Source organism: Nonlabens sp., from assembly GCF_051251825.1.
In the GTDB taxonomy this organism is placed as follows: domain Bacteria; phylum Bacteroidota; class Bacteroidia; order Flavobacteriales; family Flavobacteriaceae; genus Nonlabens.
In genome coordinates this window covers 115344-173014 of record NZ_JBPOGG010000004.1, presented here as the reverse complement: position 1 = coordinate 173014, position 57671 = coordinate 115344, and the positions used below count along the sequence as shown (strand labels likewise).

Below are 57671 nucleotides of genomic sequence, written 5' to 3'. Positions count from 1 at the left end.
CACTTTCTTTTTCTCTTGTGGCTACCTCACTACCTGGAATAAATGGTTGTGCAAATGCCAATACAATACAAGCAATCGCAGCCATACGAGCCAGTAAGGTCAACCATTTTTTAAGCTGGCGACTTTTACGAGTTTGTGTAATAAGTGGTTTTAGAAAAGCAACATTTGTAAAAGGCACTTTGGTAAAACGCCTCAACTGGAATAAATGAACAATGATAGGAACTATAAGGAATAGAAGTCCGTAAAGTATTGCTGGGTTTTTAAATATCATTTATTTCTAGGATTGGTCAAAGATAATATCTTCTCTCAGATTCACCTAGTTTATTTTGATAGAGTAATGATGAATTCTGTTCCTTTTCCTAGCTCAGAATCTATGGTGATCATACCGTTGAGTTTATTGACTAATTTCTGTACGGTATTGAGACCTATTCCGTTGCCACGTTTGCCATTGCGATCAGGCACATTAAGGGTTTGGAACATTTTAAAAATTTCCTCTTGTCTATCTTCAGGAATACCTAGGCCATTATCAGCGACCTTAATAATATAAAAGTTATCCTTTTCTAGAATATCAACTTTGATTTCTACAGTTTCTTTATCGTTATACTTAATAGCATTTCCTATTAAATTGATAAGAATTTGTTCCAGCACACTTTTATTAATATGCATTACTAGATTATCCTCGGGTAAAATATAATCTATATCATCTGAAATGGCGAGTATTTCATGAACGTGCTCGAGTAGTGAATAAGCGTCAAATTCATCTTTATCTTCTATTAGTAACGAATCACTTTCATAATGAGCTAGGATTTGTGTAACGTAATCAGATAACCCAAATGCAGCATCTTTAATATAAGCCAAATAATTTTTACCAGTTTCGTCGATTTTCTCACCGTATTTTTTTGCGACTAAGTCTGTGGTGAGCACCATGTTTGCAAGTGGCATTTTCATATCATGAGAAACCGTGTGTGCAAAACTCTTCAACATCTCGTTATTCTCTTCTAAAATGGCTGCTTGTGTCTTTAAATCTGTATTTTTTTTATGTAGATCTAATTGTCTTCTTGCTAGGTCTGCCACCATAAGTAATGATGCACGGTCTTCTTCATTTAGTTTATGTGGTTTATTATCTAGAATACATAGCGTTCCTAGAGGCAAACCTTCTTCACTTTTTAGTTTTACACCAGCGTAAAAAATTACAGGATCTTTAGCATTTACATAAGGATGATTCTTAAACTGTTCTATTTTTCGTGCATCTTCTACAAGAAAAATTTCTTCTTTGGAATTTATGGCGTGACTGCAAAAAGATAACTCACGTTCACTTGAATTGAGTTCAAGACCTCTTTGAGATTTAAACCATACTTCGTGTTCTTCAACAATGCTAATTAATGATCTAGGAACATTAGTTAATCTGCAGATAAGCTCAGTAAGTTCATCAAAGACTTGCTCTCTATCTCGAGAGATATTGTAGTCTTTAATTGCCTGAAGTCTTTGACGTTCGTTATTATGAGCCTTGGCTATCATTATTTAAAATTGAGTATTATCAAAGGTAAATTAACATTACAACTTTTACACTATATTCCTACAAATCATTAAAAACTCCTACACCAAACAGTGCAAAGTCATATTTTGCAGGGTCTTGCGGATCGAGTTTACGAACGAAATCGTCCAATTCGGCTACAGTTTTTCCGTCGTTTTGTTTTCTTTTAATCATTTTGAGCTTTCTGGCGACGTTTCCAGTGTGTACATCTAGTGGAATAGAGAGTTCACTCAACGGGATTTTATTCCATATGCCAAAATCAACACCTGCATTATCCTTGCGCACCATCCATCTTAAGAACATGTTGAGTCGTTTAGCGCTGCTATTTTTCATAGGATCACTTACGTGTTTTTGGGTACGAGGTAAGTGTTCAATTTCAAAGAAGTACTTCTTAAATAGAGAAATGCTGTGTTGCAGGTTTGATGTTTCTAGATACGCTTTCGCGAAAGCGTTTTCTAAACCACCATAATTCACTTCTATATGTTTCAAGGCTCGCATGAATGTTTTGCAATCCTCGCTATTAAAAGTTCTGTGGACAAAACCATCAAATCGTTCCAGATCTGATTCTTCATGATTTAAAATAAAATCTGCAGGAGATTGATCCATTAAATCCATCCATTTATGTGAATTATTAATAATGGATTTACGGTTTCCCCATGCAATTGTAGCAACTAGAAAGCCTGATATTTCTATATCCTTTTTATCTGTAAATAAATGTGGGATTTGAATAGGGTCGTGCGGGATAAAATCAGGAACGTTGTATTGCTCCACTTTTGCATCTAGATATTCCTTGAGCTGTGCTCTATTCATTGTTTAAAAATCTACCATCTTGCATGACCAGTTTACGATCTGCGAGATTTGCTAGTTCGTCGTTATGAGTAACTATGACAAAGGTTTGATTAAACTCAGCGCGTAATTTAAAAATCAATTTATGTAAATCGTTTGCTGTGTTACTATCTAGATTTCCAGTAGGCTCGTCGGCATAAATGACTTTGGGGTTATTTATCAATGCTCTTGCAACAGCGACTCTTTGTTGCTCGCCACCACTCATGGTTCCAGGTTTGTGGTCCATGCGGTCTGATAGTTTTAAATAATCTAGGAGTTCTTTTGCTCTTTTAGTAGCAACATCTTTAGGAGTATTCTTTATAAAAGCTGGTAAGCATACATTTTCTAGAGCAGTAAATTCTGGTAACAATTGATGAAACTGGAAAATAAAACCGAGTGATTCATTACGGAAACGGCTCAGTGCTTTGGAATTTAATTTTGTAACATCTGTTCCATCTATAACGAGTGATGTACCAGTCTTGATATCAGGTTTTTCTAGTGTTCCTAGAATATGCAGTAATGTCGTCTTTCCGGCTCCAGAACTACCTACTACGCTTACTATTTCTCCAGCTTCAATGGATAAATCCACATCTTTAAGAACTTGTAAATCTCCAAAACTTTTATGAATATGTCGTGCTGTTATCATGTAAGACAAATGTAGTTCCTTTTATGATTTAAACCATTGTCTCGCCGCATTCACATCTATAAAATAGGTGATACGTAATGAAAAATTATGTCTTACGGGTTCTAAGAATAAATCATTTAAGCTGTCTTCAAAGTTGATAGCTCCTTGATTATCAAAGTTTGAGATAGAGTTGCGATAGAGTAGTGTAGCCTCGCTTCCAGGTGCAAATCTCCATCGATAGGATAAATCAAGGTTCCACACATTAAAATTAGCATCGGGATTAAAATCTTCTTCTAGCTCATAATCACTATCTGCAACAGTTCCATCTACTTGGAGTTCTTTAAAATCACGATTAAAACTAGCTCGCGACCAGAAATTTCTAAAGGAGATACTCAACGCCTGCCTATTATTAAAATTATAAGTACCAGTTAATCTATTCTCAACACTGTGTGTGTCACGTTCACTGAAAATTGCAGTAGCGCCATCATCTATTAAAGTGACATAACTTATTCTATCATTATTTTTTCTCCAGTTCAAACTGTAAATCATTAACAATTTGTCTGAGAATCTATATCGTGGAGAAATTCTAAAATCATAATTGTGTTCATTTTCATTAAACCTCTTAAATCTTCCTGCTCTCGCATCGATTGCAAATTTCTTGCGATAATCACTGGAAATGAAACCACCAGTAAAGATCCCTTGACCATAACGTACCACTTGATCCTGAATTCTAGATTCAAACTGATCTTTACGATCTGTATAATAATCTATATCCATCCCAAAAGCAAAGCGCTCCTTCAACATAAAGAACGGATTTAAGCTAATTTGAGAACCGGTATGAAAGTTAGGTGTGGCAGCTCTTCTGTGCCTGGTACGCATTCTTATTTCATATCTATTAAAGATTCCTTTTTGTGTTAATTGTACATAATCGAGATCTGCACCAAAAGTGTGAAAGTTAGTCTGGAAATTACGTCCTAGATCATTAGGATTATAACCGCGATCTCTAAAAAAATGAGAAAAACGTGGTCTCCATTTACCACTAGTTTTACGCCAGTTTGCCTCCGTAGAAAAACCAGTCTCTGTTCCTGTAGGAGTGAAGCGGTTGGTCATTTTAACCTCGGCACTTATGTTGTTTGTTGCCGCTTTATTATTATGGTTTAGAACCAGAGCATTTGCATTTGCATCAGTAAAACTACCATTACGTAGTGTACTTGAGTTTACAAAAGCGATGGAGGAATTATTACCATATTGTTGATCTAATACTAACATATTATAATTAGTAAGTGGTTCAGTTTCTACCTCACGTCTGGAGCCATCTATACCATTTTCAATGGTTGCATAAGTTCTTTCAGTAATAGCGTTAAGAATTCCTATTCCCAATCCTTTCTCCGTACGACCGGTTACTTTAACCGCGTTTAAGAGTTGGGAAGAATTAGGATTATTTATAATTTCTTCATTTTCCAGTATCTCAACATCATTTGCTCCTGTAGGTCGCTGTCCTATTCTTCTTGAGAAAAATAAATCGCCTTTTCTAAATAGGTCTATTCCTTCATTAAAGAAGGCTCTATTTTCATTAAAGGTTTGCTCAAATGGACCTAAATTTAAAACCACTTGATCAAATGCTGCCTGACCAAAATCAGGAATTAAGGTCGCATCAAGCGTAAAAGCATCATTAATACCATATTTCAAATCCATTCCGGCATTAAAACTCGTGGATTCTATGCCATCAAATCGATTGTGGATGGTTGATACATAAGGATATAAATTGAGCCTAAGCGGTGGATCAATATTTTCAATACCTGTCAATAACGCATCATATTGTGTACCTGTTCCGGTAGTGATATCTATGAAATTATATGTGTATTCCTCGTTTAACGATTTAATACTACGGTAGATTTGAAAACTCCAGTCTTGTATCTCTTGCTCTGGAAAACGTAATGTGCGATAAGGAATTTTCATTTCCACATACCAACCACGTTCATCAAATGATACATTTGATATAAAAACTACGTTATAACTAAAATCTTGCCTGTTGCCTTCAGTAATAGCATCTCCTAGAGCGTTTGCACTGGTGGCATAAAAACGAGTTTGATTGATTTGATTATTATAGGTGTTTACAAAAAAGCCGAACAAATCTGCTTGTTCAAACACACGATCACGTTGTGAAAACTGCCTTAAAATAGATTCAGGATCATTATCATACATAAATCCAGCTACATAAATAGCAGTATCATCATAAGCGATTTTAAATTCTGTTTTATGGGTTTCTCTTTCTGGAGTACCATTTACAGGTTGTGTTTGTATAAAATTTGAACCTGTTGTCACACCATCCCAAACTTTTTCAAATGGCTTACCATCTATTTTAGGAGCTTTGGTAATGCGAGTAGCTCTATATGACTTTCTTTTTATGATGGTGGTATCTTGTTGTACTGCTGTGGTATTCGCTTTCGCGAAAGCGAAACATAACAGCATTAAAATACATAAACTCAGAATTCTCATAAAATATAGTCAACCTTCAAAACTAAAATCTTAATGCTACGGAATCATTAAAGAGATGTTAATTTAATGGACTAATTGTTCACGGTGAGCTAACTTGCTTAAAAAGTGAATATGGAAATTGTTATTCTAGCCGGCGGATGTTTCTGGTGCACAGAGGCTGTTTTTCAACGTGTAAAAGGAGTAGAAAAAGTACAGTCAGGTTTCAGTGGTGGGAAAATCAAAAATCCTCCTTATCGAGAAGTGGTTCAAGGTAGAACTGGACATGCCGAAGCTATTGAGGTTACCTATAATCCGGAGATAATTAGCTTCAAGGAATTACTTATGGTTTTTATGGCTACTCATGATCCTACAACATTGAATAGACAAGGAGCAGATGTCGGTACTCATTACCGCAGTGCTATTTTTTATACCACTGTAAAACAGCATGAAATTGCTGTAGATTATATTAAAGAGTTAACTGAAAATGGAGCTTTCAATGATCCTATTGTTACTGAAGTTACAGCCGCAACAGCGTTCTATAAAGTAGAGGCAGAGCATGATGATTTTTATAATAGGAATAGAGAATACGGCTATTGTACTTATGTGATTGATCCCAAAGTGCGTAAATTAATGACGCAATATGGGAATCTAGCTAAGTAATTATGCGTCTACATCAATAACTTGTGTTGGATCTTCTTTTTTAATGAAGTAGTTATAAACCCACATAATTGTAAATGAAGGAATGATATCTAATCCTGGTACTAATTCTTCTATGGTGGTAATGATTCCAGCGGCTACGCCGGCTTTTCCAGGATATAGCTTAGTCATTAAATAACCAGCAACTGGAGCCCAACCTATATCAGTAAATTCTCCAATTCCAGGAATTATATAGGATGCCATTCCTATGAGGTCAAAGATGATTCCGAAAATGAGTTTTGAGCGTTTTGATTCAAACATGTAATTGTAATTTTTAACTATCTAAATATAGTCAAATAACGTTCCAAAAATGAATCTAGTGCAGTTTTGATGTGATCAGCTTTAAAAACTCGTTGCGAGTTTCTACTTTTTCAAATTGCCCACGGAAACCACTCGTAGTCGTAGAGCTGTTTTGTTTTTGTACACCACGCATCATCATACACATGTGTGAAGCTTCTATAACAACAGCAACTCCTTGAGGTTTTAAAGTCTTGTCGATACATTCTAGGATATCGTGTGTTAAGCGTTCTTGAACCTGTAGTCTACGAGCAAACACATCTACGATTCTTGGAATCTTTGAAAGTCCAACGATATGACCATTTGGAATATAAGCGATGTGTGCTTTTCCAAAAAACGGAAGCATGTGGTGTTCACAAAGAGAATAGAGTTCTATATCTTTAATGATAACCATGTCTTGATATTCCTCGGCAAACATGGCTCCTTTAAGAATTGCCGCTGGATCTTGATCGTAACCAGAAGTTAGAAATTGCATCGCTTTTGCAGCTCGCTCGGGTGTTTTAAGCAATCCTTCACGATTCACATCTTCTCCTAAGTTTTCAATAACTCCTTTAAATTGGTTCTTTATTTCTTCTGTTGTTTCAATATTGTATTCTTCAAAAACGTTGTATGACATGCGATTTTTCTAATTTTAAGTAAAGTTACGTGATAATTGTTTAAGCTATTAAATAAATTGTTAAACGTTTGTTTATGTCATATTAAGTAATCATTATTATAATGTAAGCTAATTGTAACATTTTCAGTTAATTAAGTTGGATTGTATTAAATTGCAACTTAAAATTATTTGTTTTGAAAAGAATTACATTTTTCATTTTTTTAATTGCTTTTTTAGGACAGTCTCAAAGTCCTACTGATCCTTTAAATGTCCTCTTTGTAGGGAATAGTATTACTTACTTTAATAACCTTCCACAAACATTTAAAGCAATAGCTGAGGAACAAGGTTATTCTATCAACCTTGATCAACATACACCTGGTGGAACAGGTTTTATTAATCATGTAAATAATGCCACACTTTATCAAAAATTAGATAATACCGTATGGGATTATGTGATTCTGCAACCTGGATCAAATGAATCTCCAGCTTTTTCACAACCACTTGCATCTACTATAGCTAGAGCAGTAGTTTTAAGAGATAAGATTTATGAAAATAGTCCATGTGCGAGTATTTATCTTTATGAAATCTCTTATGGGATTGTAGATAATACTCCAGCAAGTATGCAACAATACTTACAAAGACAAACTTTAATTAAAAATAACTTAATGCAGATGTCTGATGCTACTAGTATTCCACTGGCACCAGTAGGCGAGGCTTTTCAGACTTCTATACAACAAAACCCTAATCATTTTTTATGGAATGGCTATGGAGATATTCATCCTAATGCAAAAGGCTCTTTTATAGGTGCCTGTACTTTTTATAATTCTATTTTTCAAAAACCGATTCTTAATTCTGCAATCAACCTAACTTTTTCTGTGAATGATGCAAACTTGTTCAGAAACGTTGCGCAAACGGTTAGTTTAAATGATTTAGATGATTGGAATATAGACACGTTAGTAGCTCATGCAAATTTTGATGTGGCTTCGATAAATTCAACTACGGCTAGCTTTACTAATACTTCCACAAATTATGATACGTTATTATGGAATTTTGGCGATGGAATGACTTCAACAATAGCAAACCCTACACATGCATATGATTTTACCGTGCAACCTGAATATAACGTTTATTTGACAGCGTTTAAAGGCTGTAAAGCACATCATTTTACTAGAAAAGTATCGCAGGCAACTTTAAGTAATGTAACTGTTGCATCTCAACAAGAAATAAAGGTTTACCCAAATCCTGTTACAAATTACTTCACTATTTCGGCAACTGGAGATTCAATTTATAAGTATCAACTCTATGATACCTTAGGTCAAGAGATAAGAGCAGTGGAAGTAGTATCTCAAAATCAGGTGAATGTAGATATGTCTGATCTTTCCAGTGGAATTTATTATCTACAAGTTCAAGTTGCAAATCAATCCTATAATTATCAAATGGTTAAGAATTGATAGTGCGTGAATTCTTATTTAAAGAATATTACAAGTAAAAGCACGGTCTATGGTCCTTGTTCTTGATTTCACTTGAAAACTTCAAACTGTGTTTGGTTATAGATAGATGTAATAGAGGAATAATTCACGAACAGGATTCGCTAACGTGCATCCCTTAAAGCTCCGCTTTGAATATAAAAAAACCGAAAACAAAATTTTGAGTAAACTCAATTTCGTTTCCGGTTTTTTTATTTATTCGTGATCGCGACAGGATTATTTCATATCCTGATAACGATCTATCCTGCAAATACAATCTCAACCCTATCGGGTCGTCGCGATTTTCTATATGTTCACTTCCAAGAATTAATTCTTGACGCGTCCAAATAAAAAATCCCGAGCGCTATCGCGTTTCGGGATTGTAAGTTATTGTGATCGCGACAGGATTCGAACCTGTGACCGTCTGCTTAGAAGGCAGATGCTCTATCCAGCTGAGCTACGCGACCTAATGCTTATTTACTAAGCGGTTGCAAATATATAGTTATTTTGTAAAGTGTACATTCATTTTCTTAAAAAATGGTGATGTTTTAGGAGGTTATTTCCAACTTACAGATTTTCAGTACTTATAGTTTTAAACCAAAACGTGCCAACATCTTCTTTTCAAATGCCCAGAAGAACTCAAACTGACCAAATAACCAACCCATAACTACTAGTAAAACCTGATAAATAGGAAAAATAATTAATAATCGTAACGGCCAGAATAACCATGCTGACATGGATTCTTTATCTATTCCTAATGATTCTAATAATGGAGCACTTAATCTAGCAGATGCAGATCCAGTAATCGCAAATACTATGAATATAGCAATCATCTCCCATCGGTTTTCAATCTTCCATTTAGTAATCAATCTTGGAAAAACCCACATACAAAATTTATAGAAGAGAAAGGCTAGGAGTAGAGTAACACCATAAATGAATACATATTCATATGTAACATCTTCAAACGTTGATGGCATAATACGGGAAGCTATAAAATAACCACAAGCTAGTAAGCCTATAATACCTAATAATGGAAATATGAGTTGCCAGTTACTGGTAATATCCCAGTTTTTCTTCAGTTTTTGCATGTTGCAAAAATACTACTGCAACTTTTGATTATATCTTTTTTCAAAGAAAAGAAAGTAATTATAAAGCAAATAATTTACTTCATAACCATAATCGACATTACGATCATAATCTATGCGCCATTCATAAATAGAAGAATCATATCTACCAGGATTATTCACTCTCAGATTGTATTCATTAACATAAAATCCGTTGCGCACTTCTAGCGTGCTTTGAGCATAATGGCCACGTGGTGGTTGTGAAGCTAGCCATGCGTTAAAACCTGGCTCGATAACTATGAGTTCATATTCCAAGCTATCATTTGCAATACGTAATGTGTCTGCAGATGTAGTGTTGGAAGAATTTGTGCTCGCGGTAGGCTTGTAACTATTACAGCTTACTATAAATGCGAGAATGGCGATAAAATAAAAGGTTGTTTTCATGGGGTAAAAATACCGCCATAAAAACAACCTTGCACGCCATAACTCGTCTATACTATATATGATTGAGTCTATGGTGTGTTTCATTGAGTTAACTTTTATTTTCCAAAAAGCCCACCAAGCAATCCGCCTAGTCCACCTTTTTTCTTATTTCCACCTAGAACCATTCCTGCAACATCATCGATGATACTACCATCACCATCTGCATCAAGGATTTGCTCAATAAACGATTGATCATGAGTACCAGACTGTCCTAGAACAGATCCTAATAAATCACCTATACCGTTTTGGTCTACGTTTGCAGCTTGTTTTTGTTTTCCTAAAACTCCCATAAGAATAGGAGCCGCTATTTTAATAATTTGGCCTACAGATTCCATATCCATTCCACTAGACTTAGAAAGTGCATTCTCTACTTGTGGTTGTTTTGCACCTAGTACGTGACGTAAAATACCAGCACCATCATTTACTAAATCATCTGAGCTACCAGCACCATCGCCAAACAATCCACCTAGCATATCAAGAACTCCACCACTGTGACGTTGATCGCTTAATGCATTATTTAAAGAACTTGCACCTTCTGGAGTAGAAGCATTGCGTTGCATTGCACCTAGAATTAAAGGCATAGCCTGTGAAAGTACGTTTGCAGTCTTATCTGCTGGTTGTCCTGTTTTTTGAGAAGCACCATTAATAAGTGTTTGTCCTAAATCTGATTGTAAAAGGTCTAGTATAGAAGCCATTGTTTATTTGTTTTTAATTTTATAATGAGTTCTAAATTACAATTTATATTACTTATTATATTTTTTTGTTAATGGAAAATAATTTCGCTTCCGCGAAAGCGTGTAATTAATCGGTGAAGTGACAACTAGTTAAAATATATAATATAATTCTATTACATAAAAAAAGCGCCCAATAGGCGCTTTTAGTAAATTGTGTAGGGACTGACTACCCTAAATATGACTTAAGGATTTTACTTCTTGAGTTTTGACGTAATCTTTTGATTCCTTTTTCTTTAATCTGGCGCACGCGCTCACGAGTTAAATCAAAGGTCTCACCGATTTCCTCTAGGCTCATAGGCTGTTGATTTCCTATACCGAAGTATAATGAAATAACGTCTGCCTCTTTTTGCGAGAGTGTCTCTAGCGCGCGAGTAATCTCTAGTGTCAATGATTCATGCATCAACTCTCTATCAGGATTAGGCGACTCACCACTACGTACTACGTCGTAAAGGTTTGAAGTTTCTCCTTCTTTAAGAGGTGCATCCATCGATACGTGACGACCTGCGTTTTTAAGAGACTGCTTCACGTCACTCACTGTCATGTCTAGCTCTTTAGCTAGTTCTTCTGGTGATGGTGGACGCTCGTGCAATTGCTCAAGGTGTGAAAATGCCTTATTAATCTTGTTAATAGATCCAATTTTGTTCAAAGGTAAACGCACGATACGTGACTGCTCTGCTAGTGCCTGAAGAATCGACTGACGGATCCACCATACTGCGTATGAAATGAATTTAAATCCACGAGTTTCATCAAATCTTTTGGCAGCCTTTACAAGACCTGCATTACCTTCATTAATAAGATCTGGAAGCTTAAGCCCTTGATTTTGATACTGCTTAGCCACAGAAACCACAAAACGTAAGTTTGCTGTAGTTAATTTCTCAAGAGCTCTCTGGTCACCTTTTTTAATGCGCTGTGCAAGTTCCACTTCTTCCTCTGCAGTGATCAAGTCGATCTTAGAGATGTCTTGTAGGTACTTATCTAGCGATTTAGACTCACGGTTTGTAACCTGCTTGGTGATTTTGAGTTGTCTCATTTAATGTATAAAGATTAAAAAGTTATTAGTGCCTGACAGCTTTTGTCATGCATTTTAATAGTAGCAAAAATCGTACCAAACTCACTTTATCTGACACTTATTCAGACCAGCAATAGTGCGAGATGCGCTACGTTTCATTAGTCGCAAGAACGTGTTTATTGTTACATATATTGTTTGTTCAATTTGCTTTCGCGTAAGCGTATTCTTCAACAAACCTAGTACTACAACGTTTGCACAAATGATAATTATTTTTAAAAATTTAGAAAAAGAACTTCTAAATGATCCTTTATAGTTATCAAAATTCAAGTTTATAATCCAAGATTAGAATATCAAGAAAATATCTAGCACGACGATGGCAGTCCATATAATGACACGTATCCAGTTCAATCGTGTCAGTTTTATACATATAGATGTGTCGGTAGGATTTTTATCAATAGCAGCGTGTAACGGAATGAAAATAAGCATGGTTGTGATCCATGTCAACGCTACTAGTATACTGTAAATAATGTTAGGAGCCACCATTGCAGGATAATAGGTCCAGAAGTAAATGGCAAGACCAATTTGCGCCAGCATCATAGGAACTACGATTATGGCGATGTTGCGCGCATATTTTCTATGCCATCGTGCAAGTCCGTTACCAGCAAAATATTCAAAACTAGGGTAGATCAGTAATTGTACCATCCATATTAATACTACAAGTCCGAAATCTATAGCAAGCCTGAATAATTCTATTTTCATCTAATGTAATTTTCTTTATATACTATAATTAACCTGCCAATTGCCTACTGAATTAAACGTCTTTCCTATAAGTACGTCTTCTTTTATGAAGTATAGGGTCATAGTTTTTCCATGATGCTTGTACAGCGAGATTATCTTCTAATTCTGGATTTGTCTCACAAAAGGTGATGCCATAATCCATGAAGTTTTGTGTAATGTTCCTAAACATAAGAGCGGTAACACCTTTACCTTGATATTCTGGATCGATTCCTATGAGATAAAATGCAGCTCTATTATTTTTCTTTTTGGCTCTTAAGAGATGGATAAAACCAAATGGAAAAAGTTTACCATTTGCTTTTTGCAAAGCTCGGGAGAATGAAGGCATGGTAATAGCAAATCCTACGAGCTTACCTTCTTCATCTACCACAAGTTCTATGAAATCTGGATTAATAAATGGTAAATACTTCTCTTTATATAAATCGATTTGATATTGTTGAATAGGCACAAACGTTACTAGGCTACTATATGTTTTATTCAATAAATCAAACATATCATCCACATAAGGTAGAATCTCTTTAGTCGAAGTAAACTGCAGCGTTTTAAGTTTGTAACGTCTTCCTATAATGTCTGCAAACTTGTTGATTTTTTCAGGAATAGGATTAGGTGGTTGAAACTTAAATTCTACCCATTCTGCTGCTTTTTCATAACCTAGTTGCTCTAGATGTTCTTTATAATAAGGAGCGTTGTACCAGGTAATCATTGTTCCTAATTCATCGTAACCTTTTGTTAATAAACCGGCTTTATCCATGTTTGAAAATCCAACGGGACCTTCAACATATTCCAATTTTTTTTCTTTACCTATTTTGTGAACCTCTGCAAGTAGAGCTTTAGTAACTTCTATATCATCAATCATGTCCAGCCATCCAAAACGCATCTTAGATTTCTGCTGCTCTTCAATCTCTACATAATTAATGATTGCTGCAATCCTACCTACAATTTTTCCATCTCGATAAGCTAGAAATAACCAGCAGTCTGCGTTTTTAAATACTTGATTCTTTTCAGGATCAAAGTTGGACATCTCATCCTTAATTATAGGTGGAACGTAATAGTTGTTCCCTTTGTAAAGTTCTTGTTGGAATTTTACAAACTTCTTTATATCAGCAGTTGCTGTAATCTGTTTGATTTCAATCATAGGTGATTCTTAGAAATCGATTTTCTTTTTCTTTTTATCTTTTTTGGCCTTTTTGCCGCTATCATCACCAGTTCCTTTAAGGTTCTTCTTCTGGCTTATTCTTTCATCTTCTTTATGGAAATCAAATCGATAAGACATTCCTACGTTAAACTGTAGAACCGTAGGAGTGTCCTTAAAATTAAAGGTAGCACTTGCATCAACTTGCCAATCTTTTGAAACAAGATAAGCAAGTCCACCACGACCTAGGTCATCACTATAAAAGTCTGATTTAAAACCTTGATATTCTCCAAAAACAGCCCATTTACGGTTGATACTATGTGTCATAGTAGCAATCCATTCATAAGATGGATAATCAGTTGTGATACGATCGACTATAAAATTGGTTACAAATACCCATCGTCCCCAGTTATTTTGAGTAATTAATTCAAATCGTGGAGAAAATGCAGGATCATTGGGTGGCGTCAGTGAATTAGGATCAGATAAATTAATATTTGCTCCAGCATAAATGGAAACTGCAGGAACAAGATCTTTCCAGTTCAATTTATGGTTTGCTTTCCAACTCATTATATTCACTTTCTTTTCTCCCCAAAACTTTAAAGGATCAAAAACTAAATACTTAACACCTAGCGTACTTCTTGAAAAATTTGAAAAACTAGTTTCTACATTACCAAAACCTCGATTATCCATTTGATTCACGCTCGCAAATGTACCTATGTAAGAGAACTCGAGTCGTTCCATAAACGCACCATATCGCAATTGCATGCTTAATCCAGTGTAATCTCGTTCATAACGCTGTAAGTCATGCTGTTCAGCACGATAGAAGACATTACCTTCAACTTGAGCCACACCATTTCCTACGGCAAATGCTCCTTGAGAAAGACCAGGATTATTAGTGTTAATCGTTTCAGTATATTGTGCTGTCGCCATAATGCTGAGCAAGCATAATGTGACAAAAGTTATTTTACGCATAAATGCTGTCATAAATTATTCCTTAAGCTTCAAATTTAAGATATATTAAAGAGTATTAATAAAATGACTTTTTAATTTTACCTAAAAATTACTTCTATTGAAACTTTTACAGGTCATATTTATTGTTTTAGTCTTCTATGTATCATTTCGTTTAATATTTAAACATTTTGGAAAGAGCATTATGGCATGGCTAGGGAAGAAGGCTATGCAGCGCATGGCACGTAGCTTTGAAAAACGCAGCGGTATGAATATGAGCGATTTTAATCAGCCAGGACAATCTTCTTCACAGAGCTCAAAAAAAGTTAATAAACCTACCGAAAAGAAAGTCGTAGGCGAGTACATAGACTTTGAGGAAATTGATTAATTTTCAACTTTCATCGATTGAGCTTACTACATGACTTTTAATTTCAAGAAATTTCTACCACATTTAGCTGTTATAGCTGTTTTTATTATCGCGGCATTAGCTTACTTTAATCCAGTACTAAGCGGTAAAAAACTATATCAAAACGATATTGTTCAATATAAAGGAAACGCTAGACAACTCATAGAACACAGAGCTGCAACAGGTGAAGAACTCTACTGGACTGATGCTGTCTTTGGAGGAATGCCTACCTATCAACTGGGCGCACGTTATCCATATGATTTTATCGATGGACTTGATCGAGCATTAAGGTTTTTACCACGTCCAGCAGACTATCTTTTTCTATATTTCATTTCCTTTTACATTCTCATGCTTGTTATGCGAGTCAACTGGAAAATAGGACTTCTAGGCGCGCTCGCTTTTGGATTCTCGACGTATCTCATTATTATTTTAGGAGTAGGCCATAATGCCAAAGCGCATGCGATTTCTTATTTCCCGCTCGTTCTCAGTGGAATAATTCTCGTTTTTCAAAAACGATATTTGTTCGGTTTCATAGTCACTGCCATCGCAATGGCTTTAGAACTGCAGGCAAATCATCCTCAAATGACTTATTATTTATTGCTTGCGGTAGTGATTTTAGGAATCGCATATTTGGTGGACGCAGCACGCAAGAAAATGTTGCCTCATTACTTTAAATCTATAGGAATCATGGTGGCTGCGGTATTACTTGCATTAGGTACAAACGCTGGAAACCTGATGGCTACCAGTGAGTATTCTAAAGAAAGTACTCGTGGTAAATCAGCTCTTTCTATTAACGCTCAAGGCGAAAAAGTAGTTCCTCAAACAGGTCTCGACTACGATTACATCACTCAGTATAGCTATGGACTTAGTGAAAGTTTGAATTTGCTGATACCAAGATTTGCCGGTGGTGGAAGTAGTGCTCGTCCAGACGAAGATTCTAATGCGGTCAAATATTTAACAGACCAAGGATTGCCTAAACGTGAAGTTGTAGGTTTTGTAAATGAAAGTGTTCCGCTTTATTGGGGTGATCAAATCATCGTAGAGGCTCCACCATATTTAGGGATAGGAGTAGTTTTTCTAGCTATACTTGGTTTATTTCTCATTAAAGGAAGATTAAGATGGTGGACTACTGGAGTAATTGTTCTTGCATTATTACTGTCTTATGGTAAAAATGCAGATTGGATTACGCGTTTCTTTATAGAAGTAGTGCCGCTGTATAATAAGTTCCGTGCGGTAACATCTATTCAGGTATTGATAGAACTGTGTGTGCCTATTCTTGCCGTAGTAGGATTATGGCAATTCTTTAATGAAAGAAATTCTCAAGAAACTAAAGCCAAAGCGCTTAAGTCCGCAGGAATCACCTTAGGTGGTTTATTAGTCATTCTTGCGGCTTTTGGTGGTCAGTTATTTGATTTTGCAAGTCCTATGGATCAGTATTACCTGGAAAGTGATCAACTAGGACTTGGCTTTGTAGATGCGTTAAGAGATGATCGTTTTGAAGTCATGCGAGCAGACACGTTACGTTCTTTATTAATAGTTGGAATCATAGCTGGAGCTTTATTCTTGTTATTGAAAAAGAAATTATCAGAAAATCTAGTATTAATTATTGCTGGAGTTGTCATTTTATTTGACTTAGTAAGTTTTGATTTGAACTATGTGAATAGCGAGGATTATGTAAAAGCTAGTGAGTATGAAAATGCTCACCGCAAAACGCCAGCCGATGATATCGCAATGAAAGATGCTCAAAATGGTGAACATTATAGAGTTTATGATTTACTTCTCAATCCATTCAATTCTGGTAGAGCTCCTTATTTCCATAATTCTATAGGTGGATATCACGGTGCAAAACCTAGACGTATTCAAGAAATTTCAGAATTCTATTTATTTGATAATAATGGAGTAGCTCCAGTAGGAGAAAAGAACGCAGAGATTCTTAAGATGTTTAATGTACGCTATGTCATTGATGTAGGAGAAACAGGATACGTCGCACTTAAAACTGCAGACCAATTAGGAAATGCGTGGTTTGTAAATAGCCTCGAAGTAGTGGAAAATGACAATGAAGAAATTCAAGGACTTTCTAAACTTAATGGTGATGCTGTTGCCATTATTCAAAAAAGCCAAAAAGATTTGCTTAACCTGACAAAAACCCATACAGATTCTACAGCAAGCATACAGTTAGTAGATTACGATCCTCAAAGGTTAGTTTATAGAAGTTCAAATTCTCAAGAAGCGCTTGCGGTGTTTAGTGAAATGTACTATCCGCATGGCTGGAAAGCGACTATTGATGGTCAAGAAACGCCTATCGCAAGAGTGAACTATACATTACGAGGAATAAAAGTTCCAGCAGGATCTCACGAAATAGTGATGAGTTTTGAACCTCAGGTTGTAAAAACTGGAAGTAGTATTATGTTGGGAAGTAATATCTTATTATTCCTAATAATCATAGGTGGAGCGATTTATACGTTTAAGAAAAAATCTTAAATGAAAAAACCAGTTCTTATCATCGCTTATTACTGGCCACCAGCAGGTGGACCAGGCGTGCAACGCTGGTTAAAGTTTACAACTTATTTACCACAACATGGCTATGACGTTACCATCGTCGTGCCTGAGAATCCTGATTATCCAGTAATCGATGAATCTCTGGTGGCAGAAATCCCTAAGCATATTAAGGTCATCAAGGTTCCTATTAATGAGCCTAGTCGCTGGGCGAGTTCGCTTTCGCGAAAGCGAACTAAAAATCTCCAAAAGGGAATATTACCTAAAAATGCAGGTCCATTACAACGTGCCATGATATGGATGCGCGGTAATTTATTTATACCAGATGCACGAGTAGGATGGAAGTCCAGAGTTTTAAAGGCGGTTCATCCATATTTACTTGAACATAAATCGCCTACGGTAATCACTACTGGTCCGCCGCATTCTGTACATTTAATAGGTCTGGAATTAAAGAAAAAATACACGGGTTTTAAATGGCTTGCAGATTTTAGAGATCCATGGACCACTATAGGTTATCATAAACATCTTAAAATAGGAGCAAGCGCTCAAAAAAAGCACGAGCGCATGGAGCAAGAGGTTCTCGATACAGCAGATTTACTAATGGTAACCAGTCCTCATACAGGAAGAGAGTTTGCTTCCAAAACTAAAACACCACTCCAGGTCATTACAAACGGCTATGATATTCAAGAAGCTGCAACGACTAGACAGCCTAAAGGTGCGTTTACAATATCGCATGTAGGCACTTTATTATCTGATCGTAATCCTAAGTTATTATGGGAAGCACTTGCAGATTTATGTTATAGTGATGCAAGCTTTCAAGCCCATCTACAACTTCAATTTGCTGGTAATGTGAGTGATGAAATTATCGAATCCATAAAGCCTTATGGACTTGAAGAAAACTTAAAATTATTAGGATATGTATCTCATCAACAAGCTGTTGAGATGATGTATGATTCACAGTGTTTATTGCTCATAGAGATTGATAGTGAAGATACTAAAGCTATTATTCCAGGAAAGATTTTTGAATATTTTGCCAGTCGCAGACCTATTATCGCCATAGGTCCTAAAGATGCAGATGTTGAGAACATGCTCCAGCACACACATTCTGGTAATTACTTTAATTATCAAGATAAACAAGCGCTTAAGAATCACATTCTTGAGAAATACGAGCTTTATAAAAACGGTAATAATGAAGGAAATACACATAATAGTATTGCTCGTTACAAACGATCTTTCCTAACAGAAACTCTTGCTAAAACCATAGAATACGCATGGGAATAGTCATCAAACAGTCGGGCTGGAATCTTGCAATAACCGCTGGCGGATTCATCTTAGGTGCGCTCAACGTTTTACTGCTCGCCACGACTTATCTAGACGATGAATACTATGGGTTGTGGGGTTATGTATTATCGACTGCGTTTTTACTTTTTCCATTAATGTCATTTGGGATTAATAATACGCTGGTGAAATTTTATTCTAAATATGAGGATAAAAATGAACGTGACGCCTTTTTAACACAAATGCTGCTTTGGCCATTACTTATTATCATTCCTGCTTTCATTTTAATCTATGTCTTTTATGATCCTATAAGATTATTTATTGCTAGCAAGAATCAAATTACGAGTGACTTTGTCTGGCCTATTGCGATTATAGCAGTGTTTCAAGCCTATTTTGAAATATTTTATGCATGGACTAAAGTTCATATGAAAACCATAGGTGGAAATTTCCTGAAAGAAGTGTTTTATCGAGCAGGAGCAACGGTTATGCTCGTGCTTGTCGCGCTTGATTACATCACTCAAATTCAGTTTATTTACAGTCTTGTATTGATTTATGGATTACGTGTTTTTATAATGAAAATGGTCGCTTTTAAAACCTACATGCCGCAATGGCAATTAGGAAAAATTAAGGCTAGTCGTGACTTAATAAATTATTCAGTTTTAATGATTGTTGCTGGTTCAGTAGGTACAGCATTGCTCGATCTAGATAAATTCATGATTAATGATTATCTTATTATAGATAACATTTCATGGTATAATGTTGCTGTATTTATCGCAACTGTTATTGCGGTTCCTGCACGTGGCATGGCTCAAATTATGCATCCTTTAACTGCAGGACATTTTAATAGAGGAGAAATGAATGCTGTAGAGAATTTGTATAAACGCAGTTCATTGAACTTGAGTATTATAGCTGGGTTCTTAGTTATTATTATCATATGTAATGTTAACGAGTTCTATGAACTTATGCGTCCAGAATACCGCGTAGGAATTCCAGTGGTAATTCTTATTGCGATTGTAAAATATGCAGAAAGTTTACTGGGAAGCAATAATGCCATTCTTTATAATTCAGATTTATATCGAGTGACTTTGTGGTTAGGATTATTGCTCGCTATTGTTGCAGTCCTTTTGAACATGTGGTTGATTCCTATATATGGTTTGATGGGTGCCGCTATTTCTACCTGTGTGGCTTATGTGATGTACGCTTTCGCGAAAGCGTTTTATGTATATCATCAATTAAAAATACATCCATGGACAGCTCAAACGACTCAATCGATAGTCTTGATATTGGTATTTATTGCTGTTTTTTACTTCTGGGATTTTAATTGCCATCCAGTGGTGAACATTGCTCTTAAAAGTATTTTGCTATGTGGTTCATATATCTTGATAGTGAGAAAGCTTAAATTATCTCAAGAAATCAATGAGTTACTTAAAAAGTATATTCCATAAAAAAGCCGATTCAATTAAGAATCGGCTTTTTAGGGCTATTTCAATTTTCTATTTTAACTTCTTCCTGAACTTCTTCTTGAAGAAGTACGTTTAGTACTTGTCGATTTTTTTCTACTCGTACTAGGTGTCGTTGCTCTTGAAGTACTTCTTGAAGAGCTACCTCTAGATGTTGCTGTACTAGTTCTAGAGTTTCTAGAAGAACTGGAAACATTACCAGTTGATCTTCTACTTGTTCTAGAATTACTCACTGCTGGAGTAGATCTTCTAGTTGTTCTAGATGTGCTATCAACATTGGCACTAGATCGTCTGCTAGTTCTTGTGTTGCTTATAGCTGGAGTCGTTGTTCTAGAGCTTCTAGAGTTAGGAATCGTTGCAGTACTTGATCTTCTATTTGTACGACTTGAAATCGCAGGAGAACTATTTGAAGTTCTACGACTTGTAGCATATTCATTTGAATTAGTCGCTCTAGATGATCTTGAAGTTCTTGTTGAACTATCTGATATGCGATTAGAATTACGAGAACCTACTGTTGTGTTGCTTCTACGATTTGTAGAGTTAACAGATTCAGATCTACGTCCATTACTAGCTAATCCGCTATCGCTTCTAGTTATAGTTCTGCGACCTCTTGTTATTGCTTCACGATCTCTGTTTGCTTCACGTGTTGCAATTGCACGACCGTTTGAACCTCTACGACCTCTTTCAAAACTGCGGTAGTTTACTCTATCATTAGGTCTATAAAATGTACGTCTCACGTTTGCTTGAGCATAACATCCATTATAATAGTTAGGTCTATTCCAGTTAACACGGTGATAACTCCAGTCATATCTATAAGGATTGTAATATACTCTGTAAGGATTATTCCACACGATACAGTTACTTACTAGTGGCACACCATAATATCCATGCCATGGTTGATATATGTAAGTTCTATTGAATCTATTAATATATCCAGATGTTCTTAAGATTATTCCAGGTCTGTTATAGTAAACATTTAAGTTTCCTACACGATTTACATAACCATTGCGATAGTTGATAAATACATCACCAGCTTGAATAATGCGACCGTAGCCGTCATAATATATAGGAGTGTTTTCAATTTGGATTACAGCTCCATATGAATCATACTGTACATATGCGTCATAGTTGTAACCTGTATTAAATGTTACACTTATATTACGTGTATTAATTGTTGTACCGAACTGTGGTCCATCATTTAAATAATTAAAGTCAAATTGTCCATCAGGGAAAATTGCAAATTCAATTCCGCCTTCGTTGAATATAAAACTATTAGTATAGCCTCTATATCGATTGTCCTCGGTGGTGTTTGCATAGCTCATCCCGATTCCTATCAGGAAAACTATAAGTAGGGTAGATAGCTTTTTCATAATTACTGGTATTATGAGTAGGACTTAAATGTCTTACTCGATTAAGTAATTACAATCAGCGTGCCAAACTACGCAAACGTTTGCGAGAAGAGGTTAATAGTTTGAAAATCAACAATATAAAAAAGACCGCTATTTCTAGCAGTCTTTTAATTATATGAATATAAATGTTATGAAATTAGAATTGCGATAAAGCTTCTACTAATTCTGTTTTACGATTTCTACTTAAAGGAAGAACTTCAGTACCTAGTTCAACGGCTTTGGAATTAAACTTCTCAATCTTACGTAAATTAACAATGTATGATTTATGAATTCTTAAAAAGTCAATTGCAGGTAATTCTTGTTCAAAGCTTTTCATAGTAGAGAGAACAACTAGACTATCGTCTTCAGTAATTAATTTCACATAATCACCTAAAGCTTGAATATATTTTAATTCTTTTAAATAAACTTTACGTTTTTTAAGGTTACTCTTTACAAATATAAAGTCACCACGATCCTCAATCATCTCTGTTCGTAACTTGTGAGCTAGTAGAGCACGCTCAACTGAGTAAAGGAATCGATCTTTCTTAATAGGTTTTTGTAAATAATCAATTGCAGCATAGTCAAATGCTTTAAAAGCATATTTAGTTTGTCCAGTTACAAAAATAACACCTGGTTTCTCGGTAATATCGTCTAGTAAATCAAAACCAGTAAGGATAGGCATTTCTATATCTAAGAAAATTAAATCCACGTTTTGGTCCTTAATAGCAGCCTTAGTCTCAATCGCATTACTAAATTCACCAACCAGTTTAAGGTTAGGGTGATTCTCGATAAGCTTAACTATAGCAAGACGTTGTATGCTTGAGTCATCTACTACATAACAGTTTAAAACAGTATTGTTCATCGTTTAAGTGTTGTGTTTACTTGACAATGTTAGCACAATATCTGATGTAATGCAAATAAATCTGTTCTTTAAACGTAATTAATTTGTTTTTCGTCGAATTCTCACAGGATTTGAGTTTGTTGAAATATTTTATTCATAAGGCTCAAAAGGGTTGTGAGAACTAAAGAAAAGGATTATTTTTGCATCCGTTTTAAACAATATATTATGAATCAATACGAAACTGTTTTCATTTTGAATCCCGTTTTATCTGATGATCAGGTAAAGGAAGCAGTAAAGAAGTTTGAAGATTTCCTTACTAGTCGTGGTGCAAAAATGGTAGCCAAAGAAGATTGGGGCTTGAAAAAATTAGCTTACACAATCGAAAACAAAAAGAGTGGTTTTTACTCACTTTTTCAATTTGAAGCACCAGGAGAGGTGATCAACGACTTTGAAGTAGAATTCCGTCGTGATGAGCGTGTAATGCGTTACCTTACTGTAAAACTTGATAAATATGCTATCGAGTGGGCAGAGAAGAGAAGAGTCAAAATGTCTAACAAAGCAAAAGCGTAACACATGGCAACTTTACAACAACAAGCTAAAGGAAAAAAAGATGGTGACATCCGTTACTTATCTCCTTTAAAAATTGAAACTCAACAGAGAAAGAAATACTGCCGTTTTAAGCGTAGTGGTATTAAATACATAGACTATAAAGATCCTGATTTCTTAATGGGATTTGTAAACGAGCAAGGTAAATTGTTACCACGTCGTCTTACAGGTACATCATTAAAGTATCAACGTAAAGTGGCTGTCGCTGTTAAGCGTGGACGTCACATCGCAATTATGCCTTACGTAGGTGATTTATTAAAATAAAACCAGACTAACGATATGGAACTTATATTAAAGAAAGATGTAGAACATTTAGGTTTTACTGACGATGTAGTAACTGTTAAGCCTGGATATGGTCGTAATTTCTTAATCCCTAACGGTATGGCTATCATGGCTACCACAGGTGCTAAGAAACAACTTGCAGAAACTATCAAGCAACGTGCTCACAAAGAAGCAAACAATGTAAAACTTGCTCAAGAGCAGGCTGATAAATTGAATGGTCTTGAAGTTAAAATCGCTGCCAAAACTGGTGACGGAGACAAACTTTTTGGATCTATTACAACTCAAGATCTTGCAGATGCACTTGCTAAGCAAGGAGTTGAATTAGAGAAGAAATTTATTACTGTAGCTGGTGGAAACATCAAGCGTTTAGGTCAATATGAAGCAACGTTACGTTTCCACAGAGAAGTAACAACTGCTTTCAATTTTGATGTAGTAGCTGCAAAGAACTAATTACAACAAATTAGAACATTAACTAAGCCGTTCCTTCACTGGAGCGGCTTTTTTACATCATATTATGAAGTATAGAAGATTATCTAAAGAACAACTGGAAGAACTTCATCCAGAATTTATAAACTTCCTAGCTACACAAACCATTACTGCTGCAGAATGGGAAGACATTAAAATAAACAAACCCAAAGTTGCAGAAGATGAACTTGATGTATTCTCAGATCTCGTTTGGGAAGGTGTACTTACTACGGCCGAATATCTTGAACATATCTCTCCACAAACTATGAATTTATTTCATTTGCGAGAAAAAGAGATTGCATTAATATCAGTGATGGTAGGAGATGAACTCATCGACATCACCACTAAAGATGGATATGCTTGGCTACAAAATAACCTAATGGATGATGAGGTGAAACTTTTTACAGCTCTTAAAAAATATAGCGATGATCCTAATGCTGACAAATTCAAACTTATTGAACAAGGCGCCGTAATTACTAAAGGAGATCTTTTCAATTACTTTGATGATCTCATGGAATTAGGAAAAGAAAAAAATGGGTTTTAAAATAACTCTAACTGTTCATTATTTAAAGCTCCTTCAATTTGAAGGAGCTTTTTCTTTGCAGGTAATCCACCAGCGTATCCTGTGAGATCACCATTTGAAGCAATTACCCGATGGCATGGGATTATAATTGATAGAGCGTTTGCACCATTTGCACTAGCCACTGCTCTTATGGCTTTTTCGTTATCTAGCTTTCGCGAAAGCGTTAAATAAGTAATCGTTTCTCCATATGGAATTTTCATTAATTGATTCCATACTTGTTTTTGAAAATCAGTTCCAGCGAGCAAAATAGGAATGTCAAATTCACATCTTTGTCCCTTAAAATATTCCTCCAGCTGTGTGCATAAGATTTCTTGTAAAGGATGCTTGTGCTCAATAATGGTAGCTTCTAGAGTTTTTTCAATGCGACTATCCACAGCACTGCGTTGTTTGCGATATCTCCAATCTAGAATACATAATTGATCCTTGAAAACACCGATTATCAATTCACCAACGGGTGATTTATAATAAGTAATATCTATGTTACTCATAGCGTAACGCCTCGATAGGATCTAATCGAGCCGCTTTTATAGCAGGTATAACTCCTGAGAAGATTGCGATGATTATAGAAATAATTGTTGCCCAAATAACAGGTGTCCATGGCATAGTAAACGGCACTTCAAGGAAATTTGAAACAAAATAACCTATCAATATTCCCAACAAAATACCCAATATACTTCCATACTGACTGATCAACATGGTTTCTATAAAGAATTGCCAAGAAATAGTAGAACGTTTTGCGCCCAGTGCTTTACGTACACCTATTTCTCTAGTACGTTCTGTTACTGAGACGAGCATGATATTCATAAGTGCTATAGAACTACCAAAAATGGTTATGATACTTATGATAATTCCGGCTGCGTAGAGTGCGACTTTAATCTCGTTTGCAGCGCCTAAAAGCTGATCACTTTGTATGACTCCAAAGTTATTTTCTTCAACCGGTGCAAGACCTCTTATATTACGGAATAGTACAATGGCGCGATCCTTAGCACCATTCATCATTTGATCGTTTTGGACCTTAACACTCAAGTCATAGTTAATGTTAGGACTGGTGTAAATACTACGTGCAACGTCTATAGGAATCAATACACGTAAGTCAATATTGTTACCAAATGTAGATCCTTTCTCTTCTAATAGTCCTATGACGGTAAATTTATTACCTCTTATACTAAGTGTTTGACCGATAGGGTTTAAACCTTGGAATAATTCATCTTCCATATCGCTACCTATAATACATACTCGCGCATTATTCTTTATATCAAAAGTAGAGAAGCCTCTTCCTTCACCCATATTAAGGCCGGCATTTTCAATGTAATTTGCATTTACACCAGCGATAATTACTTTAGGCTTTGTTTTGCGATCTTCACTTTTTACTTCTGCTTGTGAAGTAGATTGAAAAGAAACACCGACTTGAGAAAATGGAAAATCCCATTGCTCTTCAAACTCTTTTACTTCTCGATAACTTATTATAGGATTTACCTTAGTGCGCTCGCCACCTCCACGACCTTGCATAGTAAATGGGTAACGTTGCATGCTAAAAGTATTTGCTCCTATTCCTGAGAGTCCACCACCTATAGTGCTTTCTAGTGCTCTTACTGAACTTAGTATTCCTACTAGCGCTGTAATACCTATAGCGATGATTAAAACCGTAAGTGCGGTTCTAAGCAATTGCCCTTTAATGCTTTGTTGTGCTATGCTTATGTTTTGACGTAGTAATCCTGCCATGCTGTGTTAGACTATCAATTTATCACAATGTTACAAGTTCTAAACAAATAATTCATATGACTTTAAAATTTAATTATGAAGCATAGCCTTAATGATGTGTTTATATTTGCATCTTTAATTAAAGTTATGGCACAAAAACCTTCTATACCTAAAGGAACTAGAGATTTCAGTCCTGTTGAAGTACAGCGACGACAATATATTATGAGTACTATAAAGCATCATTTTGAGCATTATGGATTCATGCCTATTGAAACACCTAGTTTTGAAAATAGTGATACCTTATTAGGTAAATATGGTGAAGAAGGTGATCGATTGATTTTTAAAATATTGAATAATGGTCAATACCTTTCTAAAGTAAATGACCAAGACTTAGTTCAAAAAAACGAATTCAAAGTTTCTCCACAAATCAGTAAACGTGCCTTACGTTATGACTTAACAGTGCCGTTTGCTCGCTATGTGGTACAGCACCAGAATGACATAGCTTTTCCTTTTAAGAGATATCAAATTCAGCCAGTATGGAGAGCAGATCGTCCACAGCATGGTCGTTTTCAAGAGTTTTATCAGTGTGATGCAGATGTAGTAGGAAGTGATTCTTTATTGCAAGAAGTTGAGTTGGTAAAGCTCTATGACACGGTGTTTACTGATTTGAAACTAACAGGTTGCACTATTAAAATTAATAATAGAAAGATACTTGCTGGAATTGCTCAAATGATAGGTGCACAAGATCAATTAATCGATTTTACCGTAGCACTAGATAAACTAGATAAGATAGGAGCAGATAAGGTAAAAGAAGAAATGATTCAAAAAGGTATTTCTCAAACTGCCATTGAGAAATTGAATCCGGTATTTAGTCTTGAAGGAAGTTTTGGAGAGAAGCTTGAAGTTATGAAAACACTTCTTGCAGACTCAGAAATAGGGCAGAAGGGAATTGAAGAACTTGAGTTTATCAATAGTTCTATTGTGAAGTTAGGCTTAAAGTCTGCAGTTCTAGATTTAGATATAACGCTAGCTCGTGGATTGAATTATTATACGGGCTGTATATTTGAAGTCGCTGCGCCGGCAGGAGTTAAAATGGGAAGCATAGGTGGTGGTGGCCGTTACGACGATCTTACTAGCATGTTTGGTTTAAAAAACGTGAGTGGAGTAGGAATCAGTTTTGGACTCGATCGTATTTATTTAGTTCTCGAGGAACTCGGTTTATTTCCGGATTCTGTACGAGCTGGAGTAGATGTATTGTTTGTTAATTTTGGCGAGAAAGAATCTGAGTACGCTATGGATTTGGTATTTCGCTTTCGCGAAAGCGGAATAAAAACAGAACTCTATCCCGATACAGCCGCTACTAAAAAACAAATGAAATATGCGGATCGCAATCAAATCCCTTATGTAATTTTACTGGGAGAAGATGAGATGGCAGCTGGAGCATTACTGCTCAAAACCATGAAAACTGGTGAACAGGAGCTCTTAAAACCCGATGCAGTTATCAAGAAATTGCAATAAATAAAACGTCCTAACTAATTAATAGTTAGGACGTTTTCATTTGAATTAATAATAGATTATTCTATAATTACTTTCCTAGTTTGGATACCATAACTGGTTGCAATTGTAACGATGTAATTACCGCTTGCTACTTGTTCAACAGGAACACTTATGATTCCAGTTTGCTCTGTTACATCCCATGTTTTAATTTCCTGACCTAACATGTTAGTCAAGCTTACAGTTTCTATATCCAGTTCAACACCTTTCTTGATGTTTAATGTATTCATTCCCTGTGGTGTATAAACTATGAGATCGTCTTCATTAAGCGAAACACTATCGTTACTTAAAGTTGTAGGGTCATCAAATACGATAAAGAAGCGATCTGGATAGTTTCCAGCCCATAATTGACCACTTACAAAATCACCATTTCTTAAGTCGTGGTACGTATTTGTTACCGCATCCTTTAAATAAATTCCTTGTGTAGGATCTACATTTTCTAGCTCATCGATTTTAATAGTAATAGATCCTATCATACCTAGTTTAACGTGTAATGGTAGAATAGTCGTATTATCTATTTGATTAATTCCTTGGATATTTAATTTTTCACTTCCTAATTTAAAGCTCATATCATCCTCTTGAGAATCATATTGATACCCATCAAATGCTCTGTCAAATCCTGTACTAGCATTAGGATCGATTGTTAAAAGTAGTTGCCTGTGAATCACGTTAGGTGAATCAAATCCTATACGGAATTTAGGACGTGTATCTCCTTGTGTATTATAACCAGAGAACGGATTATTGTTTGCATTACTTCCTGGAGCAGCAACAAAAATGCTGTTTCCTGATGATTCTTTTACAAACTGACGTTGATCATTACGGAATTTTACAGTACCGTTTGATATTCCAGAAACAAAGAATCCTTGTGCAACAGGAATGAATCTTCCCGGTTCTTTAGTAGCAACTCCACCTTGATTAACTGATGGGTGAGAGGTACCAAAAGTTGCATTCCCTAATCCACCAGATAGATTGTACATAGCATATCCACCTTGATATAATTGCAATTGATGGGAATTTCCACCCCAATGTTCCCAGAAGTAAATAGTTCCGTCGATATTAGGATTGTCATTGATAAATTCATGTGCGTCAAGTGCACTAGGATATGGATTCCCAACAAGGTAATCATTACCATTATTTATAGTAAGATCGATATCACCATTGTTAGGCTTACCTACAAAAACATAGTTTTGTTCCATACTCACGTTACCTAAACCAGTACCTTTCATAGTCCAACCTTCACCAGTGTTTAAGTTTGAATTTTGGTTGATAAATTGCCAGTTTGAATATTGTCCACCTGCTTGGTTACCATATTTATATAACCATCTTCCAGAAATAGTTGCTGCTGTACTTGCTGTTCCTGGTGAACCATCACGTACACTTGAATTAGTCCAATTTAAATCACGTGGAGTGTCTGCATAAGTTCCATCTTTAAATACAGAATTAAGATTAAAACCTGTGTTTAAAGAACTATTATTAATCGTACTCACAGGAGAAGACCAATAATTGTAATTATACTTATCTGCAGTTCCTTGTTGATCTCTTTCAATGTGACCAGCACTAGTAGCTACTAAGTCACTATCAGCAGTTTGAATCAATTGAGATTCTCCTTTTAAATCTATAATACCATCTAATTGTAAATGGTGAGTAATAGTTAGACCATGATCGTTTTCTACATCTATTTGATTAGACTCTGACATAAGACCTAATAAAGTAACGTCTGTATTTAAAATATCTAGTTGATGATTACTACGCACGATGTTCCAGTCTATTTTAACCGTGCTTCCATTAATATTTCTAAAACTACCTGGAGTAAATAACATATTTCCATTCTCCCATGAAGATTGGTCTTCCCAGTTGCCATTTGTTGTAGATACGTAAGGTAGTGGTGCCGTCTGACTTTTTAGCTCAAAGAAATTCTCGTTTGCCATACGGCCATAACCTTTATTCACAGACTCATCATTTAATGAAGTCCCTATAAAACTATTCATGCTATAATATGCCGTCAAGTTATCCCAGTTTATTGTCGCGATTTCATTTTTAGTAACTGTATTAGGGATTACAGTACCGTTCACTAAATCTGAATTATTCTCTAATTCTTGATTCATGATAAACCTGATTTGGTTTACCGTAAGCGCCATTTCCCACATTCTAATTTCATCCAATTCACCTTTCCAATGCTCAATGATATTATTTGCCGCTTCATATCGTGCACCTATCGTTAATGTATTAGAATCGGCTATAGGAGCAGTCTTATTTTCAGAATTATCTAATACTCCATCTATATACAGAAATACTTCAGTACCATCATAAGCTACAGCTATATGTCTCCATGCATTATCATTAAGTGCTGTGTTTGAAGTTATTTCTTGAGTAGTTCCATTATTCCACCATACGGTTACTCTATTGTCAGGTCTCAAGTACATTTGGAATCCAGTGTTTCCAGATCTTTTTGCAACAATAGTTTTATTTGAAGCTGTGTTGTTTGCTCCATCGCTATAGATCCATACAGAACATGTGAAGTTTGATCCTAACCCTTCAGATTCTGGAATCTCGATATGATCATCTATTCCATCAAAAACAACACTACGAGTTTCTTTAGTTACATATGTTATACCGATTGTGAAATACTTAGTTCCATCAAAGTTATATGATGCTCTTTGGTAGCTTCCGTCTTCATTGAAAAATGATGTTTCTAGATTTGTAGTAAAGTTAGGATCATCTGCAATCATTAGCACATATTCACTATCTGGAGTAAGTGCAGGTAGCCCAGCAAAATCTGTTGTTGCTATTCTTAATTCAGTTTTTGGAACATCTGTACCGGTAACCTCACTAATCTCCCAAACTCTATTCACACGAGTCAAGTTAGTAATTACAGCGTTTGCTATTCCTAAATCATGATTAAGCACTGTTGAATTTGCATTCATGTCTAGTCCATTATGACCCCAAACAAGGAAGTCTTTATCATTTTCAAAAGCACTTGTATTATCAGTTCCTAAGTCTTCAACTCTATCTAAACCTATAGCCACAACAGAAGTTGAATTTTCACTTTTAGATTGTTTTTGATTTAATTCAGAATCATCATCTCTACCTATAGCTGCAACATCGTAATTATAATTAGTATGAAGACTGTAATCCCATATAACATTATCATCACTATCAAGGTAATCCCAATCTGCTCTATGATCATCAATAGTACTAGTAGGATTTTGTAAAGAAACCCCATTTTTAATGGCTAGATAAGAGTAAATACGCTGTTGCACAGTTTCAGACAATCGATCTCTATAGCTAAATATCTCAGTTATTTGACCATTTAAGTGAGTTTCATATGGAAGTCCATTCAGTTGATATCTACCAGCTCCTATATAAAAAGGTCTATTTGTAAAACCGCCAAAATCATTAATAACATCAGTTGTTATAGTTCTTGCACCTGTATTATCAATTCTCTTTCCATTAAGATAGATTTCAGTTGAATTATTTGCAGGATTATTTTTTACATTAATTACATGTACATCGTCAAAAGATTTTGAACCGTCAGTAAAGGCTCTTCCATAGCCATTAGTATTATCTGTATATGTAGCAGTACCTACACAATGAGCAAGTACCTCATTGTCAAATCTTGCTGACACTGGTCCCCATCCTAAACCAGATGGATCTTTAGATGGACTAACAGGTGCACACTTAGCTCCTAAAAGCACTGTTTCACCAGCGAGAGAATTAGTCATATCTATACTACTACGAACAACAACCCAATAGTCATTAGAATTATAACCGCCTTTTCCTCTCATATGTTGTTGTAGTGAACGATCAAAGTTTACTGTCGGATTGAAATTAATGTTTTGAGATACATTGTTAGCATAAGTAGGAGCACTAGCTGCAATTTCTTCTGCATCATTGCCTATAGCTAGATCGTTCCATGTTGTTAATAAACTACCATCAGTTTGCGCGATGTCTTGAGATCGTAACCATAAAGTTAGATTATCATTTACATCTGCTGGTCCGTCTGTTGCAGTTAATGGCACAAGAGGTGTTCCAGTTATGATTATGTTATCTATTAATACTCCATCATCAACATCATTATCATTATCAGAATCAAATCTTACTCTGAACCTAACTAATGGATTATTCTCTAATATAGCTGGTAACTCATGAGAAGCTTCTTCAAAACGACTTAGATTTGAACCTAAAGTTGAATTATCACCAGCCCATCCGTTAGCATTATTTGATATACCATCAATATCGTCAGCGTTATACCAGTTTTCACCAGATCCCATACTACCCAAGACATTCCATGTTACACCACCATTTGCGCTGTATTGAATTTGCATTCCGTCATCTAGATCATTAGTATTTGTTCTAAAATCAACATAGAATTTAAGGTTTGTATAACCTAATGTAGAAATTAATGGACTAGTAAGTCTAGCTGTTTTGTTTTTTGGGAAGTCATCAAAACTATCTGTGTACCAGTAGTTACCTTCACCTTTTTCAAACGTAGTACCTAGTGTCCAGTTAAAACTACCATCATTTGAAGAGGTCCATCCTCCAGCTCCATTATCAAAATTCTCATAATACATAGTATATAGGGAAGCTACTGATTGCGCCGTTATATCAAAATTATAATTAGCCTCATCTGTATCATCACTAGATATGTTAATTCTTGCATTACTAGTTCCTACCGTAGTTCTAGAAAAATTCACAGTAAAACTCTGACTGTTCCCACCTGTTATAACTGCTGTAGGTTGAGCTACTATGCTAAAATCACCAGCATTAACACCAGTAATACTTACACGTGGACTTCCCGTTAAATTAAGATCGTAACTACCAGAGTTAGTGATCGTAAATGTAGAAGAAAGTGTTCCCGCACCTTCTATGGTTCCTAAATCTGTTCCATCATTTAAAGCTGGAGTAGTGTCATTATCATTTATTGCAATACCATTCCCAAAAATGTCTATTTCCTGTGCACCACCTGTACAAACACCGCCGCCACCGTAAACATTGAAGTTAGCAGTACTGTTAAATCCACCATAATGTGATGTATTAAGTACTGTGTTACCACCAGAAACAATAGTTACATTTGAACCGAAACCATTCCAAGAATCACCCCAAGTATCATACATAATAACAGAATAGTTGTTGTCATTAGGTAAACAACCTAAATCTACAGTTGTGCTATAAGTACTATTTGCACCATCACTACAATTAGAGGGATCACAGATACTAAGTATTGGGTTTCCAGATGGGTCATAAACTCTTAAGTAATTTTCTCCTGCCCATGAAGGCCAGTTCACAGATACTGTAACCTGACTCGTTTGAGCGATGGAGCTAAAAGAGTATAGAAAGAATAAAAAGAATACAAAATTAAATTTTGAATTTGAGCAAGTAAAATTTTTCATAACCGTCTACATATTAAATTGGGGTGGTATGAAATTACTCCACTACAACGTTATTATATGTATTTCATCTTAAAAATCGTCAAACAGCAGTATTAATGTGTTTTTTATCGATATAATTAACTATTGTTACAAGATTTTAATTTTTATTATGCTTTCGCGAAAGCGAAATTGCAGAGATTAAATTCATAAAAAGTATCTTTACTATTCCCAAAATAGAATTATGCAACCTAAGCCTACATTAAAACTCCTCGCGGAAAAATTACAATTATCAACTTCTACAGTTTCTAAAGCACTTAAGGACAGTTCAGAAATAAGTACTGATACTAAAAAAAGAGTGGCTGAACTGGCAAAACTTATGGGTTATAGACCTAATACAGCTGCTGCTTCTTTACGTAATAGAGAAACCAGGACGATTGCTGTAGTGTTACCAGATATTGTAAATGACTTTTTTGGTCAGGTATTAATGGGAATAGAAGAAGAGGCTTCTCAACACAACTATAAAATTGTAATCTGTATATCAAATGAATCTCAAGAGAAAGAGAGAGATTATATGGAGATGTTCTCAAATGGCGCTGTTGATGGCTTTATTACCGCAGCTGCGATGGAAACACAAGAGTCAGGAAAGTTTGAACACTATAAGGATATATTAAACTCAGGTTTAAAATTAGTGATGTTTGATCGTGTAATTGATGATTTAGATTGTGATAAAATTATTGTGGATGATGCCGCGTCTGGTTCTAGACTTGTAGATTTTTTAAGATCTAAAGGCGATAGGAATATATGTATTGCATCTACCATTAGTAAATTAAGTGTAGGACAACTTAGAGAACAAGGAATAAGGAATCGTGTGGATGAGCTGGAAGGTGTACATCTTCATGTAGTCGCACATGAAGAAGATGCTGCGTTTCAATCTCAAATGGAGGAATCGTTTAAAAAGGACCAAATCCATTCTATAATTGCACTTGATCAACGAGCTGGAATTATGGCGCTAAATAAAGCGCATGAATTAGGAATAAAAGTACCACAGCAATTACAGGTGATATGTTATTCAAACAGTAACATGGCAAAGTATTCTTATCCGCAGCTTACTGTGGTAGATCAACATTCAAGAGAATTAGGAAAAAAGACTTTTACGCGAATATTAAATTTGCTTAAAAATAAGGATGAAGTGCAAGTTACAAGGATACATACACTCAAAACTACCTTAATAGAAAGAGGAACAACTAGAAAATAAAAAAGTCCCTTAGAGATCTAAGAGACTTTTTGTAGCGTGGGGCGGGCACGATCCGCCGACCTCAGCATTATGAATGCTGCGCTCTAACCAGCTGAGCTACCACGCCATTTTAAGCAAAATGCTTAAGCGGCTGCAAATATATACTTATTTGTGGTTTTATTCCAAATGTAATTCTCTTAAATATTTTCTGATTTTGATATTTTCTTTTCACAATTAATCTCCTATATTGCCGTCAAAGTAATTTTCCTATGCAAGATCCTATTAAATTTAACCTTGAATTTCCTATTCAAGTATCACCAGCATTACTATATCAGTACATCGCAACTCCTTCTGGAATGTCAGAATGGTTTGCAGATAATGTGAATAGTAGAGGTGAATACTTTAGATTTATATGGGACGGATCAGAGGAGAAAGCAAAAATAGTAAAGCGAGTAAGTGGAGAAAGAGCTCGTTTTCAGTGGGATTATGATGAGGATACTAAAAAGTTTTTTGAAATGAATATTCAAGTAGATGAGATTACTAAAGATGTTTCTTTAATAATCACAGACTTTGGAGAAGATGATGATGAAGTGGAGGATCAAAAAATGTTTTGGGAAAATCAAGTCGGTGAGTTAAAAAAGGTCCTAGGTTCTAGTTAAACCTAATTTCTATACTTAATTTTGAGCCCTGAAATAATACAGGGCTTTTTTATGGTTAATATTGACGGTACTATTCTTTCTTCTGAGCAAGCAACTATTGCTTATAACAATAGAGGAACTTATTATGGAGATGGAATTTTTGAAACTATAAGATATTTTCAAGGAAGACCTTTATTATTTGAAGCGCACTACTTTAGACTCATGGCTGGAATGCGTATTTTAAGAATGGACATCCCAGATTCTTTCACGCCAGAGTTTATTGAACAATCTCTCATAGATCTTATCTCTCAAAATGGATTGAATCAAGGTCATTCCAGAATAAGATTTACCGTATGGCGCAAAACAGGCGGATTCTATTCACCGCAAAACAACGATGTGCATTACAGCATTACAGCAACACCACTTGAAGGAGTATATGCAGCCAGTGATTATAGAGAAGTAGAACTTTTTAAAGATCACTATATATTATCTGGTTTGTTATCTACTTTAAAAACTAGTAATAAGATAGTAAATGTACTTGCTGGTCGTTATGCGCTGGATAATGACTACCAAGACCTATTGCTACTTAATGAAAAGAAAATGGTGACTGAAGGTATTTCTGGAAACGTATTTGTGCGTTCTGGAAATAAAGTTAAAACACCACCAGTACTGGATGGTTGTCTTAATGGTATTATGAGAGAACAAGTGATACAGCAATTAAAACGCATGCTGGATTATGAAATCGTGGAAGAAACCATCACACCTTTTGAATTACAACGTGCTGACGAGATCTTTACTACAAATGTGGTAAAAGGTATTCAAAGTATAGATAAGTACCGCAAAAAAGAGTTTAATAAGGAACTAGCTGCTGAATTGCTTGAGATTTTTAATGATAAATTCTTTTCTTAGTTATAAGAAGGGTTTTCAGGAGCATTAGACCACAATTCATAACTACCACCTAATTCTAGCATTTCATTTTTCCATAAATCAGAGATATCCTCTGAAAAGACAAATGGGGCAGAGGTACCTTCCTTAATGGCCCATGTTTGAGCATCAAGCTCTTGAGTGAGTTGATTTTTATGCCAGCCTGAATAGCCTAAGAAAAACTTAATTTGATCACTGGTAATTGAATTATTATTGAGAAGTTCATTTACACTTGTAAAATCTCCACCCCAATATATATCATCGGTGATTAAATGGGAATCGGGAATAAGATCTGGAATAGAATGTAAAAAATATAGATTATCCATTTCTACAGGACCGCCTTGATACACTGGTATTTCTAATTCCACTCCAGGAATAAGGTCGTTCAATGTATAATCTAGCTGTTTGTTAAGAATAAAGCCTACCACGCCATCTTCGTTATATTCTGTAAGTAATATGATGGACCTAGAAAATGATTCATCACCTATGATATTAGGTTTTGATACTAGAAGATTTCCTTTTTTAAGTAGAGTTGGTGACATTAAATTTCTATTGAATTCTAAACTTAAAGAAATAATTCGGATTAATGAATTAAAGGAAATTAAAATTTACTTTTAATATTATGTAGAAACTTATAGAAAACAAAAAACCCGATTCTTTTCAGAATCGGGTTTGATACTTTAAATAAAGTAGGAAATTAGTTTACAGCTTTCTGTAAATCACTACCTGCTTTAAACTTCACTACATTTTTAGCAGCGATTTTGATAGTCTTTCCTGTTTGTGGGTTTCTACCTTCACGTGCAGCTCTTTTAGAAACTGAGAAAGATCCGAATCCTACTAGAGAAACACGGTCACCTTTTTTAAGACATTTTTCAACGTTTCCTAAGAAAGATTCTAATGATTTTTTTGCTGCTGCTTTTGAAATTCCAGCATGCTCTGCCATTCCTTCGATTAAATCTGTTTTGTTCATAATTGTAGTTAAATTAATGTTGGTTAAACTAAAACGAGTAACAAATTTATACGGAATATACTACCACACAAGGATTAGAGCGATAAATGCCACAATTTGTTTATAAAACTAAGCAATTGTTAATAAGTTAAGCCATTTCATAAGCTTTTATTGCAACCCATTGTCAAATCTAGCGTTGGCGAGGAATTGAAATCCATTGAGAAGACTTTTTGAGTCCATTCTCTTTTTATTAGGTAATTGAAGTTCATGAATATGTAAGAAGCCATTCTTACAAGCTACTTTTATAACATCATTTTCTATGACGATGCTACCCGTTTTCATTTTATGAGCGATGACCTCAATGGTAGTTTTGTAAACCTTTATAGTTTCAGCCTTATCCTGAATCAATTGCGCCTTTGCAACAGGATAAGGATATAGACCTCTCACGAGTGCATCTACATCTTCCACATTGCAATTCCAATCGATCGTTGTGTTATGAGCGTTTAGTTTAGGAGCTTCTTTTAAAACACCACTCAAAGGTTGTTTTTGAGTAGTTATTTTTCCTGCCGCAATGTCATTAACCGTTTTTAAAGACAGTTCACTTCCTAGCTTCATGAGCTTACCATATAAGGAACCTACATTCTCATCTGCTTCAATAGGACAGCTCAATTGATCTATAATAGCTCCAGTATCAATCTTTTCATCAATAAAGAATGTGGTAACTCCAGTTATTGAGTCTCTATTTATAATGGCCCAATTAATCGGAGCGGCACCACGATATTCTGGTAATAAACTCGCGTGTAAATTAAATGTTCCTAGCGCTGGCATGCTCCACACCACTTTAGGTAGCATCCTGAAGGCTACGATTACCTGTAAGTCTGCACGGTAACTTTCTAATTCTTCAATAAATTCAGGTGCTTTTAAATTAGGCGGTTGTAATACGGGAATACCTTGAGAGACGGCATATTGCTTTACATGACTCTCATTCAATTTTCTACCACGACCTGCTGGTTTATCTACCGCAGTCACCACAGCGACTACATTATGATGTGATTCATGCAGCGTTTCTAGCACACCAGTTGCAAACTCTGGTGTTCCAAAAAATATAATATTCAATGACTTATCCATTCCAGGTATATTTATGACGATCACTTAATTGAACTTTTCCTTGATCGAGAAGTTCCTTTAATGCGATCACTAATTGTTCTTTTTCACTTTCTGGTCGCAAAGATGCAATTTCCTGCATATTTAAATCTGCAGTTTGCAGGGCATTTTTAAGCAGCATGATATGGTTTATAGTTCTTAAGCCATTTTTACACTGACTGCATTTCCCGCAAGGTTGTGATTCTTCACCAAAGTATCTTAAAATCAAAACGTTTACACAATCCTCTTTCTGTGAAACTAGTTTACATATTTGGGAAAGTTTATCTTTTTTGACATCATTTTGTTGCTGTAAAGTTTTAGAAAAACGGTTAATGGTACGATCATCATCCCGTGGTTCTAAGAAAGTAATTTGAGTATCGGCGTCTGTGATTTGCGCTTCTATAAATTCTTTTTCTTCAAGCATTTTAAGAGTTTCAATCACATCAGTCTGGCTAGTATTACTACGTAAAGCAATTATAGAGGTGTTGATTTCTAGGTTTTGATAGGTGCTGCTTCCATAAGTGCGCAGTATGGCTTGCACGATGGCGTTCATGGCAGGTCGATTTTTGAGAAATTGAAGTATGTTGTTCCCGCTTTCGCGAAAGCGTAAACTAGACCTTCTATGGTAACTTTGAGAAAGACTGATCACACTAAAACGATCCAGCGTGAGCAACGCATTATAACACAAAACGCCATTAATAGAGTAATGACTAGCAAAATCTGTAAAGCTGAGTTGGTGCGTGGTATTCTCGCCTTCTCCCATAGCGATGCGCAAATAGTTGTTCAACTTGCGATAAATAAATTTCACTTTTTCTATCGTAGGTAGTGATTTAAGAAACTGATTTTGAGCATGAATGACATCATTAACATTAAAAAAAAACTGTGCAATACTTTCATTTCCATCACGTCCAGCTCGTCCTGTTTCTTGGTAATAACTTTCTATACTATCCGGAATTTGTAAATGAACGACGCTGCGCACATCAGGTTTATCGATTCCCATCCCAAAGGCATTAGTCGCCACCATGACTTGGGTTTCATTTTGCATCCAGGATTGAGCTGTTTTTATTTTCACCTTATTATTTAATCCACCGTGATAAAATCCAGAGGAAATCCCATTTGTGGTTAATAATCTAGAATACTCAATTGCATTTTTACGACTTCTTATATACGTAATAGAACTGCCAGCTTGATTTTTATAAAATTGTACAAAGGCATTATTTTTATCTTGCGACTCAGTAATGTGATAACTTATATTAGGTCTCAAGTAACTATTCTTAAATATTTGAGGTTGCTGTAATTCCAGACTTTCTATAATATCTTGTTGCACGTCTACCGTTGCGGTAGCAGTAACAGCAATTACTGGAACTTTTTTATGAATGTTCCTTAATATTTTAATGTCTCTATAAGCTGGTCTAAAATCGTGTCCCCATTGACTCACACAATGTGCTTCATCTACTGCGATGAGTGAAATTTTCATGCGAGCGATACGTTCCTGAACGAGACTTTGCTGTAATCGCTCTGGACTTAAATAAAGAAACTGATATTGCCCATAAATACAATTATCTAGTATATCATCGAGGTCTTGATAGGAAATACCGCCTGTGATTCCTATAGCTTTTACACCTTTTATCTTTAATGCGTTTACTTGATCTTTAATGAGTGCGACCAGTGGAGAAACGACAATGCAAATACCGTCACGCAACATTCCAGGAATCTGATAACATAATGATTTTCCTCCACCGGTAGGTAGTAGTGCGAGCACATCTTGATTATTAACAACAGCGTCTATAATCGCTTCCTGTCTAGGTCTGAAGTCATCAAACCCAAAGGTGTTTTTTAAGATATGTTTTGCGGCTGGATTCAATCGTTTATTTGAGATATTAAAAATGAATAGCGTTCCTCAATCGTTCCTTTAGGAATCACGATAGGTTTATAATTAAAACGTTCGTAGAATTCTTTTAGAATATCACTTATAGTTTGTGCTTGCTCAAAGGTTTCATAGCGTTCATTATCAGATTGATAAATCTCTTTCCATGGTGGTAATAAAAATACCATGTCATAGATATATTCATTACATGCTGCTAGATAATCATCTGGGATAGGATCTCCTGTAAAAACATGATATGCTGGAACATCGGGTATTCCACGATCGTAAAAATTAAGTCCTGAAACCGCATTATTGAATTGATTAATTCTACCTGCGAGTAAACTATTACTAAAAGCTAGCGGATCTGTAAGAAACAATTGATCGATTCCTTTCTCTTGAGCTTCAAGAATGACTTGCCTGGATATCTCGTGATGCACGAGTAATCCTTGCGATTCCATGTGTTGAATTAAAGTGGTTTTACCAGATCCTGGTCCACCTATAAGTAAGATTCTTTTCTTGTCTTCCATAACTGGTACAAAATAACTAAATTCAATTGTAGAAAAGCCTACTCGCATGACTTATCTTTGTTCTCTTTTTAACTATGGATCCTAAGAACTCAGCAGAATTTTACCAAAAGCTTAAATCTCAACTAGAAGAAACGAGCACATGGCCCAGTAAATATTTATATAAATTTATTGTTCCTTCTCAACCAGAAAAGATTCATCAAATCACTCAAATATTTGATAACATAGGAGCAGTAATAGTTAATAAAGAATCTAGCAAAGGAACTTACACTAGTGTTTCCATAACAGTAGTCATGAAATCTCCCGATGCTGTGATTGAAAAGTATAAAGAAGTAGGTGCTGTAGAAGGAGTTATTTCTTTATAATAGTAATGTCAATTTAATTGCTGTAAATTGTTTATTTTGCAGCTCTTCACAAGTAATACAATATCAATTTGGTACCATCATTAGAATACAACACAGAGCGTAATCATCTCAATATACCTGAATATGGAAGACATATTCAAAAATTAGTTGAGCATTGCAAAGAGCTCAAGACTAAAGAAGAACGCAACCGCATGGCAACAGCCATAGTAGGAGTGATGGGTAATTTGAATCCGCACTTGCGTGATGTGGCAGATTTCCAACATAAATTATGGGATCAATTATTTATCATAGCCGATTTTGAACTAGATGTAGATTCTCCTTATCCATTACCAGATAAAGATCAACTCGATGCTTCACCAGATCGCATGCCTTATCCTCAAAAGAAACCTAAATATCGTTTCTACGGGAATAATATCCAGAACATGATTAATGTAGCGGTAAGCTGGGAAAAAGGTGAGAAGCGTGAAGCTCTTACTTTCATTATCGCAAATCACATGAAAAAGTCGTTCTTGAACTGGAATAAAGACTCTGTAGATGATAATGTGATTTTCAAGCATTTGTTTGAAATGAGTAATGGAGAGATTAATCTCGCAGATAAAGATCAAGATCTATTAGATTCTAAATCTTTGATTCATAAAGCTGTAGGTCGTAGAGATCACAGTACAAATCCTATACGTAATAACAACAAGAAACGTAATTATAAATCTAATAACCGCAACAATAAGCGTTCTAGATAATTACACCTGACGATTTCAATAATTAAAGCAGCCCATGAGGCTGCTTTTTTAGTTAATAGGATTGTTAATTAAATATGAATAGATAATTCAAGAATCCTTTTGCAACAGCTAGCATACCCTTATTTTTAAATAATAATAAGATTTAAAAATGGGAACATTCATTATAGAAGGTGGACACCAGTTAAAGGGTGAAATTCAACCACAAGGAGCAAAAAACGAAGCGCTACAAATACTTTGTGCAGTCTTACTTACAGACCAACCGGTACGTATTAATAACGTTCCAGACATTATAGACGTTAACAAGCTCATTGCTTTATTAAATAACCTAGGAGTTAAGGTGACTAAAAATGGTCCAGAATCCTACACATTTCAGGCAGATCAAGTTGATCTAGACTTCTTACAATCTGAGGATTATAAAGTTCAAGGTCGTGGATTGAGAGGTTCGATTATGTTAGTAGGTCCGTTATTAGCTCGTTTTGGGAAAGGATATATCCCACGTCCTGGAGGAGATAAAATAGGTCGTAGAAGATTAGATACTCACTTTGAAGGATTTATCAAGTTAGGAGCAAAATTCAGGTACAATAAAGAAGAGTATTTCTATGGAGTAGAGGCAGACGAATTACATGGAGCTTACATGTTGCTCGATGAAGCATCTGTAACAGGAACGGCAAACATAGTAATGGCTGCCGTACTCGCCACAGGTGAAACTACTATTTATAATGCAGCATGTGAACCTTATTTACAGCAATTGTGTAAAATGCTCGTAAGAATGGGCGCAGACATTAAAGGAATAGGTTCTAACATGCTTACCATTAATGGTGTTAAAAAATTAGGTGGAACGACTCATACGATTTTACCAGACATGATTGAGATAGGTAGCTGGATAGGTCTTGCTGCCATGACTAAAAGTGAAGTAACTATTAAGAACGTAGCATTTGATGAACTAGGTATTATTCCAGATACGTTTAGAAAACTAGGAATTACCATCGAGCGTAGAGGAGATGATATCTTTATCCCAGCTCATACAGATGGTTATGAAATTCAGAATTACATCGATGGATCCATACTCACCATTGCCGATGCGCCGTGGCCAGGATTCACACCAGATTTATTAAGTATCATTCTCGTAGTAGCAACTCAAGCTAGAGGTAGTGTTCTCATCCATCAAAAAATGTTTGAAAGCAGATTATTCTTTGTGGATAAACTGATTGATATGGGCGCAAAAATTATTCTTTGTGATCCGCATAGAGCTAGTGTTCAAGGGCACGATTTTAAATCAAGCTTGAAAGCAACTACTATGACTTCTCCAGATATACGTGCAGGAATCTCATTACTTATCGCAGCGCTAAGTGCAAAAGGAACGAGCACGATTCACAATATCGAGCAAATCGATCGTGGCTATCAAAATATCGATACGCGATTAAAGAAAATAGGAGCAAAGATTGAACGCTTAGCTTAATAATTTGTGTAGTAAGAACTTGATATACGCTTTCGCGAAAGCGTATATCAAGTTTTTTTATACCCTAAAATCATAATTAAGTCTAAATTTCAACGTTTTAGGCAAGACTTTTGCTAGTTTTAAATCATGAAGAAGATTGTTTTATCCTTTTTACTATTATCGGGCTTTTTAATTACTGCCCAAGAATTACCTACAACGACGTCTCGTACTATTGAACCAGTTCCTTCTGGAACAAGTACAAGTGGATCGATGTTATTTCCTAGTACTACCGAGAAGAAGACTTATGTAAGACCTAGTGAAACTCCTACCATAGATATGACTCAAAAAACTGATCTACTAGATCCAGGCGTAAAGTTTAAAGGTCAAAAATTTAAAACAGATCGAGCACCAGGGAATTTTGTTAACGACACCTATTTAGGTGAGTTAAGAACCGGTAAGGAAACTTTGCAAATGACACTTTGGGATCCTAGACTTGAAGATGGTGATCGTGTGCGTATATGGCTTAATGATGAAATTCTTATTACAGATATGACACTTCTTAATGCTTCTCAAGGTTTTAATATCATACTTAAAGATGGCTTTAATAAGATAGAAATAGAGGCTTTAAATCAAGGATACTCAGCACCTAATACGTCTGGTATCGTGATAAGAGATGAAGATGGAACGGTGATGGAACAGAAAATCTGTATGATTAATGCTGGTGTTAAATCATTACTCATCGTTATTAAGGAGTAATGCTCTCAATTCTGCATCCTTAATTTCTAGTACTGGTTTACCTTCTAAATGTGCAATTGTGTAAGCACCTATTCTTATTCTTGCCAGTCGTAAGGTAGGAAATCCTACTACACCTGTCATTTTACGTACTTGTCTAAATTTCCCTTCATTAAGAATCACACTCACCCAAGAAGTAGGACCGTGACGATCATCTCTTATTTTTTGTTTGGTTTCAGGTAGGCTAGGAGCATTATCAAGTAATTCCACTTTACAAGGCTTAGTGTTGTAAACGGCACCATTAATACTTATTTCAACTCCAGTTTCCATTTGTTCTACGGCAGCAGCAGTCATAATGCCATCAACTTGTGCAGCATATTCTTTATCAACTTTACCAGATTTGTTGATGTGGTTACTCAATTGCCCGTCTGTAGTGATGAGTAATAAACCTTCAGAATGTTCATCGAGACGTCCTACAGCCATTGTATCATCTGGGAAATCATGTAAATCACCTAAAAATTTCTTGTTTTTTTGATGCCTATCATTGGTCATGAACTGGCTCAACATGCGATAAGGTTTATAAATCAAGAAATGTCTGTGCATGCTGCAAAAATCAGCAATTATAAAATGTGATGCTAATTTTTAACTCTTTTAACCTTAGAAGGATTCAACCATCGAGATCTCAAATACTTTAATTGTCTCAAGGTTCCTTTAATATAAGCTTCAACCTCTGCGTTTTTAAATCTTTTCTTTTCCATCTTCATTGTTTTTAGCTTGTTTATATTCATTTCTATAATTTCTAGTATCGCCATACAATCAGTCGACTAGTAAAATTGCGACTGAATGAATAGATGTAATAACTTCATTATATTTTAAGATACAGCTATTTTTCCATAATTCTAAATTTTTAACTTGACCTTATAGATTGTGAAGCTGTATAGATTTCATAATTTATAGTTTATCAAAACCCAAATCTATATTGATTTTCACGTAGCAATCTGTGGGATATGAGAATTCACTATCTTTATTTTGTGAAAATCACAAATGATATGAATGTACAAGAGTTGATTCTAGAACGCTTCCGCGAAAGCGAACCCAATACAAAATCCTTTATACAACATCTCGCAGATGTTCTAGACATAAGTTATGATGCAGCATATCGTAGAATTCAAGGGAAAGCAAAATTAGAAATTGAAGAAGCTATGACGCTCGCAAGAGTAGGCGAGTTCTCTCTAGATCATATCATGACGGCGCATCAAGATCTCACGGCGCTGGGAACGGCGACAAAGAAAATTAACTCAATTGAAACTCTAGGAAAGTATTTTGCCGAAATGGAAATTAATCTTAAAATGGCTGGTAAGGAAAACGTAAAATGGATTTATAGTGCTAAGGATATTCCTGTTTTTCACCATTTTAATGATACGGTGCTAGCTCGCTTTAAAATGTATGTGTGGTTGCAATTACTGGATCCTAGCATGGAAGGAATGCGTTTTGAGAATTTTCATTTACCACTTAGTTTAAAGGAACAAATTAAGAAAAATAGAGTGCTGTTTGAACAATGTAATCGTCTTGAAATATGGAATGACACGACGATTTCTAGTAGTTTGCAGCAAATTCATTTTTACCACGAGGCTGGTTACATTAACAATGATGTTGCCATGGAACTTTGTAAGGATCTTAGAAGCTTGGTCAAAAAAGCAGCTGCTGATTTAATGGACAACTCTTATAACATCTATTATCATGAACTGCTCTTGATGAGTAATAATGCGGTTGTGAAGAAGAATGATAAAGCCATTGCAGGTTTTGTCACCATGACTATGTTGGGTTACATAAAATTTAGTGGTAGTAATATATTAGATCGTATGGACGAGTTTTTTCAACACCAAATGAGACAAGCTACATCTCTTAAAGACGCATCATTGAAAGAACGCTCTATATTTTTCAATAAAATGGAGCAAAAAATAAGCGCTCTAGAGAAATCTCTAGAGCGCTATCAATCTTGGGACTTTTAAATCTTATCCTTTTTGTAATAATACTTTGGCTTGATTAAAGGCAAATGCAGCATCTAACCATTGAGCCATATCATTCCATTGTTCACTTTTAAGATAATTGCTTTTATAAGTTTTAATGGTTTTTACTTTTAAAGTATTTCCTTCCATCACTGCAGTGGTGATAAAGTTACCTGTTGCATTATCTACAGAATTATTTAAAGCGTCTAAACCTTTAATGGTGTAACCATCTGGAATTTCTAGGTCTATTTCATAGATAAAAGTTTTAGCGTGATTCAAATAAATATCAACCGTACGCTCACGTTCTTTTTTCTCTAGTTCAACTTGTCCACCTATAAATTTACCTATTTCAATAATTAAGTTGTTTCCAGCTTTTTTGATGTAACCATCATTAAGTGTCATCGTTTCTTGAACTATAAGCGGTGAATCATCTCCATAACGACCTGTCTCAATAACCTTTGAAGTATAATCTTTTACGGTTGCAGCACTCCATTCACGTTCAGCAGCTTTTTCTCTACGTTCTCTAAACTCTTCTAGTTTCTTAGTCTCAAGAGCTTCAAACTGTTCTGCATATTTTACGACTTGTTTTTTACTACCACATTCATAAAAGTGCTCTTGCTCATACTTACTATAATCTTCTTTTAAAAAATCACTCCAGTGAATCCATGTAAACATATATTCTCTTTCAAAATGTCCAGTTGCAGACAACTCACGATCCATTTGGAATCCTTTTTTATTGTCATTCAACTTCAACTTTAGTTTTTCTTGATATACGTTTTCTGCAGCAGTAGAAGAAGATAGAGTAGTGCGTTTAACAGAAGATATTTTCTTTTTCTTGATTACAGAACCTACATAAGCCTCAGCTCCTTCAAGTTGTTCTGGAAAGCGCTCTAAAGTCATGTTCTCATTAAAGTCAAAGAAAAACAACTCTGGTTGCGTATTGAATTTAAGACCTACACGAGCATTTGACTTAATCAATAAATCGTCTAGTTTCCCATCAAATCGTGGTTGTACAAGAACAATATCATAATCTATCTTGAATGACTCACATATAGCTCTCAAATCATTAATTACCTGAGCATCATTTTCATAAATACCCATGTAAAGATCCCAGCATTTTGTTTTAGGTGTTCCTGTAACAATATCTGCTTGGTAAGCAAAAATAGGTTCAAAGAAACGAGTATATCTATTGAATCTTATAAACTCAAGCCCAGCTTTTAGCTTCTCAGCTTTGGTTTTATATTTTCCTTTCTTAATGTATGCGATCACTTCTTTGGCACTGTAAGAACTTGCTCTATTGAATTTACGGTCAAAGTAATCTAATACATCAGCCTTAGTCGCAACAGATTTACGTTCTCCATCTTCACCTTTAAATATCTCAGCATTGTACTCGTTTGATCTTCTACGTGCAAATGCCACTTGAAGCTTGACTGATGGTTCTTCAACTAGTGGATAATACCATCTGCTGGTTTCTAGTTTCTCAACATTTTTTGCTTCAACTACGTACATTTTTGTTGCGTTGCGTTCTGTTTCTTCTTCTTTAACCGCTGGTGCACCATTAAACGTGTTCATGTTTAAGAAGAAATCATTTTCAACCTCTACAGCGATGCGGTAGTCTAAAATAGGGTACTCGTCCTTAATAGTAGATTCTACAGCTGGATAAACATCTAGTCCATCATAATCTCTTTCTTTACGATCTGTCTGAATAAATATATCTATGATATCTCCTATTTCAAGATTAGGGATTGCAATCTTACGTACATCATCTTCCTCAACCTCTTCAGCTTCTACATCTACTATACTTTCTGTACCATCTGGTTTTATAATACGTATCCCTAGTGTAGTTTCTTTACGAGAAGATGTTCCCCAACCGAAAGATATTTTAGAATCTTTACTCAATGATATTTCAGAGAATCCTTCTAGTGAAGCTTGATCTAGAATTTTTACAAGTTGATGTTTATTTGATTTGAAATAAACCACTTTTCCACTGTTGATATATTGAATATAACGGTGATCTTTTAAAATTACGGCACTTTCGCCATTCCATTTTTCAGGAATTTCCATGGCCGTAATTTGAGCTCCAGTTTTATTCCAAAATTGCTCACGCAATTCTTTCTCTAGTTTGCTTTGTCCTTGCGCTAGTATAGTAAAACACAAAGCGATAATAGTTAATGATAATCTCATAAGTCTAGTAGTAATAGGTATTTGTTATATTTTCTTAAGAACGATTTGCTCGTCATAGAAGTTCTTGATCTCTTCTATAGCCGCGTTCCATGTGATGAACTGGCTTTTTTCAATCAAGCGGTTCTTTATTTTAATTTTTGAGGTATAGTTAATTGTAGAACCATTCAATTTATAACTAGCTTCAACGTGTAAGAATGGATTATCTATAGAAATGGCTTCTGGAAAAGTTTCAAGCGTGTAACCAGCTGGTAATTCAAGTGCAATGGTTTTTTGCTCTACTCTTGTATTACTCATTTTATAAGAGTTCTTACGTTTTTCATCCATGGTCCAGTTTGATAAGTATCTTACTGGATCAAGTTCCAAGTATAAATTATCGTCAAAACTACTTACCGCATTAGACACTTTCATGTCATAGGTAAGTTTGAGAGTTTGATCTCGGTCTGTAGGGTCAAATGCGCTCACATTGTCTATAGTAGCATTATCGTTACCGTCAGTAAGGACTTTTAACATTACTTCTTCACGTTTATCTTGTTCCATTCCAGTAAAACCATATAAGAAACTACTAGCTTGTTCTCCAGTAAGTTCTTTATTCATTTTACCTACTAAATCTGTTCCTTCGATTTTAAATGTAGCGTTGTAAATTTCCTGATTGAAATCTGGAGTTGCTTGTGGCACTTTATGCAGTATAAAACTATCTCCGTTTTCTATAAGAGCTTGTTTTCCTTGAATTCTAGTCGCAAATGTTCCATAAGAATTGAATTTCTCAGTTCCATCTATAAAAATAGGTTTGTCATTTACCATGATAGCAGTAATCATGTGATTATCTACACTTAACGATGGAGTAGAGTAATCATAAGCAATATTATCTGTTCCTATCCATACTAATCGCGCGTCATATCCAGCTTCTACGAGCATGGTTTTTAAAAGAATAGCCATTCCTTTACAATCGCCATATTTCTTATTATATACATTCTGTGGACTGTCTGGTTTAAAACCAGCAATTCCATCTTCAAATGCGATGTACTTGATGTTATCTTGAACCCAGTAATAAATAGCTTTTACCTTTTCATCATCAGTGGTTAGTCCATTTGTAAGTTCTTTAACTTTAATGGAAATATCTGCAGTTTCAATGGTAACATCATTTACTAGGGAAGAATACCAGTTATATAAATCTTGAGTTTCTTTAAACAATGTTACTTTTTCTCCTTTACTGTTTTCAAATGATTGCGTGAGATATAAAACATGCGGATAAATGAAAGAGTTACCAGGCATGCGGTATTCTCTTTTCATAGGATTCAAATTGCTAATTTTAAAAGTCACTTGATTCCCATTAGGGACTTTTTTTGATAGCTTCTTAATATCATTGTCGCCAAAATGGTATTCCTTAATATCCATTATTAACCAGTCTGGAACAGTGATAGTCATCGTTCCTTTCATAACTCTGTAAGGTTCTACAAAGTAATCAGTTGTAAAGTATTTAACGTCTTTGTATTCTTTAATCTCAGTCACCGTGCGCTCATAACCTTGTAAAGGGAAAGTAAGCTTAGCATATTTTACACGATAGTCATTATGAAAAATGGATTCTGTAGAATAAGCCTCATCCATGACATTCCACGCCATTTTTTTATTACGCTTATCACGCAATTCTAATTTCTCAATAGAAGATTCATTATCATATCCAGTGCTATAACCTATATCTGCACGCGGAGCGATAGAAAAGAATGTAGTTACTATTTCTTCGCGTACTTCAACCTTACCGGTTTTACTATTACGAGAAAAGGTGATTTCAGTCGATTTATCAGAGATAACGACATCTTCATCTTCATAAGTGGATTTTAATTTTTTTGCCTTGGAAACCTCTTGACTGGTAGGTTTATCTTTTTGTGCAGTTGCATTGAAACCTAGTAATAACAATAAGGTGAGACTTATTGCTTGAGCAAATATTTTCATGTAAGATTGTTAAAGCTGCAAATATAAATTAAAGTCATTATTAGGTAAGTATTTACTTAAGAAGACTTTATTGAATTATGAGCATGATTAATTACGCTTTCGCGAAAGCGTAATTAATCAAACCATAAATAATGCCAAAAAAATTGAGGTTTTAATCTAAGTGGTAAATCTCCATGATATCCTTAAGGATAGCAGCAAAGTCAATTTTAAGATCAATTAATTCTCCTGTTGCAAGGTCAAAAACCCAACCGTGAACAGTGATTCCTCTATCCTTAAACGCAATCTGTACATCACTAGTTTTAAGAACATTAATGCATTGTTCCTGAACGTTTAGTTCAATTAATCTGCGGTATCTTTTATCTTCATCTTCTATAGCATTCAACTCTTCTTTATGCATTCTATACACATCACGTATATTTCTTAAATACGGATTAAGAATACCTAAATCTTGTGATTGCATCGCCGCTTTAACACCACCACAGCCGTAGTGACCACAAACTACTACGTGATCTACTTTAAGATGTTGAACCGCATAATTAATTACGCCCATAGCAGTTAAATCTAGGTTAGATGCCATATTTGCGATGTTTCTATGTACAAACACATCACCAGGACCTAATCCCATAATTTCCTCAGCAGTAGCGCGACTGTCAGAACAACCTATGTATAATATATCTGGATCTTGACCAGAAGCTAGTTTATCAAAATATTTATCATCTGATGCTAGTTTAGACTTGATCCATTCTTTGTTATTCTCAAAGATTTTACTCATATTTTTCATATACCGAAATTTTTAGACTGAAAAATAAAGAATAAGGTTGATATTTTATAGTTTTCTAACAAATCTATAACGTAATATTTTATAAGTTTCTTAATGCCTGATGATTACAGTATAAAAAAATGGCTGACATTTATTAAATATCAGCCATTCATCAATTCTCAATGAATCTATTTGATAAAATCAAGGAGTAATTTATTCACTTCATCTTTGTGAGTTACATAAAGTCCGTGAGGTGCATCTTTAATTATTTCTAATTTTGAATCTTTAACTATGGAATGACCATGTTTAGAACTAGGTTCTATAGGAACGATATTATCTGTATCTCCATGAATAAATAGGGTAGGAATGTCTATTTTTTTAAGTGCGTCTCGTAAATCTGTACGACCAAAAGCATCAATACAATCTAGTGTTCCCTTAGGACTAGCATCCATAGCAATCTGGAAGTTATAATCTAGTTGTGCTTGAGAAACTCGATCTTTATTATCTTCAAAGTTCATAAATCCAGCACCAAAATCTTTTAAGAATCCAGCACGGTTAGTTGCTATTCCTTGTTCCATTCCTTTGAACACTTCATCTGGTGCGCCGTCTGGATTATCGTCTGTTTTAAGTAGATATGGAGCGATAGAACTCATAAATACGAGTTTATCTAGTTTACTAGTTCCAAAAGTATCCACGTACTGTGCGAGCTCGCCACCACCCATAGAAAAACCAACTAATATTACATTTTCTAATTCAAGTTGCTCGATAAGATCATTTAAATCTTCGGCCATCGTGGAATAGTCATATCCATTCCATGGTCGTGATGATTTACCGAATCCGCGACGATCGTATGTGATCACGCGGAAACCGTTTTCAATCAGAGCAAGAACTTGATATTCCCACATAGCGCCGCTCAACGGCCAGCCATGTATAAGAATAATAGGTTGTCCATCTCCTTGATCTTCAAAGTATATACTCACATCAGCATCGTGCTGTGCGGTTGTTTTTTCTAAATAGGGCATAATTTATTTTTGTTTTATTTAAAGATATAAAACAGGATTTTGAAAGATTTTAAATTCTTGTGAAAGTTTAGTTTGAAGTATCTCATTCTATAAGGATGAAATTCATTTTAAACTTATTAAGATTCTAATTGTTTATGAGATCCATCGCAGTTGGGCTTGCGTTTGGAGAGGCCACAGGTACAATCATGGAATCCGTATCCATCTTTGATACGTTCCATGTTTTTTACGATTCGTGCTGTTTTAGTTTTAGATTGTTTGGGCTGTGTAAAATGTAGCAGATAGCCCTTTTGCCTTCCAGGAGTTAGACTGTAAAACGCTTTTTCAAAATCTTTATCATTATTAAATTCAAACTCTAACTCTTCTGGAACTTCAAAATCTGAGGTCTTTTTCATGGGAACTTCCTTACCAGACTTCTCAATTTCAATAGCTTCCTTAATATATTCTTCAATTATCGATTCCTGATTAACGATTTGTACTAATCTTGTAAATCTTATTTGTCTGGTAGCTTGAACGTTTTCAGTTTGTTGTACTAGAATATCTTCTGGATCTTTTAGTAACACACCTTTAAAGAACATGATGGCACAATAATCTTTAAAGCCATGAATAATGATAACATTTTTATCATTTATGGTATAGCAAGGATGCATCCATTTAAAAGCTTCTTTTAATTCACTTTTAGTAATTATCTCATGCAATCTTGACAGTTCAGCTTTCCAAGATGTAAGATTCTCAAGATAATTTTTAATGTCCTTGTTCATAGTTCTAGAGTTAGCTCAAGGTCTTAATCTTTCCCAACTTTAAAAAGCTTAGAAACTAAATAAATGATTGTGAGAATGATGAGTGCAATTAAGGCATAAGCAACATACCAGCTATAAGTGACATAATCGTTAAAGCCTACATCATATGGATTCACATAATAAGTTAGGTAAAGAATAGCGCCACACATGATGACCGATACCGCCAAGAGCAACCAGCAAATATTTGAAATAAATGAGTTGTTCTTATCAGACCACAGCAGCATCATAAACGCTGGAATGGACATGAACGCAGCATAAAAAATCAAAGCCTCGCGATGCGCTTGTTTAAAATAGGTGTCTGATTCTATAAAGTTTATATCAACAATAGGATTGAAAAACGCTGCTATAACAAGTATTATGGCAATACCTAATAAAATATATGAGACTAACCGTTCTACACGCATGTTACAAATCTACGCTTCCTTTTCCTTCTCTTATTAAAACAGGATCATCACCTGTTAAATCTATAACCGTGGAACCTATGTTGTCACCATATCCACCATCAATCACATAATCTACTAGGTTATCCCATTTCTCAACTATAAGGCTGGGATCAGTTGTGTATTCAATAACTTCATCATCATCTTTAATAGAAGTTGAAATGATGGGATTACCCAAAGCTTGAACTAAGCCTATGGCAATGGAATTATCTGGAACACGTATTCCTACTGTTTTTTTCTTTTTAAAAACACTAGGCAAATTATTGCTACCTGGCAGTATGAACGTATATGGTCCTGGAAGATTACGTTTTAAGATTTTGAAAGTAGAGGTGTCTATTTGGCTTACATATTCACTTAAATTACTTAAGCTCTCACAAATGAATGAGAAATTTGCTTTTTCAAGTTTTACGCCGCGTATTTTGGCAATTTTTTCAAGAGCACCTTTATGATTGATGTCACAGCCTAAACCGTAAACCGTATCTGTAGGATAAATAACGAGTGCACCATCTTTCATAGCTCGTGCTATGCGCTGTAATTCCTTAGGACTTGGATTGTCCTCGTATATTCTTACTAATTGTGCCATGATTTTATGATTTGTAAAGCCAGCTATGTATAGGGATACACAATAAACCTATTGCAATGATAAAGAAAACAACCTTCATCCAGAAAATCGCGCGGTCGTTATCCACGTCTTCCTTAATCTCATAACGGTGCTTACCGTTGCGGTCTATTTTAATCATCACAGACTTCTTAGTTTTATGATGGTTTTCATTGTAGAAGCGATAAACCAATAGAGTACCAAACCCTATGACGCAAGTAACTATAGATAAAATCATCCAGTCTGTAGATGAAAAAATCAACGCTTGCAATTCTGTAGAAGTGGTACTATAAATCATAATCTATAATTACCTATAAAGTTAATCATTAAAGTTCATTATTAGGCTTTTTTAACTTCACTTTCTAATTTGAGCACTTTGTCGCCATCTTCTTGCTCAATGTAAAGTGCTTTATCACCACTTTCTCCATTGCGAGTTACCTCGTTACCTTTAATGGTTTTTGTAACAGATTCAGTGTAAGTGGAAATCACTTTTCCAGTTGCTGTTCCGTTTCCCCATTCCCATTCTACTTTGCTTCCTTCTCGTATCATTTTTTATTTTAAAGGTAATGAGAATCACGCTTTCGCGAAAGCGTAATAACAACACCTTAAGCAATTCTTAATAAAGTTTTATGAAGTCTACAACCAGTTGAGCGCTTTCTTAATCAAATTAAGTTTGCCAGAATAAGGAGCATATTTTACTGGAATGTCGAGCCATGTGCCGCGATGGACCACACCTTTAAGATGAGAAAAAGTCTCAAAAGTTTTCTTGCCATGATAATTTCCTATGCCACTATTTCCCACGCCACCAAAAGGCAAACGCTCATTTACAAACTGCACAATACTATCATTAATCACGCCGCCACCATAAGAAAAACGGTTGATGAACCATTGTTCAAAATCTGTATTGTTACTGAATACATAAGCGCCCAGCGATTTTTCATAAGAATCAATCCAATTTATAAGATCTTCCTGGGACTGATAAGAAATGATAGGCAGGATAGGTCCAAAAATCTCATTTTCCATCACCTTGCTATCTCGTTGTGGTTCATCAACTAGAGTAGGAGCGATGTACAATTCTTCCATGTCATGTGCGCCGCCAGTGATAATATGTTCATTCTTAAACATTTCTACCAGTTTCTCAAAATGTTCTTTTCTAATGATTCTAGGGAAATCTGGACTATCCTTAGGCTGAGAACCAAAGAAATTAGTGATCTCAGTTTTTATGTTTTCTACAAGTTGGTTCTTAACACTTGAATGAGCGAGAATATAATCGGGTGCGATACAAGTCTGACCAGCATTGAGGAACTTTCCCCAAACTATACGTCGCGCCGCTACTTTAAGATTTGCGCTTTCATGAACAACACACGGATTTTTACCACCTAACTCTAGAGTTACTGGCGTTAAATGCTTTGCCGCTGCCTGATAAATGGCTTTTCCCACCGGCGGACTTCCCGTAAAGAAGATATAATCCCATTTGAGACTTGTTAGTTCTTTTGCCACATCTGCATCACCTTGAATCACTTTTACGTGCTGTGACTCAAATGCCTCATCAATTATTTCTTGAAGTAATTGAGAAGTTGCTGTTGAGAATTCACTAGGTTTTAAAGTCACTGTATTTCCTGCCGCCACAGCACCTATCAATGGAGCCAGCGCGAGCTGAAAAGGATAATTCCATGGAGATATAATGAGCGTATTTCCATAAGGTTCTGGGTAACGTCGTGCTTTGGAAGGAAAATTAAGTAATGACGGTCTTACTTTTCTAGGCTTAGACCAACTATTAGTTTTCTTAATGTATTTATCGAGTTCGCCAGTGATGACATTATATTCTGTAATAAAAGCTTCAAACTCGCTTTTACCTAAATCACTTGCTAGTGCTTGATAAACTTGTTGTTCTTTGCGTTCTATGACCGCTTTTAGTTTTTTGAGTGACTTAATGCGGTAGTTGACATCTTTAGTCTGTTGGGACTTAAAGTGGTCTTGGTGGTCTTTATGTAAGGATTGAATATCACTTGCTGTACTCATAGTAGTTACTGTATCTTGAATTTTAAAGATAGAACAGAATCATCTCGAGTAGTGCTATGATTTTCTTAAAATAAAAAGGTGAGCACTATTTACTTACCGCTTTCCATATCGCATCGCCCGTAGGAACTGGAGCGATAATTTTAACAGGTTCTTTCTTTACAGGATGAATGAATTCTAGCTGACGTGCATGTAAATGAATACTACCATCTTTATTGCTTCGTCGCGCGCCATATTTTAAATCGCCTTTAATCACACAACCTATTTTGCTTAACTGCGCACGAATTTGATGATGTCTACCGGTTTCTAGCGCTATTTCAAGTAGTGTGTAACGATCTAGTTTCTGAATTACTTTATAGGTAAGAATTGCTTCTTTGGAATTAGGAACTCCATGATCGTGAGCGTAGCTTTTATTTTGTTTGGTATTGCGCACCAGGTGATGTACTAATCGTTCCTGTTTATGAGGAGTAGTTCCTTCTACCACTGCCCAATAGGTTTTTTTAGTATTATGTTCAGCAAATAGCTTGTTCATGCGTGGTAATGCCTTAGAAGTACGTGCAAAAACCACCACACCGCTAGTAGGTCGATCTAATCGATGCGTAACTCCTAGAAATACAGCTCCAGGCTTGTCATATTTCTTGGCTATATAATCCTTAATTAAATCAGGTAATATCACATCACCTGTTTTATCACCTTGCACCAAGTCTCCAGACTGCTTGTTTACAGCAATTAAGTGGTTGTCTTCAAAAAGGATGCGGTTGAATATGGACATAAAATAAAATCAATTACAAAGGTAAAATACGTAGTTGACTAAATTAAAGATCTTAAGAAGTTAATTCTTTTAATTATTAGTAATAAAGTATTTATTGCAACACAACCTCAACACGTCTATTCAGTGCTCTACCATCATCTGTTGAGTTAATAGCTAGTGGAGATAATTGACCTACTCCATGAGCGCTCACTTGAGTTGCAGGAATCCCATAAGTAGTGGTTAGAGTTTTCAAAACAGTGATGGCTCTTTTTTCAGAAAGAGTTTGATTTGAAGCTAAGGATCCTACATTATCTGTATGACCTACAATAAAATACTTTTGAGTAGGATTAGATTTTAAATAACCAGCCAGTGTTTCTATAATGGCAAATGATTCTTGCTTGAGGCGATCACTGCCAAAATCAAATAGGATATTATGGAAAACTTCTTTCCCTTCGTTCTTGATTTTTTCATCAATGGAAGCGGCAGTTACTTGTCCTGTTTCCATGTCTTCTTGTTCTACAATTTGTGCACTCACAAATATATTGTCTGTAAGACCTTTCCAGCTTGTTCTATTATAATGTATGAATAATGCAACGGTATAAATCTTTCCATCTCTTTTCCCTTTTGCTACAAAATAAGCATCATCATTATTAATATTGCTGTTATGACTAGACATAGAAAACCTAAAGTAACTTTTAGGTTTTATGTATTGATACTGTGTGAGAACCTTCACATCACCAAATGTTTTATAAACTGACTGAAGTTTATAGAATCCTGATATATTCTTCTTCCCAAATGCCGAATACACGATTTCAAAATTCCCATTTACTAATGCCTGCTCATAGTTTTTTTGTACTTCAAGAACAGTTGCTCTTTGAGTGTTTTCTATACCATAAATGATATTAATAACTTTTCCTTCTTCAGTTAGTTCTTGTGCTGCACCTTCTTGAGAAGTAATCTTTGATATAGGAAATGTAACTGCATCAAATTTAGACTCGCTATAAGCAACTATACAGCTGTTGTTATATTTTTCAAGTATAGGATGATCTACAGCTCCATTTACATCAGGACATATAGAATGATCTTGTGCTTTAACGACACAAAAAATGGAGAGAAATAATATGGTATAAGTAAATCGCATTCTAAATATGTATTAATAATTAAGACTTTGATAGTCAGAAGAGTTGATTTTAAAGTCTGTAGTTTCAATTGATAAACACTTCATGGTAATGGTTTGTGGTTTTCTTCTAGAGGTATCAATCATCACCATTTCCATCGCCCAACCGTCGATATCTTTCATCCATGCTTGATTGTTTTGATTTTGCTCTACGTCATAAAAAGTACTAGGAAAACGAATATCTACATCTTGTGTTACCCATATGGTTGCAGTCATATCTTTTCCTGTCATTTTATATTCAAGACAGTTATAACCCATGATGACCTTAGAATTTCCAGTAGCGGCAATATCGATTGTATCATC

The 57671-nt window shown here is 35.3% G+C and carries 58 protein-coding genes and 2 tRNA genes (2 of these 60 cut by a window edge); 19 read left to right on the top strand and 41 right to left on the bottom strand.

Annotated elements, in window-relative coordinates:
* The 5 genes in view from ACSHWW_RS07155 to ACSHWW_RS07135 are tightly spaced (at most 58 nt apart) and all read right to left on the bottom strand, a layout consistent with a single transcriptional unit that may run on beyond the window.
* Positions 1-271 carry the beginning of a BatA domain-containing protein gene (locus ACSHWW_RS07155; RefSeq protein WP_435681746.1) on the bottom strand. 1634 nt of this gene lie to the left of the window's left edge, so only the first 271 of its 1905 coding nucleotides appear in the window; its start codon is at positions 269-271; its stop codon lies off the left edge, out of view.
* A gap of 50 nt (positions 272-321) precedes the next feature.
* Entirely contained in the window at positions 322-1518 is a 1197-nt protein-coding gene (locus tag ACSHWW_RS07150; RefSeq protein ID WP_435681745.1) for a sensor histidine kinase, read from the bottom strand.
* Between the two features lie 58 nt (positions 1519-1576).
* Positions 1577-2344 carry a TIGR02757 family protein gene (locus ACSHWW_RS07145; protein WP_435681744.1) on the bottom strand — a complete coding sequence of 256 codons (768 nt, stop codon included), beginning with the start codon at positions 2342-2344 and terminating at the stop codon, positions 1577-1579.
* Positions 2337-3005: an ABC transporter ATP-binding protein gene (locus ACSHWW_RS07140; protein WP_435681743.1), complete on the bottom strand. Its 669-nt coding sequence runs from the start codon at positions 3003-3005 to the stop codon at positions 2337-2339. Before ACSHWW_RS07140 ends, ACSHWW_RS07145 begins: the two co-directional genes overlap by 8 nt.
* Positions 3006-3026: 21 nt before the next feature.
* Positions 3027-5483, bottom strand: coding sequence for a DUF5916 domain-containing protein (locus ACSHWW_RS07135; protein ID WP_435681742.1), 2457 nt, complete (start codon positions 5481-5483; stop codon positions 3027-3029).
* A 111-nt stretch (positions 5484-5594) separates the two neighbouring features.
* On the opposite strand from ACSHWW_RS07135, the gene msrA reads away from it, so the two are divergent.
* Entirely contained in the window at positions 5595-6122 is a 528-nt protein-coding gene (msrA, locus tag ACSHWW_RS07130; protein WP_435681741.1) for a peptide-methionine (S)-S-oxide reductase MsrA, read from the top strand.
* On the opposite strand, the gene ACSHWW_RS07125 is transcribed toward msrA, so the two are convergent.
* Both ACSHWW_RS07125 and folE read right to left on the bottom strand, forming a co-directional pair.
* The gene (locus ACSHWW_RS07125) at positions 6123-6419 is read right to left on the bottom strand and encodes a hypothetical protein (RefSeq protein ID WP_435681740.1); all 297 of its coding nucleotides are present in this window, start codon (positions 6417-6419) and stop codon (positions 6123-6125) included. It lies immediately after the preceding gene.
* Positions 6420-6474: 55 nt separating this feature from the next.
* The gene (gene folE / locus ACSHWW_RS07120; RefSeq protein WP_435681739.1) at positions 6475-7071 is read right to left on the bottom strand and encodes a GTP cyclohydrolase I FolE; all 597 of its coding nucleotides are present in this window, start codon (positions 7069-7071) and stop codon (positions 6475-6477) included.
* A gap of 173 nt (positions 7072-7244) precedes the next feature.
* Between folE and ACSHWW_RS07115 the strand changes: the two genes are divergently transcribed.
* Positions 7245-8501 (top strand): T9SS type A sorting domain-containing protein, encoded by a 1257-nt coding sequence (locus tag ACSHWW_RS07115; protein WP_435681738.1) that lies wholly within the window; start codon positions 7245-7247, stop codon positions 8499-8501.
* A 408-nt stretch (positions 8502-8909) separates the two neighbouring features.
* On the opposite strand, the gene ACSHWW_RS07110 is transcribed toward ACSHWW_RS07115, so the two are convergent.
* The 8 genes from ACSHWW_RS07110 to ACSHWW_RS07075 all read right to left on the bottom strand — a co-directional run bounded on the left by ACSHWW_RS07110 (position 8910) and on the right by ACSHWW_RS07075 (position 14705).
* A tRNA-Arg gene (locus ACSHWW_RS07110) sits at positions 8910-8983 on the bottom strand.
* A 117-nt stretch (positions 8984-9100) separates the two neighbouring features.
* Positions 9101-9604 carry a DUF6787 family protein gene (locus tag ACSHWW_RS07105; RefSeq protein ID WP_435681737.1) on the bottom strand — a complete coding sequence of 168 codons (504 nt, stop codon included), beginning with the start codon at positions 9602-9604 and terminating at the stop codon, positions 9101-9103.
* Positions 9605-9616: 12 nt separating this feature from the next.
* Positions 9617-10024, bottom strand: a complete 408-nt coding sequence (locus tag ACSHWW_RS07100; protein WP_435681736.1) for a DUF6146 family protein — start codon at positions 10022-10024, stop codon at positions 9617-9619.
* Positions 10025-10119: 95 nt separating this feature from the next.
* Positions 10120-10758: a DUF937 domain-containing protein gene (locus ACSHWW_RS07095; RefSeq protein ID WP_435681735.1), complete on the bottom strand. Its 639-nt coding sequence runs from the start codon at positions 10756-10758 to the stop codon at positions 10120-10122.
* Positions 10759-10963: 205 nt separating this feature from the next.
* Complete coding sequence (locus ACSHWW_RS07090) at positions 10964-11827, bottom strand: sigma-70 family RNA polymerase sigma factor (protein WP_101014111.1); 864 nt, start codon at positions 11825-11827, stop codon at positions 10964-10966.
* Positions 11828-12148: 321 nt separating this feature from the next.
* Positions 12149-12565, bottom strand: a complete 417-nt coding sequence (locus tag ACSHWW_RS07085) for a hypothetical protein (RefSeq protein ID WP_435681734.1) — start codon at positions 12563-12565, stop codon at positions 12149-12151.
* Positions 12566-12617: 52 nt separating this feature from the next.
* A complete protein-coding gene (locus tag ACSHWW_RS07080) occupies positions 12618-13736 on the bottom strand; it encodes a GNAT family N-acetyltransferase (protein ID WP_435681733.1) in 1119 nt (372 codons plus the stop codon).
* A 9-nt stretch (positions 13737-13745) separates the two neighbouring features.
* The gene (locus ACSHWW_RS07075; protein WP_435681732.1) at positions 13746-14705 is read right to left on the bottom strand and encodes a transporter; all 960 of its coding nucleotides are present in this window, start codon (positions 14703-14705) and stop codon (positions 13746-13748) included.
* A 97-nt stretch (positions 14706-14802) separates the two neighbouring features.
* Between ACSHWW_RS07075 and ACSHWW_RS07070 the strand changes: the two genes are divergently transcribed.
* Genes ACSHWW_RS07070 through ACSHWW_RS07055 form a run of 4 tightly spaced genes read left to right on the top strand, consistent with a single transcriptional unit; the run spans position 14803 to position 20306 of the window.
* Positions 14803-15069 (top strand): DUF4834 family protein, encoded by a 267-nt coding sequence (locus ACSHWW_RS07070; RefSeq protein WP_435681731.1) that lies wholly within the window; start codon positions 14803-14805, stop codon positions 15067-15069.
* 30 nt (positions 15070-15099) lie between these two features.
* Positions 15100-17568, top strand: a complete 2469-nt coding sequence (locus ACSHWW_RS07065; RefSeq protein WP_435681730.1) for a YfhO family protein — start codon at positions 15100-15102, stop codon at positions 17566-17568.
* Positions 17569-18864 carry a glycosyltransferase gene (locus ACSHWW_RS07060; RefSeq protein ID WP_435681729.1) on the top strand — a complete coding sequence of 432 codons (1296 nt, stop codon included), beginning with the start codon at positions 17569-17571 and terminating at the stop codon, positions 18862-18864. It begins immediately after the preceding gene.
* On the top strand, positions 18855-20306 hold the full coding sequence (locus ACSHWW_RS07055) for an oligosaccharide flippase family protein (RefSeq protein WP_435681728.1): 1452 nt from the start codon (positions 18855-18857) through the stop codon (positions 20304-20306). Before ACSHWW_RS07060 ends, ACSHWW_RS07055 begins: the two co-directional genes overlap by 10 nt.
* 53 nt (positions 20307-20359) lie before the next feature.
* Here the strand turns inward: ACSHWW_RS07055 and ACSHWW_RS07050 are convergent, their stop codons facing one another.
* Positions 20360-21691: a hypothetical protein gene (locus ACSHWW_RS07050; protein WP_435681727.1), complete on the bottom strand. Its 1332-nt coding sequence runs from the start codon at positions 21689-21691 to the stop codon at positions 20360-20362.
* A gap of 175 nt (positions 21692-21866) precedes the next feature.
* A complete protein-coding gene (locus ACSHWW_RS07045) occupies positions 21867-22571 on the bottom strand; it encodes a LytR/AlgR family response regulator transcription factor (protein WP_435681726.1) in 705 nt (234 codons plus the stop codon).
* Positions 22572-22775: 204 nt separating this feature from the next.
* On the opposite strand from ACSHWW_RS07045, the gene rpsF reads away from it, so the two are divergent.
* From rpsF to ACSHWW_RS07025, 4 genes are all read left to right on the top strand, one after another.
* Complete coding sequence (rpsF, locus tag ACSHWW_RS07040) at positions 22776-23120, top strand: 30S ribosomal protein S6 (protein ID WP_435681725.1); 345 nt, start codon at positions 22776-22778, stop codon at positions 23118-23120.
* Between the two features lie 3 nt (positions 23121-23123).
* Positions 23124-23420 carry a 30S ribosomal protein S18 gene (gene rpsR, locus ACSHWW_RS07035; protein WP_435681724.1) on the top strand — a complete coding sequence of 99 codons (297 nt, stop codon included), beginning with the start codon at positions 23124-23126 and terminating at the stop codon, positions 23418-23420.
* A gap of 15 nt (positions 23421-23435) precedes the next feature.
* Positions 23436-23888, top strand: a complete 453-nt coding sequence (gene rplI, locus ACSHWW_RS07030; protein WP_435681723.1) for a 50S ribosomal protein L9 — start codon at positions 23436-23438, stop codon at positions 23886-23888.
* Between the two features lie 64 nt (positions 23889-23952).
* On the top strand, positions 23953-24447 hold the full coding sequence (locus tag ACSHWW_RS07025) for a DUF6495 family protein (RefSeq protein ID WP_435681722.1): 495 nt from the start codon (positions 23953-23955) through the stop codon (positions 24445-24447).
* Here the strand turns inward: ACSHWW_RS07025 and ACSHWW_RS07020 are convergent.
* Entirely contained in the window at positions 24444-24974 is a 531-nt protein-coding gene (locus ACSHWW_RS07020; RefSeq protein WP_435681721.1) for a methylated-DNA--[protein]-cysteine S-methyltransferase, read from the bottom strand. The genes ACSHWW_RS07025 and ACSHWW_RS07020 overlap by 4 nt on opposite strands.
* Positions 24967-26208, bottom strand: coding sequence for an ABC transporter permease (locus ACSHWW_RS07015; protein WP_435681720.1), 1242 nt, complete (start codon positions 26206-26208; stop codon positions 24967-24969). Before ACSHWW_RS07015 ends, ACSHWW_RS07020 begins: the two co-directional genes overlap by 8 nt.
* A gap of 126 nt (positions 26209-26334) precedes the next feature.
* Between ACSHWW_RS07015 and hisS the strand changes: the two genes are divergently transcribed.
* Positions 26335-27705, top strand: coding sequence for a histidine--tRNA ligase (gene hisS, locus ACSHWW_RS07010; protein WP_435681836.1), 1371 nt, complete (start codon positions 26335-26337; stop codon positions 27703-27705).
* Positions 27706-27761: 56 nt separating this feature from the next.
* On the opposite strand, the gene ACSHWW_RS07005 is transcribed toward hisS, so the two are convergent.
* Positions 27762-33131 carry a LamG-like jellyroll fold domain-containing protein gene (locus tag ACSHWW_RS07005; protein ID WP_435681719.1) on the bottom strand — a complete coding sequence of 1790 codons (5370 nt, stop codon included), beginning with the start codon at positions 33129-33131 and terminating at the stop codon, positions 27762-27764.
* 220 nt (positions 33132-33351) lie between these two features.
* Here ACSHWW_RS07005 and ACSHWW_RS07000 point away from each other — a divergent pair, with 220 nt between their 5' ends.
* The gene (locus tag ACSHWW_RS07000; protein ID WP_435681718.1) at positions 33352-34365 is read left to right on the top strand and encodes a LacI family DNA-binding transcriptional regulator; all 1014 of its coding nucleotides are present in this window, start codon (positions 33352-33354) and stop codon (positions 34363-34365) included.
* 32 nt (positions 34366-34397) lie between these two features.
* Here the strand turns inward: ACSHWW_RS07000 and ACSHWW_RS06995 are convergent.
* A tRNA-Met gene (locus tag ACSHWW_RS06995) sits at positions 34398-34471 on the bottom strand.
* Positions 34472-34613: 142 nt separating this feature from the next.
* Here ACSHWW_RS06995 and ACSHWW_RS06990 point away from each other — a divergent pair.
* The gene (locus ACSHWW_RS06990; RefSeq protein WP_435681717.1) at positions 34614-35003 is read left to right on the top strand and encodes an START-like domain-containing protein; all 390 of its coding nucleotides are present in this window, start codon (positions 34614-34616) and stop codon (positions 35001-35003) included.
* A 51-nt stretch (positions 35004-35054) separates the two neighbouring features.
* Complete coding sequence (locus ACSHWW_RS06985; protein ID WP_435681716.1) at positions 35055-35891, top strand: aminotransferase class IV; 837 nt, start codon at positions 35055-35057, stop codon at positions 35889-35891.
* On the opposite strand, the gene ACSHWW_RS06980 is transcribed toward ACSHWW_RS06985, so the two are convergent.
* The 5 genes from ACSHWW_RS06980 to ACSHWW_RS06960 all read right to left on the bottom strand — a co-directional run bounded on the left by ACSHWW_RS06980 (position 35888) and on the right by ACSHWW_RS06960 (position 40440).
* Complete coding sequence (locus ACSHWW_RS06980) at positions 35888-36448, bottom strand: YqgE/AlgH family protein (RefSeq protein ID WP_435681715.1); 561 nt, start codon at positions 36446-36448, stop codon at positions 35888-35890. The two genes, ACSHWW_RS06985 and ACSHWW_RS06980, sit on opposite strands and share 4 nt — an antisense overlap.
* Positions 36449-36603: 155 nt before the next feature.
* Positions 36604-36876, bottom strand: coding sequence for an HU family DNA-binding protein (locus tag ACSHWW_RS06975; RefSeq protein WP_435681714.1), 273 nt, complete (start codon positions 36874-36876; stop codon positions 36604-36606).
* Between the two features lie 147 nt (positions 36877-37023).
* Positions 37024-37983 carry a methionyl-tRNA formyltransferase gene (gene fmt, locus ACSHWW_RS06970; protein WP_435681713.1) on the bottom strand — a complete coding sequence of 320 codons (960 nt, stop codon included), beginning with the start codon at positions 37981-37983 and terminating at the stop codon, positions 37024-37026.
* Positions 37976-39862 carry a RecQ family ATP-dependent DNA helicase gene (locus ACSHWW_RS06965; RefSeq protein ID WP_435681712.1) on the bottom strand — a complete coding sequence of 629 codons (1887 nt, stop codon included), beginning with the start codon at positions 39860-39862 and terminating at the stop codon, positions 37976-37978. The genes fmt and ACSHWW_RS06965 overlap by 8 nt, the downstream gene beginning before the upstream one ends.
* Positions 39859-40440 (bottom strand): AAA family ATPase, encoded by a 582-nt coding sequence (locus tag ACSHWW_RS06960; RefSeq protein WP_435681711.1) that lies wholly within the window; start codon positions 40438-40440, stop codon positions 39859-39861. The genes ACSHWW_RS06965 and ACSHWW_RS06960 overlap by 4 nt, the downstream gene beginning before the upstream one ends.
* A gap of 26 nt (positions 40441-40466) precedes the next feature.
* On the opposite strand from ACSHWW_RS06960, the gene ACSHWW_RS06955 reads away from it, so the two are divergent.
* From ACSHWW_RS06955 to ACSHWW_RS06940, 4 genes are all read left to right on the top strand, one after another.
* Positions 40467-40754: a DUF493 family protein gene (locus ACSHWW_RS06955; protein WP_435681710.1), complete on the top strand. Its 288-nt coding sequence runs from the start codon at positions 40467-40469 to the stop codon at positions 40752-40754.
* A 68-nt stretch (positions 40755-40822) separates the two neighbouring features.
* Positions 40823-41491, top strand: a complete 669-nt coding sequence (locus tag ACSHWW_RS06950) for a DUF4290 domain-containing protein (protein ID WP_435681709.1) — start codon at positions 40823-40825, stop codon at positions 41489-41491.
* 148 nt (positions 41492-41639) lie between these two features.
* Positions 41640-42950: a UDP-N-acetylglucosamine 1-carboxyvinyltransferase gene (gene murA / locus ACSHWW_RS06945; protein WP_435681708.1), complete on the top strand. Its 1311-nt coding sequence runs from the start codon at positions 41640-41642 to the stop codon at positions 42948-42950.
* Positions 42951-43076: 126 nt separating this feature from the next.
* A complete protein-coding gene (locus tag ACSHWW_RS06940; protein ID WP_435681707.1) occupies positions 43077-43685 on the top strand; it encodes a hypothetical protein in 609 nt (202 codons plus the stop codon).
* On the opposite strand, the gene ACSHWW_RS06935 is transcribed toward ACSHWW_RS06940, so the two are convergent.
* Positions 43662-44264, bottom strand: coding sequence for a pseudouridine synthase (locus tag ACSHWW_RS06935; RefSeq protein WP_435681706.1), 603 nt, complete (start codon positions 44262-44264; stop codon positions 43662-43664). The genes ACSHWW_RS06940 and ACSHWW_RS06935 overlap by 24 nt on opposite strands.
* 32 nt (positions 44265-44296) lie before the next feature.
* Positions 44297-44419 (bottom strand): hypothetical protein, encoded by a 123-nt coding sequence (locus ACSHWW_RS06930; RefSeq protein ID WP_435681705.1) that lies wholly within the window; start codon positions 44417-44419, stop codon positions 44297-44299.
* A 249-nt stretch (positions 44420-44668) separates the two neighbouring features.
* Between ACSHWW_RS06930 and ACSHWW_RS06925 the strand changes: the two genes are divergently transcribed.
* Entirely contained in the window at positions 44669-45673 is a 1005-nt protein-coding gene (locus tag ACSHWW_RS06925; protein WP_435681704.1) for a hypothetical protein, read from the top strand.
* A 3-nt stretch (positions 45674-45676) separates the two neighbouring features.
* Here ACSHWW_RS06925 and ACSHWW_RS06920 read toward each other — a convergent pair whose 3' ends face one another.
* The 13 genes from ACSHWW_RS06920 to ACSHWW_RS06860 all read right to left on the bottom strand — a co-directional run.
* Complete coding sequence (locus ACSHWW_RS06920; RefSeq protein ID WP_435681703.1) at positions 45677-47854, bottom strand: DUF3857 domain-containing protein; 2178 nt, start codon at positions 47852-47854, stop codon at positions 45677-45679.
* 24 nt (positions 47855-47878) lie between these two features.
* Complete coding sequence (locus ACSHWW_RS06915) at positions 47879-49804, bottom strand: transglutaminase domain-containing protein (protein WP_435681702.1); 1926 nt, start codon at positions 49802-49804, stop codon at positions 47879-47881.
* A gap of 151 nt (positions 49805-49955) precedes the next feature.
* Complete coding sequence (locus tag ACSHWW_RS06910; RefSeq protein ID WP_435681701.1) at positions 49956-50576, bottom strand: carbonic anhydrase; 621 nt, start codon at positions 50574-50576, stop codon at positions 49956-49958.
* A 176-nt stretch (positions 50577-50752) separates the two neighbouring features.
* Complete coding sequence (locus ACSHWW_RS06905) at positions 50753-51586, bottom strand: alpha/beta fold hydrolase (protein WP_435681700.1); 834 nt, start codon at positions 51584-51586, stop codon at positions 50753-50755.
* 116 nt (positions 51587-51702) lie between these two features.
* Positions 51703-52344 (bottom strand): DUF1801 domain-containing protein, encoded by a 642-nt coding sequence (locus ACSHWW_RS06900; protein ID WP_435681699.1) that lies wholly within the window; start codon positions 52342-52344, stop codon positions 51703-51705.
* 23 nt (positions 52345-52367) lie between these two features.
* On the bottom strand, positions 52368-52787 hold the full coding sequence (locus tag ACSHWW_RS06895) for a hypothetical protein (protein WP_435681698.1): 420 nt from the start codon (positions 52785-52787) through the stop codon (positions 52368-52370).
* A 1-nt stretch (position 52788) separates the two neighbouring features.
* The gene (locus ACSHWW_RS06890; protein WP_435681697.1) at positions 52789-53406 is read right to left on the bottom strand and encodes an L-threonylcarbamoyladenylate synthase; all 618 of its coding nucleotides are present in this window, start codon (positions 53404-53406) and stop codon (positions 52789-52791) included.
* Between the two features lie 4 nt (positions 53407-53410).
* On the bottom strand, positions 53411-53719 hold the full coding sequence (locus tag ACSHWW_RS06885) for a hypothetical protein (RefSeq protein WP_435681696.1): 309 nt from the start codon (positions 53717-53719) through the stop codon (positions 53411-53413).
* A 41-nt stretch (positions 53720-53760) separates the two neighbouring features.
* Positions 53761-53970 (bottom strand): DUF2945 domain-containing protein, encoded by a 210-nt coding sequence (locus tag ACSHWW_RS06880; RefSeq protein ID WP_435681695.1) that lies wholly within the window; start codon positions 53968-53970, stop codon positions 53761-53763.
* 87 nt (positions 53971-54057) lie between these two features.
* Positions 54058-55443, bottom strand: coding sequence for an aldehyde dehydrogenase (locus tag ACSHWW_RS06875; RefSeq protein WP_435681694.1), 1386 nt, complete (start codon positions 55441-55443; stop codon positions 54058-54060).
* Between the two features lie 85 nt (positions 55444-55528).
* Positions 55529-56212, bottom strand: coding sequence for an RluA family pseudouridine synthase (locus ACSHWW_RS06870; protein ID WP_435681693.1), 684 nt, complete (start codon positions 56210-56212; stop codon positions 55529-55531).
* A 91-nt stretch (positions 56213-56303) separates the two neighbouring features.
* Complete coding sequence (locus ACSHWW_RS06865) at positions 56304-57332, bottom strand: OmpA family protein (protein WP_435681692.1); 1029 nt, start codon at positions 57330-57332, stop codon at positions 56304-56306.
* 12 nt (positions 57333-57344) lie between these two features.
* Positions 57345-57671, bottom strand: partial view of a DUF4412 domain-containing protein gene (locus ACSHWW_RS06860; protein ID WP_435681691.1) — the end only. The gene runs 483 nt beyond the window's last position; only the last 327 of its 810 coding nucleotides appear in the window; its start codon lies off the right edge, out of view — the gene reads right to left on this strand; its stop codon occupies positions 57345-57347.

Coding starts and splice junctions, on each gene's coding strand:
- rplI (WP_435681723.1), top strand. CDS start 23,436: ATGGAACTTATATTAAAGAAAGATGTAGAACATTTAGGTTTTACTGAC.
- ACSHWW_RS06930 (WP_435681705.1), bottom strand. CDS start 44,419: ATGGAAAAGAAAAGATTTAAAAACGCAGAGGTTGAAGCTTATATTAAA.
- ACSHWW_RS07065 (WP_435681730.1), top strand. CDS start 15,100: ATGACTTTTAATTTCAAGAAATTTCTACCACATTTAGCTGTTATAGCT.
- murA (WP_435681708.1), top strand. CDS start 41,640: ATGGGAACATTCATTATAGAAGGTGGACACCAGTTAAAGGGTGAAATT.
- rpsF (WP_435681725.1), top strand. CDS start 22,776: ATGAATCAATACGAAACTGTTTTCATTTTGAATCCCGTTTTATCTGAT.
- ACSHWW_RS06870 (WP_435681693.1), bottom strand. CDS start 56,212: ATGTCCATATTCAACCGCATCCTTTTTGAAGACAACCACTTAATTGCT.
- ACSHWW_RS07150 (WP_435681745.1), bottom strand. CDS start 1,518: ATGATAGCCAAGGCTCATAATAACGAACGTCAAAGACTTCAGGCAATT.
- ACSHWW_RS07075 (WP_435681732.1), bottom strand. CDS start 14,705: ATGCGTAAAATAACTTTTGTCACATTATGCTTGCTCAGCATTATGGCG.
- ACSHWW_RS07105 (WP_435681737.1), bottom strand. CDS start 9,604: ATGCAAAAACTGAAGAAAAACTGGGATATTACCAGTAACTGGCAACTC.
- ACSHWW_RS07045 (WP_435681726.1), bottom strand. CDS start 22,571: ATGAACAATACTGTTTTAAACTGTTATGTAGTAGATGACTCAAGCATA.
- ACSHWW_RS07100 (WP_435681736.1), bottom strand. CDS start 10,024: ATGAAAACAACCTTTTATTTTATCGCCATTCTCGCATTTATAGTAAGC.
- ACSHWW_RS07060 (WP_435681729.1), top strand. CDS start 17,569: ATGAAAAAACCAGTTCTTATCATCGCTTATTACTGGCCACCAGCAGGT.
- ACSHWW_RS07050 (WP_435681727.1), bottom strand. CDS start 21,691: ATGAAAAAGCTATCTACCCTACTTATAGTTTTCCTGATAGGAATCGGG.
- ACSHWW_RS06925 (WP_435681704.1), top strand. CDS start 44,669: ATGAGAATTCACTATCTTTATTTTGTGAAAATCACAAATGATATGAAT.
- ACSHWW_RS06920 (WP_435681703.1), bottom strand. CDS start 47,854: ATGAGATTATCATTAACTATTATCGCTTTGTGTTTTACTATACTAGCG.
- ACSHWW_RS06980 (WP_435681715.1), bottom strand. CDS start 36,448: ATGTCACCAACTCTACTTAAAAAAGGAAATCTTCTAGTATCAAAACCT.
- ACSHWW_RS07055 (WP_435681728.1), top strand. CDS start 18,855: ATGGGAATAGTCATCAAACAGTCGGGCTGGAATCTTGCAATAACCGCT.
- msrA (WP_435681741.1), top strand. CDS start 5,595: ATGGAAATTGTTATTCTAGCCGGCGGATGTTTCTGGTGCACAGAGGCT.
- ACSHWW_RS06915 (WP_435681702.1), bottom strand. CDS start 49,804: ATGAAAATATTTGCTCAAGCAATAAGTCTCACCTTATTGTTATTACTA.
- ACSHWW_RS06975 (WP_435681714.1), bottom strand. CDS start 36,876: ATGAACAAAACAGATTTAATCGAAGGAATGGCAGAGCATGCTGGAATT.
- ACSHWW_RS06960 (WP_435681711.1), bottom strand. CDS start 40,440: ATGCGAGTAGGCTTTTCTACAATTGAATTTAGTTATTTTGTACCAGTT.
- ACSHWW_RS06900 (WP_435681699.1), bottom strand. CDS start 52,344: ATGAACAAGGACATTAAAAATTATCTTGAGAATCTTACATCTTGGAAA.
- ACSHWW_RS07020 (WP_435681721.1), bottom strand. CDS start 24,974: ATGAGTAACATAGATATTACTTATTATAAATCACCCGTTGGTGAATTG.
- ACSHWW_RS07140 (WP_435681743.1), bottom strand. CDS start 3,005: ATGATAACAGCACGACATATTCATAAAAGTTTTGGAGATTTACAAGTT.
- ACSHWW_RS06880 (WP_435681695.1), bottom strand. CDS start 53,970: ATGATACGAGAAGGAAGCAAAGTAGAATGGGAATGGGGAAACGGAACA.
- ACSHWW_RS06990 (WP_435681717.1), top strand. CDS start 34,614: ATGCAAGATCCTATTAAATTTAACCTTGAATTTCCTATTCAAGTATCA.
- ACSHWW_RS06985 (WP_435681716.1), top strand. CDS start 35,055: ATGGTTAATATTGACGGTACTATTCTTTCTTCTGAGCAAGCAACTATT.
- hisS (WP_435681836.1), top strand. CDS start 26,335: ATGGCACAAAAACCTTCTATACCTAAAGGAACTAGAGATTTCAGTCCT.
- folE (WP_435681739.1), bottom strand. CDS start 7,071: ATGTCATACAACGTTTTTGAAGAATACAATATTGAAACAACAGAAGAA.
- ACSHWW_RS07025 (WP_435681722.1), top strand. CDS start 23,953: ATGAAGTATAGAAGATTATCTAAAGAACAACTGGAAGAACTTCATCCA.
- ACSHWW_RS07085 (WP_435681734.1), bottom strand. CDS start 12,565: ATGAAAATAGAATTATTCAGGCTTGCTATAGATTTCGGACTTGTAGTA.
- ACSHWW_RS06875 (WP_435681694.1), bottom strand. CDS start 55,443: ATGAGTACAGCAAGTGATATTCAATCCTTACATAAAGACCACCAAGAC.
- ACSHWW_RS06940 (WP_435681707.1), top strand. CDS start 43,077: ATGAAGAAGATTGTTTTATCCTTTTTACTATTATCGGGCTTTTTAATT.
- ACSHWW_RS07080 (WP_435681733.1), bottom strand. CDS start 13,736: ATGATTGAAATCAAACAGATTACAGCAACTGCTGATATAAAGAAGTTT.
- ACSHWW_RS07095 (WP_435681735.1), bottom strand. CDS start 10,758: ATGGCTTCTATACTAGACCTTTTACAATCAGATTTAGGACAAACACTT.
- ACSHWW_RS06935 (WP_435681706.1), bottom strand. CDS start 44,264: ATGCACAGACATTTCTTGATTTATAAACCTTATCGCATGTTGAGCCAG.
- ACSHWW_RS07005 (WP_435681719.1), bottom strand. CDS start 33,131: ATGAAAAATTTTACTTGCTCAAATTCAAAATTTAATTTTGTATTCTTT.
- fmt (WP_435681713.1), bottom strand. CDS start 37,983: ATGGATAAGTCATTGAATATTATATTTTTTGGAACACCAGAGTTTGCA.
- ACSHWW_RS07145 (WP_435681744.1), bottom strand. CDS start 2,344: ATGAATAGAGCACAGCTCAAGGAATATCTAGATGCAAAAGTGGAGCAA.
- ACSHWW_RS06890 (WP_435681697.1), bottom strand. CDS start 53,406: ATGGCACAATTAGTAAGAATATACGAGGACAATCCAAGTCCTAAGGAA.
- ACSHWW_RS07090 (WP_101014111.1), bottom strand. CDS start 11,827: ATGAGACAACTCAAAATCACCAAGCAGGTTACAAACCGTGAGTCTAAA.
- rpsR (WP_435681724.1), top strand. CDS start 23,124: ATGGCAACTTTACAACAACAAGCTAAAGGAAAAAAAGATGGTGACATC.
- ACSHWW_RS07135 (WP_435681742.1), bottom strand. CDS start 5,483: ATGAGAATTCTGAGTTTATGTATTTTAATGCTGTTATGTTTCGCTTTC.
- ACSHWW_RS06905 (WP_435681700.1), bottom strand. CDS start 51,586: ATGCCCTATTTAGAAAAAACAACCGCACAGCACGATGCTGATGTGAGT.
- ACSHWW_RS06910 (WP_435681701.1), bottom strand. CDS start 50,576: ATGAGTAAAATCTTTGAGAATAACAAAGAATGGATCAAGTCTAAACTA.
- ACSHWW_RS06955 (WP_435681710.1), top strand. CDS start 40,467: ATGGATCCTAAGAACTCAGCAGAATTTTACCAAAAGCTTAAATCTCAA.
- ACSHWW_RS06895 (WP_435681698.1), bottom strand. CDS start 52,787: ATGCGTGTAGAACGGTTAGTCTCATATATTTTATTAGGTATTGCCATA.
- ACSHWW_RS07125 (WP_435681740.1), bottom strand. CDS start 6,419: ATGTTTGAATCAAAACGCTCAAAACTCATTTTCGGAATCATCTTTGAC.
- ACSHWW_RS06865 (WP_435681692.1), bottom strand. CDS start 57,332: ATGCGATTTACTTATACCATATTATTTCTCTCCATTTTTTGTGTCGTT.
- ACSHWW_RS07015 (WP_435681720.1), bottom strand. CDS start 26,208: ATGGCAGGATTACTACGTCAAAACATAAGCATAGCACAACAAAGCATT.
- ACSHWW_RS06885 (WP_435681696.1), bottom strand. CDS start 53,719: ATGATTTATAGTACCACTTCTACAGAATTGCAAGCGTTGATTTTTTCA.
- ACSHWW_RS07000 (WP_435681718.1), top strand. CDS start 33,352: ATGCAACCTAAGCCTACATTAAAACTCCTCGCGGAAAAATTACAATTA.